This window comes from Sphingomonas lycopersici (assembly GCF_026130605.1).
GTDB lineage: Bacteria > Pseudomonadota > Alphaproteobacteria > Sphingomonadales > Sphingomonadaceae > Sphingomonas > Sphingomonas lycopersici.
Genome location: NZ_JANFAU010000004.1, coordinates 342,192 through 399,862, shown reverse-complemented (window position 1 = coordinate 399,862; position 57,671 = coordinate 342,192). Strand labels below are relative to the sequence as shown.

The following is a 57,671-nucleotide window of genomic DNA, read 5'->3' as shown; positions in this document are numbered from 1 at the left end:
ATTTCATCCGCCCGCGGCGCACCGCTTTCTGGTCGTGATTCTTGAAGCGCCAGTACAGCGTGCGCTCGGGCAATGCTTGCCCGGCCAGCGCGGGCCTGAGATCGATGCCGTCGCTGGGGTAATGCGGATCGGGCGCGCCGCCGGCCGCGGCAAGGAAGGTCGGCAGCCAGTCCATCAGCATCGTCTGCTCCGCGCATGTCCGTCCGGCCGCGGTGACGCCCGGCCAACGCACGATCGAGGGGATGCGCAGCCCTCCTTCGAGCAATTCGGTCTTCTTGCCGGTGAACGGCCAGGTGCGCGAGAAACGCTCGCCGCCATTGTCGCTGGTGAAGACGACGATCGTATCCTCGGCCATGCCGAGTGCAGCCAGCTTATTGAGGATGCGCCCGATATTGGCGTCGAGCGACCCGACCATCGCGGCATAGGTCGCCATCGATCCGCCGTCATAATGGAAATAGGCGTCGGGGTTGCGCGAGGCGGCGATCCGATCGGATTCGGCCTTGCCCGCGGCATCGGGCGCCTCCCACGGCCAATGCGGCGCGGTGAAGTGCAGGCTGATGAAGAACGGCTTGCCGTCGGCCTTGCGCCGATCGAGCGCGAGGAGCGTGCGATCGGCGAGCAGGTCGGTCATATAGCCGGCCTGCGCCACCTCGGTCGTGCCGTCCCACAGATCGTGTGCGCCTTGAAAGGCGTGGCGGTAATAATCGACCCCGCCACCGCGCAACCCCCAGAATTCGTCATAGCCGCTCTTGAGCGGGCCATATTTCGGCAGCGCGCCCATGTGCCATTTGCCGATCAGCGACGTGGCATAGCCGCGCGCGCGCAGCAGCGAGGCGATCGTCGGCACCGCGGGCGGCAGGCCGATATCCTGCCGGCCGAGCGGCTCCTGCAAGCCGATCGGCAGGCGATATTGATACCGCCCGGTGATCAGCGCGACGCGCGACGCGGTGCATACCGCGCTATTGGCGTAGGCGTGGGTGAAGCGCACCCCTTCCGCCGCCAGCCGATCGAGGACGGGGGTCTGATATTCCTGCCGCCCGTAACAGGAGAGATCGGCGAACCCCATGTCATCGGCCATGATGAACAGGATGTTGGGCTGCGTCTGCCTGACCTTGCCATTGAAGGTCCGCGCGACCGCCGGCGCCCCCGCCAGCGCCGCCGCACCTGCCACCCCGGCGATCGCCTCACGACGTGAGAATGCTTTGGGCATTACCGTTTGGTTCATAGCGCGAACTTCATCCCGACGGTGAAGCGCCGGCCGAGCAGATCGAACAACACCGAGTTGAACTGGATCGCCCGGGTGTAGAAGTTGCTGTAATAAGGTGTGACCGGTGGCGAACGATCGGTGAGGTTGGTGACCGAGCCGAATATTTCCACTTCGCTGTCGGTGCCGAACTTCACTTTCTGCGCGAGCCTGAGATCGAGGTAGAAGGCTGAATCGACCTTGTTATAGGCAGCGTCCCTTGGCCGGGCGTTTTCCTGCGTGCCCGAGCCGATGTAGCGCGCCTGGGTGAAGAACGAGAAACCGCCGCTCGTATAAGTGACATTGCCGGTCAGCTTGAACTTCGGCAGGCCATAAGGAAAGCCATCTGATTGCTGGATACCGGTCTGCCCGGCGCGATCGATATAGGTGCCGTTACTGAGGGTTTGCGAATTTTCGAACAGCCAATTGGCGAAGAGTCGCAGATTGATTGCCTCACCCTCGCCGCCGGTCAGGTTCATCGGGCGGGTATAATTGGCCTCCACGTCCAGCCCGCGCACGCGATTCTGGTTAACGTTGATGAAAATATCGCCGATCAGCGTCGGCTGTCCGGCCGTGTCGAAACTCACCAGCGCGCACAATTCGGGAGCAGCATCGATCACGCAGCCGTTAAACACGCCCTGCGAGCCAAGCCGGGCGATCGCCCCTTTGACGCGGATGTCATAATAATCGGCGGAGAGTGACAGGCCCGGGGCGAAGCCGGGGCGGATCACCGCGCCCGCCGTCCATGTATCGGCTTTCTCCGGGTTCACCCTGGGGTTGCCACCCGAATAATTTGTCACAGAGATGGATTCGATGACGCCTGGCGTCCGCGGATCGTCGATTGATGTGATCCCGCCGGTCTTGTCGAACCGCTCGGACAGATTGGCGGCGCGCACGTCGCGCGACCAGGTGCCGCGCAAGCGCAGGAAATCGCCGATATCGGCTTCCAGTCCGGCCTTATACGCCCAGATTCCGCCTGACCCGGTGTAATTCGCCCAGCGTCCGGCGAGATGCAGATTGGCCGAGCGGATCGGGCCCGCCTCGCTGAGCAGCGGCACCTGAGTCTCGCCGAACAATTCGGTGACGTTGATCGCGCCGCGGATATTGGACACTTTCGAATATTGCAGCGCGACCGAATTGCCGCAATCGGCGTTTGACACGTTGCGCAGACCAGGCGGCGGATTGGCCGTAACCTTCGGATCGCTGCACTGCACCGGTCGGAAGGTATCGTGGTTGGCGGCGGGGTTGCCCGGGTCCTGCACGACCTGCCGGATCGCCTCGCGCCGCCACGATCCGCCGAACGCGGCCTTGATCGGTCCGGCCCAGCCTTCGACCAGCGTGCCATTCATCGAGAATTCGAACTGATGCTGGCGCAGATCGGTGATGCCCACCTTTTCCGTGCCGGAGACGTAGCTCAGCGTCTCGCCGCGCGCGAAACCGGTATCGGCATAATAGATCGGGGTGGTGATCTGCTGCCCCGGCTCATAGCCGGTGACGTAATCGATCGCCGCGGCCGATGCATTGCCCTGACCGAACAGGTTGATCGGCACGCATCCCGGAAAGCTGTTGCCATAGAGTGATACGCGACAGACCGGCTGGCCGGTTGCCGGATCGGTCACCGCATCGAGCGCGGCGAAGATACGATCGAGCCGCAGCCCGTTCTGATAGGCTTTCCGCTTGTTGGTGCCATATTGATAATAAAGATCGGCCTGCCAGCCATCCAGCGCCCCGCCGGAAATATCCCAGGTGAGGCCGCCGGCGAACGAATTCATCACGCTGTTGTCGCGTTGGGTCGACAGCCTGCCGAAATCGCTGTCACCGCCGATCCGGCGGAACTCGAACGACTCGATTCCATCAGCCGTCATGATTTGCTGCACCGACGCGGGCAGGAACGCATTGCCCGAATAAATCCTCGCTACGCTGGGCGTGCCGCTCAGCGAGCCGGTCGGCTCGTTGTAGCGGAAAGTCTTGTTCTGTCCGCGGATATATTGCGCGTAGACCGTCACATGATCGGCGATCTCATAATCGGCATAGGCATAGATGCTGCTGCGATCGGCGTCGGGAAAGATCGTGAGCTGATCGCGCCCGATATAATCGCCGCTACCGCCGTTGGTGATCGATTGGCTGCCGGCCAGGGGCCCCCGGCCGCCGATCGTACCGGCGCTGACGCCGCTGGCAACGAACGGTGTGATCCCGCTGCCGTCGCGCAGGAATTGCATCGCGTTGAGGCGCGTACCCGGCGCATAGATGAGGCCGTTGAACGAGGTGGAGGTCGAGACGACATCGGGATAGACGTTGCCGTTGATCACGCCATAGGCTTTGTACCAGTCCCGCCCGCGCATCGTGTGTACGCCGTCCTGCATCGAAAATTCGCCCGAAAGCAGGATATGCCCGCGATCGCCTAACTTGGTGCCGTAACTCACCGACGCCTGCAGTCCTCGGTTGTCGCCGCGCGAGGTGATGCTTTGCTGCACATCGGCGCGCAGCCCGGTGAAATTGCGGTTGAGCTTGAAATTCACCACCCCGGCGACCGCGTCGGTGCCATAAGCGGCGGAGGCGCCGCCGGTCACCGTCTCGACGTTGCTTACCATCGCCTTGGGGATGACGTTGACGTCGACTCCCCCGAACGCGCTCGACGAGATGACGCGATGGCCGTTGAGCAAGGTCAGCGTGCGGTTGATACCGAGCCCGCGCAGGTCGAGGTTGCCATAGCCGCCGCGCAGGAACCAGCCGTTGCCGCCGACCCCTGCGGTCTGCACCGCGGCGACCGACTGGCTGGCGAAGAATTGCGGCAATTGGCTGACGCCTTCGACGAGGCCGCTCGGCCCCATCGCCGCGAGCTGATCGGCGCTGACCACGGTGAGCGGGGTCGGCGATTTGCTGCCGTCGCTGCGGATGCGCGATCCGGTGACGACGACTTCCTGCACGGCAGGGGCCTCGGTGGCCGGCGCTTCCTGCGCCGATGCCGGCGTTGCCAAGGATACCAGCGCCGCGGCGCCGCTGCTCCCCAACAGCGCCGCCAGCGGCTTGCGCCCACGCCCGATCGATTGCCGCATTGCTTCCTCCCCCTCGCATTGCCTGGGCGGGAGCTTCGCGACTGTTTCCCAGGCAAGCAATGCATCGCCAAGTGATGACAGGACATTGATTGTAGATTATGATTTTGTGGCGGGAGGATCATATGGCGAATCTGCCATTCACATTGCGCCAGCTCGAAGTATTCTCGAGCCTCTGCGCAACCAAAAGCTTCAGGATAAGCGCCGAGAATCTCGGTATTTCTCAGGCATCGGTCAGCAATCAACTCAAGACGTTGGAAGAGCAACTTGGGGTCGCGCTGCTCGATCGCAAGCCGGGCCGGCGCCCGCTGATCACCCCGACGGGCGCAGCTTTCCTGCAAGATCTCCAGCGCTTCGAGGCAGCGACCACCGCGCTGGCGGCGCATCGGCGGGCGAATCCGGTCAAGACCGGATCGACACGCTTCCAATTGTTGATCGGGCAGGGGCTGGCGGAAAACTTCATTCGGCCCAAGCTCGGCGGCTTTCTTACCCGTCACCCGGAGGTTGAACTGGTGTTCGACCTTCATTTGCCGCGCAAGGAACTGGACGCGGCCTTGGCGCGCGCAAAATATGACTTCGCGCTCGTCCATCAGATCGAGCCCGCCCCGGTCGCCGATTTCCTGCGGCCGGTCGCGCTGGTCCGCGGGGGCATATACGGGCACCGTCGGCTGGCCGGGGGGCGGGCGTTGCCGCTGACCGCCGACGAGGTTGCGGCGCTGCCCTTCGCCTTGCCGCGGATCAGCGGCACTTATGAGCGCGACGAGCTGAAAGCGCTGGGACGGCACGGCATCCGGCCGGCGCAGATCGTCGGGCGCCCGCCCTATTTCGACGTGTTCGTCTCGATGCTGGAGAGTGGCGTCGCGGTCGGCATGTTCACCGAGGCGATGATCCCGCTGGCGATGCGCGAGGCGATCGTTCTGCTTTATCCGACCGAAACCTGGCAGCTATTGTGGTTCCGAAAGGATGACAGCTGCGGCTATTACGGTGATATCGTTGAGAATTTCCTGTTGGAGAGCGTCGTCGGCGATCCGCGCTACGGCTCGGCGCGGATCGCGTGACGGCGGCGCGCCACAACCGCTCACTCGTGTGAACTTCGTGAACTTTGACGCTACAGGTAAAGCTGCTCGTTGATCGGCAGCCCGTGTTCGCGGCAATGGCTCTCATAGTGGTTCATGAACCACCACACATCGAGCGTCTCGATGTGGTTGCCGTGCTCGTCGTAGAATTCATTGGCGCCCTGCATGTGGAACAGCGCCTTCATCCCATTGGGATCGTCGGTCACCAACGTGTGCGCCGTCCCCGGCGTTTCGGTGATGAACTCGCCCGGCCGGCACACCCAGCCATATTCGAGATAGCGGAACGACCCCTCGAGCCCGATCGCCCACACCCGTCCGCGATGCTTGTGGGTGCCGATCACCCCCGGTCCCTTGATCCACAGGATGTTGACGTAGATGTTGTCGCGCACGTCGAAGGCGAGGTGGCGGATCGCGGCATTGTCGCCGAACGGCACCCACGGGCTCTCCGCCTCGGACGCGCCGACATAGCTTCCCTCCACCCCGCGCGCGCGGATCAGATCGGGGTAAAGCTCCGGGATGTCGACGATCTTATATGCGCCGGACGGGGGTGCCTTCATCGTGCTCATGGGGGGTGTTTCCTTCTGCATCAGAATTTCACGCCAAGCCGCGCATACCATTCGGCCGGGCGGTTATAGGTGCCGAAGATCGGGCCGCCGGCGAGCTGCGCCTGGCCGGTGACGATCAGCCTCTTGTCGGTCAGATTGGTGCCGCCCAGCGTCACGTCCCAATTGCCCGACGGTGCCTTGTAGGTGACGCTCGCGTTGATCAGCGCATTGGCGGGGCGCATCAGCAGATAGGTCCCCTCGGTGTCGTTTTTGACCGCGCTGGTATAGGTCACGTCACCGAGCAGCACGATCGTGCCGTGGCCGCCCAGCTCCGCCTCGTACCGCGGGCCGAAATTGAGCTTCCATTTCGGCGTCTTGGGCAAGGTCGCGCCCTTGAACACGCCGACCTGCAGCGCCGAGGGCGCGACCGCCGCGCCGGCCAGCACATTGGTGTAATAAGCATCGGTATAGCCCGCCGATCCGGTCAGCGAGAGGCCGCGCGCGGCCAGCGCGGTCATCTCCAGCTCGAAGCCTTTGATCCGCGCGTCGCCGGCATTCTGGATCACCGGCGAAACCCCCTGCTGGAAGTTGAGCTGGATGCCCTTGTAATTGGTCAGGAATGCCGCGGCATTGATCTGCAGCCGCCGCGCCAGCAATGTCGATTTGACCCCGGCCTCCCAGGTCTCGGCCTTTTCCGGCCCGAAGGTCGGCGCATAGGGCAGGGGCGCGGACAGCCGCGTCGTCCAGCCGCCGGTCTTGTAGCCGCGCGACCAGTTGGCGAAGATCATCACATCGTCGCCGGGATGATATTGCAGGCCGACCTTGGGCGAGAAGTTGCTGAACGTCTGCTTCTGCACCCCGGCGATATAATAGCGCAGCGGCTGGCCGGGATTGGGGAAGCCGTTATCGATCCGGCATCGATCGCTGATCGGATCGAGCGACGCGCAATCGGGATTGCCGAAGGCTTGCGCCAATTTGTAGTTCAGCCCGTTGAGATCGGACTGGAACCCTTCGAATTCCTTGTTCTCGCGGGTGTAACGCCCGCCCAGCGTCAGGCCCAGCCGCTCGGTCACCTTGTAATCGACCTGGCCATAGAAAGCGAAATTCCGCGTCGCCAGATTGTTCGGCCCGTCGACCTGCAACAGCCCTTCGGCAAAGGTGACGAAATCGCGCATATTGCCGGATTCGGTAAAATAATAAGCGCCGAGCACATATTTGACGTGGTCGTCCAGCGCATTCCCGGTGAGCTGCAATTCCTCGCTGAACTGCTTCTGAAACATCGGGAAGCTGGTGTTGAGAAAGTTGAGCGGCGACCCGTCCAGGTCCATCGCGACCTTCCAGCGCAATTGGCGATAGGCGGTGATCGACTTGAGCGTCGCGTTGCGCGACAGATCATATTCGAGCGTCAGCGCCGCGCCGCCCTGCTTCAGCTTGTTGAAGTTGTTGCCGTTCGCGTAACTGGTGTCGATATCCTTGGTGATGAAGCGACCGTCGTAGGGCAGGCGGTTATTGTCCGGGTTGGCATCGGCATTGACCCCGAACAAGGCGGGATGATCGAACAGCCCGGTCAGCCCGCCGCGGCGCGCGGCATAGGCAACCGCCGGCGGGCCGGCGATCTGGGAATCGCACCTGCCCCCGCCGGCGACCACCGGATTGCCCGCGATCGCGCAATTATAGGTGCCTGCGAAAATCCCCGGGAAGATCGCGATCACGCGATTGGCGATCTGTGACGTATCGGTATTGCTGTAATCGGCGGAGAGCACCGCGCGGAAGCCGCCGCCCGAATATTTGATCTTGCCGCGCAGGTTATAGGTCTTGTCGCCGCCCTCGGTGCCGTAGCCGATATTCTCATAGCCCGACGCGCGGAACGCGGTCACCGGATCCGATGCGTAAGCCGTGGCACCGGGATAGGGTATGCGGCGCAGATAACCGTTGCGGCTGTTGACCGCGAAGCTCAGCGACGAGGCAAGGCCGGTGGCGATCGGGACATCGACCGTGCCCTTCACGTTGATCAGATTGTAGCTGCCGGTGGTGGCGCTGCCGATGAAGCGGAATTTGTCGCCCGGATCGTGGGTGACGATCGAGATCGCGCCGCCGATCGTATTGCGGCCGAACAAGGTGCCCTGCGGCCCCTTGAGCACCTCGACCCGCTCGACGTCGGGCAGATCCTGATTGGCGCCCACCGATCGCGCGAGATACACGCCGTCGAGATAGATGCCGACGCCCGGATCGATGTTGAACGCGAAATCGTTCGCGCCGATGCCGCGGATATAGGCGGCGAGCACCTGGCCCGAACCGGAAAACGGCGTTCCCGCATCGAGCGTGACATTGGGCGCGAGGTTCGACATCGCGGCGACGCTGGTCACGGCGCGCTCCTGCAGCGCGCTGGCGGTGAAGGCGCTGATCGAGATCGGGACGTTCTGTACATTCTCCACGCGCTTCTGCGCGGTGACGACGATGTCCTGAATTCCCTCGCTGGACGCCTTTTGCTCCTGCGCCGTCGCCGGCGCGGCCAGCGCCGCCGCAAGAACGGCGAGTGAAACCGATACGCGCTCGATCATCGCAAACCTCCCCCGAACCATCTGCGCCTGATCCGAAGCCTTCGGGCTTCGCCGCAGATGACCGGGGAACACTGCCGTCGCCGGCGCCGCCGGTGCTTGCACTGCGGCGCAGATCGTCAGGACGGAAACGCAGACGCAGCGGTGGGGATCAGCGCGCGGCGCGCCAGTCGCGCGGGGCGGCGCCGAAATGCCGGCGGAAGCAACGGGTGAAATAGGCGCTGTCGTTGAACCCGAGGTCGAAGGCGATATCGGTGATGCTGGTATCGGGGGCGACGATCAGCCGGTCCGCCGCGCGGCGCAGGCGGCGTTCGAGGATATAGGCGGTCGGGGTCGTGCCCATTGCGGCGAACACGTTCTGGATCGTGCGGATCGAGGTGTTGCATGATGTCGCCAGCATCGCGCTGCCCAAGGCCGGATCGCCCAGGCTCGCCTCGACCAGCGAGACCATGCGTTCGCTCAGCGCGTGATCGCCGGCATGCGCGCCGCGCGGGGCGTGCTGCGCACCGCGCATCGCCAGCGCGAACAGATCGTAGAATACCGTGGTCACGCCGCTTTCCCATTCGGGGTCCAGCTCGCTCTGATCGCCCAATTGCCACAGCGAGAGCAGGAAATCGTGGAATACGCGCCCGCCGGGGGTGCCGCCGGTCATATGCCGGCGCAGCATGTCGTCCAGCTTCGGTATCCGCTCCGCCAGCGGCGCGCGCGGGAATTCGACCACCAGCAATTCATGCTCGCGAAGATCGATCGTATAGGGCTGGTGCGGCGAACTGAGCACGAAATCGCCCGGCTGCAGCACGCATTCGTCGCCGTTCTGGGTGTGGCGGCTGCTGCCGCGGCACTGCAGGTGCAGGATCACGCGCTCCTCGCCCCCGGCGGCGGCGCCGCGCCGCCCGACCGTCGATTGCGTGGAACGCGGGCGGATCATCGCCAGGTCGCCGATGTCCCAGCGCCACATCTCGCCGCGGAATTCCTCGCCCTGCGTGTTGACCCAGGTGCCGGTGTAGATCCGGTCGACCAGATCGTTCCAGTAACGCAGCCGCTGGCGCGGCGCGATCCGGGTCGTTGCGAACTTTTCGATCGTTCCCACGCCCACCCTCCCGTCACAGAAAGGGCCGGACGGGATCCCGTCCATCCCATGCCCGTGAGGCGCGCCAGAAGCGCGTGAAATGCTCGTTCATCGCCGGGGTGGCGGGCAGAAGCTCCAGGAAGGCCGGCGCGGCCACGTCGCCGCCTTCCAGATACGCCACGGCACCGCCGGTCGGAACGGCGGCGCGAAAGGCCAGTTGATAGCCGCGCGCCTGATACCGGCCCAGATCGGCATCGACATCGGCGCAGGCGATGCCGAAATGGTGAAAGCCATAGCCGCGCCGGTCGATCGTCTCGCGATAGACCGATGGATTGTCGTCGAGCGGCTGGATCAGCTCGATCTGCATATGCCCGGCGAACCCCATCGCGATCGTGACGTCAGCGCGGGACGGCTCCCCGCGATAGCATTGATCGGGCGCGAGAAAGTGTTCGAGCACGAAAAACGGGCCAGCCCGGCAATCGCGCACGAAATGGTCGATCGACGCGCGAAGATCCTCGACGACGAACGCCGTCTGCATGATCCCGCCCAAAGTCTGCCCGAAGCCCAGATCCATGCTGCCGCTCTCTTCTCTCTCCCGCGGCGATCTTCCGGTCGCCTTTCGACATCGGAAGTTCTTATAGGTGAAATTTTCAAAAATGCGAATCCGGGCTTGGAACTTCGATGATCGGGCTGCCGCCGGTCAGCCGGTCCAGCCGAAGCGTTTGTCGAGCTTGGTGAGCTGGCTGGTGAACCCCATGCGCTGCATCTGCGTCATCTTCGCGTCGTGCATCTGGTGCAGCGTGACGATCATCCGCACCTTCCCCTCGGCGGCCGGGATGAAATCCACCTCGATCGTGCTGTCATAGGGCTGTACCCCCGGCAGAAAGTCGATGATCTGCGTCAGGACCAGCCGGTCATAGGGGCGGAATTCCGAGAAGCGGCCCTTGCATTCGGTCGATGTCGGCTGGCCCATCTGCTTCATCGCGGCGACCATGTCGGGCGCGTCGGCCACCATCGCATAGTGCAACGCGCCGTCGGGCTGCGCCTCGATCTCCCGCACGTCCGCCCGGAATCCCTCGGGGCCCCACCAGGATTCGAACCCGTCCTTCGTCGTCCACAGCGCCCACAATGCCTCGCGGTCGGCGGCATAGCTGCGCTCGATCACGATGCTCGACTGGATCTGATCGGTCATTCTTCTTCACTCCGTGCTTGATCTTGTTGCGCCTGCCGGGCCTCGAGCGCGGCGCCGAAGCGATCGAGCCGCTTCTCCCAGAGCGCGCGATACTGGGCGAGCCATTCGTCGATTTCGCGAAACGGGCCGGGCGCCAGCGAGTAGAGCCGCCGCTGCCCGTCCGGCCGCATCGTGACGAACCCCGCCTCGCTGAGGATGCGTAGATGGCGGGACACGCCCGACTGGTGGATGCCCACCGCCGCGACGAGATCGTTCACCTGCCGCTCGCCGTGCCGCAACGCCGCAACCACGCGGCGTCGCGTCGGATCGGCCAGGGCGTCGAAAACATCTATATCCATATCCGTGCATATGCATGATTGCACATATTCGTCAATAGCGGATCACGACGGTCGTGTTGCCGGCCGATGCCGGTGCTGATAAAAGCGCGCCGTCGAAAAAGGGGAGGCCGGTGCGGTTAGCCCGGTCCCCGTGAAAACGGGCCCTGACCTTCGCTGCGGCGTTGAGTCCCAAGACCTTGAACGCTGCCCGCACTGGCGCGGGAGCGAATGGAAGGTTTTGGTTATGCAACAACAGATATCGGTCATCACGCTTGGCGTCGCGAATCTGGCGCGGTCGCGTCGATTCTACGTGGACGGATTCGGCTGGGCGCCGGTGTTCGAGAATCACGAGATCGTCTTCTATCAGATGAACGGATCGGTGCTGGGGACGTTCGACAAGACCGCGCTCGAAAAAGACATGAATCGCTTCGGCTTATCCTCTCCCGGCGCCTTCTCGCTCGGGCATAATGTGTCGAGCGAGGCCGAGGTCGAAGAGGTGATGGCCCGCCTGACCGCGGCGGGCGGACGTATCGTCAGGCCCGCCGATGCGCCGCCGCACGGCGGCGTTCGCGGCTATGTCGCCGATCCCGACGATCACGCCTGGGAAATCGCGTGGAACCCGGCGTGGCATATCGACGAGAAGGGATTCGTTACGTTTTCAATCTGATGGCTCTGCCGCTCATGCGGGGCGGGCTGGGACCGACAGCGAACCAGCCCGACTTGCCCTGCACGAGCGCTTCCGCGACGCGGCGACACCTGCTTAGATCGCGTCATGCGTATCCTTCTTTCTCTTGCACTGGTGATTTCCGGCACGGCGGCGGCGCAGACGACCGTCCCCGCGCCGATCGATGCGGTCGATCCGATGATCGGGACGGGCGGGGAGGGGCATACCTTTCCCGGCGCGACCGCGCCGTTCGGGATGGTGCAATTGTCGCCGGACACCGACACGAGTTGCGAGATCCGCGCCTGCTACGGGCATGCCGCGGGCTATCGCTTCGAGGATCCGACGATCCAGGGGTTCAGCCACACGCATTTCTCGGGCGCGGGCCATTCCGATCTCGGCGACGTGCTGGTCATGCCGCAGGCGGGCGAGCAGGTGCGGCTCGATCCGGGCGATCCGCGGCGGCCGAGTTCGGGCTATCGATCGCGCTTTGATCACGCGTCGGAAGTGGCGCGGCCCGGATATTATGCGGTGACGCTCGCCGATCACGATATTCGCGCCGAACTGACCGCCGGGACGCGGATCGGGGTCCACCGCTACAGCTTCCCCGCCGGCCGCGCGGCGCATCTGCTGATCGACCTGCGCACGTCGCTCTACAATTATCCGGGCAAGATCCTGTGGTCGGGGCTGCATCTCCGCCCGGATGGCACGCTGACCGGATTTCGCGAGACGCGCGGCTGGGCGCCCGGCCGCAAGCTCTATTTCGCGATGCGCTTTTCCGCGCCGCTGACCGGGCATGCGTTCGTCGATCGTGATACCGCGGTGGCGTACAAGGGCTTTCAGGGGCCGGGCCGGGGCAGCGATGCGGTGGCGGAGAAGCTGGGACGGGCGCTGGAGGCGCGGCTCGATTTCGGCCGGCTGACCGCCCCGCTCGAAGTGCGGGTGGCGCTGTCCGGCGTCGACGAGGCGGGGGCGGTCGCCAATCTCGATGCCGAGCCCGGCGGTTTCGACGCGATCCGTGGCGCCACCGCACAGGCCTGGGCGAAGGCGCTGGGGGCGATCGAGATCGACGCGCCCGCGCCGATGCGCACCAATGTCTATACCGCGCTCTATCACGCGCTGCTCGCGCCGAGCGTGTGGAGCGATGCCGACGGGCGCTATCGCGGGCCCGACGATCAGGTCCATGTCGCCAAGGGCTTCACCTTCCGCTCGACCTTCTCATTATGGGATACGTTCCGCGCCGAACATCCGCTGCTCACGCTGGTTCAGCCAGCGCAGACCAACGTCGACGTCGTTCGTTCGCTCGTCGAGAGCCGGCGGCACAGCCCGTATGGCATCCTGCCGGTGTGGCAGTTCGCGGGGCGCGAGACCTGGACGATGATCGGCTATCACGCCGCGCCGGTGATCGCCGACGCCTATCTGAAGGGCATCCGCGGGTTCGACGCCGATGCGGCGCTCGACGCGATGGTCGCGAGCGCGGATTATGCGCCTTACGGCGGGCTCGGTGATTATATCGCGCGCGGCTATGTCGCGACCGACAAGGAGCCCGAGGCGGCGTCCAAGACGGTCGAATATGCCTATGACGATTGGACGATCGCGCGGATGGCGCGCGCGATGGGGCGGACGCAGATCGCCGACCGTTTCGAGCGTCGCGCGGGCTATTGGCGCAACAGTTTCGATGCCAGCACCGGTTGGGTGCGCGCGCGGCTGTCGTCGGGCGCATTCCGCACGCCGTTCGATCCGACCGCGATCAATTACGGATCCGATTATACCGAGGGCAATGCGTGGCAATATAGCTGGTTCATGCCGCAGGACGAGGCCGGGCTGATCCGCCTGCTCGGCGGCGACGCGAAGGCGATCGCCAAGCTCGACGCGATGTTCGACTATGACAATTCGAAGCTCGATTACAGCCATGCGGAGGATATCGCCGGGCTGATCGGCCAATATATCCACGGCAACGAGCCCAGCCACCACGTCGCCTATCTCTACAATTTCGCCGGCGCGCCGTGGCGCACGCAGGAGCGGCTCGCGCAGATCGTGGCGTCGCAATATAAACCGGCGCCCGACGGCCTCGCCGGCAACGACGACCTCGGCCAGATGTCCGCCTGGCTGGTGTTCACCGCGCTCGGTTTCTATCCCGTCGCGCCGGGATCGAACGAATATGTCATCGGCCGGCCGTTCGTCGATCGCGCGATGCTCAACCTGCCCGGCGGCAAGCGCTTCACCGTCATCGCAGACGGCCTGTCCGGCACCAACCGCTATGTCGCCGGCGTGACGCTGAACGGCGCCGCGCTCGAACGCAGCTACATCCGGGACGAGGAGGTGCGCGCCGGGGGCGAGCTGCGCTTCACGATGAGCGCATCGCCGAACAAGCTTTGGGGCAGCGGGGAGGCGGCGCGGCCATTTTCGATGTCGAAGCGATAGCGGGCAGATCGATCCGCGGGTGCGCATTGGCGGGCGCGCGCGAATTCATCTCTTGATTTCGCTTCGCCCAACCCGAAAAGCAGCCGCACGTAAAAGGGGAGCGAGAATGAAGGCGTCGGCTGCCATCGTCACCGTCTTGATGATCGCGGCCACCGCCGCGTCGGCTGCGCCGCGGGCGCGGGAGGCGGGGGTGCGCATCGGCGTTCTCCAGCCCGGCGCGCTCAACGCGATCACCGACGTCGCCGGCGTCAAGGTCGGGCAGGTGACGATCGTCCGCGGCGATCATGTCCATACCGGGGTGACCGCGGTGCTGCCGCACGGCGGCAATCTGTTTCAGGACAAGGTGCCGGCGGGTTTCTTCGTCGCCAACGCGTTCGGCAAGTTCGTCGGCTCGACCCAGATCGAGGAACTGGGCGAGATCGAGACGCCGATCCTCCTCACCAATACGCTCAATGTCGCGGAGGGCGCCGCGGCGGCGGTCGAATGGACGCTGGCGCAGCCCGGGAACGAGCAGGTGCGGTCGGTCAACGCCGTCGTCGGTGAAACCAATGACGGTTTTCTGAACGATATCCGCGGCCGACACGTCACGATCGCCGATGCGCGCCGCGCGATCGAAGACGCGAAGGACGGGCCGGTCGCGGAGGGCGGCGTCGGCGCGGGCACCGGCACCGTCGCGTTCGGCTGGAAAGGCGGGATCGGCACGGCGTCGCGCAAGCTTCCCGCGTCCCTCGGCGGCTGGACGGTAGGCGTGCTCACCCAGACCAATTACGGCGGGGTGCTGAGCATCGCGGGCGTGCCGGTCGGCGTCCGGCTCGGTCGCTATGATTTCAAGCGCGAGATCGAACAGAAGAAAGCTGACGGGTCGGTCGTCGTGATCGTTGCCACAGATGCGCCGCTCTCCGATCGCAACCTGCGCCGGCTGGCGGAGCGCGCCTTCGCCGGGATCGCACGCACCGGCTCGGGCTTCTCGAACGGCTCGGGCGATTATGCCGTCGCCTTCTCAACCAATCCGGCGGTGCGCCGCACGCCGGCGCGGCGATCGGGGGTGGCGGCGTCCGACCAGCTCGCCAATGACGCGATGTCGCCGCTATTCCAGGCTGTGGCGGAGGCGACCGAGGAAGCCGCGATCAACTCGCTGTTCGCCGGCACCACGGTCAAAGGGGATCAGGGGACGATCGAGGCGCTGCCGCTCGACAAGGTTCTGCCGATGCTGCGCGTCCCATGATCGGCGGTGAAGATGAAAGCTGAGCAGATGAACGGGGCCGCCACGATGCGAAATCTGATTCTCCGAATATCGTTCGCGATCCTCGGCTTGTCCTGCCTCGGTGCGGCGCCGGTTGGCTTCACCGATCTCGCCACGCCCTTCGAGCAGGTGGCCCTTGCGACCGCGGGGCAGCCGGAGGCGATGCGGATTGCCGCGGTGCGCCGCACGCTCTCCGCCTTGCTGCCGGGGGTTTATGCCGACGGCGCGGCCACGGACCGGCGCATCGCCAGGGCGCTTGCCGATTTCCCGGCGAGGCAGGACGGATATGATCGCGCGATCAGCACCTTTCCCGGCGCACTGTCCGACGCCGTGACAAAGTTCCGCACCGTTTTTCCGAGCTTCACGCCCCCGCTGCCGATCTATCTCTATCATTCGCTCGGCGTGCGCGACGGCGGCTCGGACTATCTGGAGCCCGGGCACCGCCTCGTCATGCTGTTCGGCGCCGACATGATCGCGCGGCTCCACGCCGACGATTCGCTCGAGCCCTTCCTCGATCACGAACTGTTCCACCTCGAACACCAGCGGGCGTTTCGCGATTGCGATCAATTCTGGTGCGTGCTGTGGCAGGAGGGGCTGGCGGTCGATGCCGCGGCCTCGATGAACCCGGGCGCGACCGATCATCAGCTTCTGCTCGACATGCCGGCGCCGATCAGGGCCGCGACCGATCAGCGCTGGACGACGGCGCTCTGCTTCGTCGCCGCCCATTTCGACGATACCGACGACGCGGTCGTGGCGCAGGCGTTGCAGGGCGGGGGCCACCCGCCGTCGGATTTGCCCGAGCGCTTCGGCTATTATGTCGGGTTCCGGATCGCCACCGCGACCGGGCGGAGGATCGATCAGCTCGATCGTCTCGATCATCCCGCGGCGCGCAAGCTGCTGCGCGCGACGCTCGTCCGCCTCATGGCCGATGCCAAGGCGAATTGTCCGCCGCCGGCGCTGAAGGCTGCGACGACCCAGCGAGCGGCTCATCCCGTTTGACGGAATCTGCTCCCGGGCGCAACGCGCAGGAATCCAACGGTTGACACCGATCGTTACGCTGCGTTTACTGACGACATGGGGGTTGCGATCTCCCCACGAGGCGACAGGCTGAAGCATCGCGTCCTGCTTTTGCGAAAGGGCGCGTTATGTCTGTTTTGAATATTATCTCATCCGACAAGCTCGCGCGGCTGATCGGCATTCCGACCGGTCCGGCCTTGATCGACGTGCGCGGGGGCGATGAATTCGCCGCCGAGCCGCTTCTCGTTCCCGGCAGCTTCCATCGCCCGTCGCCCGATATCGCGAGCTGGGCGCCGGCGTTCCGCGGGCGCTCGGCGGTCGTCATCTGTCGCGATGGCGGCGCATCGAGCCAGGGTGTCGCTGCCCGGCTGCGCCACGAAGGGGTCGCGGCGGAGGCGCTCGACGGCGGTCTTGCCGAATGGGCCGGCGCCGGCCTGCCGCTCGTGCCGGAGACGGCCTTGCCGCCGCGCGACGCCGAGGGGCGGACGATCTGGGTGACGCGCGCCCGGCCCAAGGTCGATCGGATCGCCTGCCCGTGGCTGATCCGGCGGTTCGTCGATCCCGGCGCGGTGTTCCTGTTCGTGGCGCCGTCGGAGGTGCAGGCGGTTGCCGAGCGCTTCGACGCGGCACCGTTCGACATCGAAGGCGAAGGAGTGCGCTGGAGCCACCGCGGCGAGCTTTGCACCTTCGACGTGATGATCGAGGCGTTCGGGCTCGGCGGATATCCCGCGCTCGCGCGGCTCGCGCCGATCGTGCGCGGCGCGGATACCGCGCGGCCGGATCTCGTGCCGGAGGCGGCGGGGCTGCTCGCCGCATCGCTCGGGCTTTCGCGCATGTATGCCGACGATCTGGAGCAGCTCGAGGCGGGGATGCTGCTCTACGACGCCTTCTTCCGCTGGTGCCGCGACGCGACCGACGAAACCCACAATTGGGTATCGCACCAGCCGGCAAAGGCGCGCGCCGCGGGAAAGGGGCGGTCATGAGCGGCGCGGTCGATATCGCCGCGGCGCAGCGAAGCCACGACATCACATTGGGCGAGGCAGTGCGCGTCTGGGCGCGGATCGCGGCACTGAGCTTCGGTGGCCCCGCCGGGCAGATTGCGGTGATGCACCGCATCCTCGTCGACGAGAAAAGATGGATCGGCGAGGCGCGTTTCCTCCACGCGCTCAATTATTGCATGCTGCTTCCCGGCCCGGAGGCACAGCAGCTCGCGGCCTATATCGGCTGGCTGCTCCACAAGACCAAGGGCGGGCTGATCGCCGGGGGGCTGTTCGTGCTGCCCGGTTTCGTCGCGATCCTCGGGCTCAGCTATCTCTATGTCCTGCTTGGCCATACACCGCTGATCACGGGGCTGTTCTTCGGGCTCAAGGCGGCGGTGCTGGCGGTGGTCGTCCAGGCGGTGGTGCGGGTCGGATCGCGCGCGCTCAAGAACAATGTGATGCGCGGGGTCGCGGCCGCGGCGTTCGTCACGATCTTCTTCTTCAATGCGCCATTCCCGCTGATCGTGCTTGCCGCCGCAGTCGTCGGTTATCTCGGGGGCCGGCTCGGTTTGCCTGCCTTCTCGGGAGGAGGGGGGCACGGTCCGTCCGGCGGGAATGTCGTCCACGACCGCGATACCGTGCTCGGGGAAGACTTGCCGGACCATGCGCGTCCCAACCTCCGCTGGTCGCTCACTATCTCCAGCGTCTTCCTGATCCTCTGGCTGGCGCCGGTCGCGCTGCTCCTGGCGCTGTTCGGCCCGAGCAATGTGTTCAGCCAGATCGCGCTGTTCTTCAGCCAGATGGCGGTAGTTACCTTCGGCGGTGCCTATGCCGTGCTGGCCTATGTCGCGCAGGAGGCGGTCGGCACCTACGGCTGGCTCAGACCGGGGGAGATGCTCGACGGCCTCGGGCTCGCCGAAACGACGCCGGGGCCGCTGATCATGGTGACGCAATTCGTCGGCTTCCTCGCCGCTTATCGCGATGCGGGCGTGTTGCAGCCGCTGGTCGCCGCGACCTTGGGGGCGATCCTCACCACCTGGGTGACGTTCGTGCCGTGCTTCCTGTGGATTTTCGCCGGAGCACCGTTCGTCGAGCGGCTGCGCGGCAATCGCGCGCTCTCCGCCGCGCTTGGCGCGATCACCGCGGCGGTGGTGGGGGTGATCCTCAACCTTGCGGTGTGGTTCGGCATCCACACGCTGTTTCGGGCGGTACGGCGGGTCCATTATGCCGGGCTCGGGTTCGACGTGCCGGTGCTCGCGTCGCTCGATCTCGCGGCATTGCTGCTCGCGCTGGGCGCCGCGATTGCGGTATTTCGGTTCAAGGTCGGGATGATCCCGGTTCTGGCGACGACATCGGCGGTCGGCGTGTTGCTCTATTTGTCCGGCGTGGTGGCCTGAGGCGAGAGGAGAAAGACATGATGCGCGTTGCGGCAATTGCCCTGTCCAGCCTTCTCGCCTTCACGGTTCCCGCGCAGGCGGCCGAACCGTGGCAACAGGCGGTCGCCGCGGCGATCGGCAAGCCGGGCGCGGAGATGCCCGGCGGCGTCTATCGCATCGGCCTGCCGCGCAGCGATCTCAAGGTGACGCTCGACGGCGTGACGCTGAAGCCGGCGCTGGCGCTGGGATCGTGGCTGGCGTTCGCGCCGCACGGGCCGGGGCAGGCGATGGTCATGGGCGATCTGGTGCTCACCGATACCGAGGTGAATCCGGTGATGGCCAAGCTGATCGCCGGCGGGATCGAGATCACCGCGCTCCACAACCATCTGCTGCGCAACACGCCGCACACGATGTACATGCACATCGCCGGACATGGCGACCCGGCCCAGCTGGCGCGGACGCTGCACGACGCGCTGGCGCTGAGCGGCACCCCGCTCTCGGCGCCGCCCGCGAATGCTTCGGCTGCGCCCGAGGCGCTGGATCTCGATACCGGGGCGCTCGACCGCATCCTTGGCCACAAGGGCAAAGCGGGCGGCGGAGTCTATGCCTTCGGCATTCCCCGTGCCGAAGCGCCGCGCGAGGGCGAGATGGTCTTGCCGCCGGCGATGGGCGCGGCGGAGGCGATCAATTTTCAGCCGACCGAGGGCGGCAAGGCCGCGATCACCGGCGACTTCGTACTCACCGCCACAGAGGTCAACCCGGTGCTGCGGACGCTGCGCGCGAACGGGATCGAGGTGACGGCGCTCCACAACCATATGCTCGATGACGAGCCGCGGCTGTTCTTCATGCACTTCTGGGCCGATGACGACGCGCAGAAACTGGCGCGCGGGTTGGCGGCGGCGCTGAAGCACGTGGCCGTCGCGGCGAATTGAGCCGCGGCGATGCGCCGCCGCACACGCCTCTCGGCCGCGTTGCTGATCGGGCTGCCCGGATGCAGCCTGGCGCAGCCCGAACAGTCGATTTCGTCGTTCGTGCTCGAACGGACGATCCCGCTCCCCGACACCAGCGGCCGGATCGACCATCTCGCGATCGATCTGGCGGATCGTCGCCTGCTCGTCGCCGAAATCGCCAACGGGACGGTCGATATCGTCGATATCGAGGGCGGGCGCGTCGAAGCGCGGATCGCGGGTCTTTCCGAACCGCAGGGCGTCGCCTGGCTTCCGGCAGTGCGGCAGCTGGTCGTCGCCTGTGGTGACGGCACCGTGCGCTTTTATGCCGCCGATCACCACGAACTCGCGCGGCTCGACCTCGGCGACGATGCCGACAACATTCGGGTCGACCAGCGCAACGGGCGTGTCGTCGTCGGCTATGGCAAGGGCGGCCTCGCGACGATCGATCCGGCGCGTCACATCGTCGTCGCCCGGTTAGCGCTGCCCGGTCATCCCGAGGGGTTCCAGCTCGCGGGCGCGCGCGCCTATATCAATGTGCCGGGGAACGGATCGATCATCGCGGCGGATATCGATCAGGGACGGCAGCTCGCACGTTGGCTGACCGGGCTCCAGCGCCTCAACTTTCCGATGGCGATCGAGCCCAGCGGGCAGTCGATCAAGATCGCCTATCGGCTACCCGCCGGGCTCGCGAAGATCGATACGCGGAACGGAAGGACGCTGTCGCTGAAGTTCGCTTGCGGGGATGCCGACGACCTGTTCCTGGCGGGCAAGCGCGTGCTGGTGATATGCGGCACCGGCCATGTCGACATCGTCGACGATGACGGCCGACGCGAGCGCATCGAAACCCAGGATGGCGCCCGCACCGGGCTCTATGTGCCTGAACTCGAAAGGTTGTTCGTCGCGGTCCCGTCACGCGGGCAGCCCGCGGCGATCTGGGTGTTCAAACAGAGCCTGCTTCATCGCCGCTGATCGCATGGCGGTCGCGCCGGTCGCGGCTCCAATGCCAAAATAGCCGAGGGCCGGCGTTTGACGGTTGTCCGGAGGGATTCTCGCGCTAGCAAGGAGACATGGGGCCACTCGATATCGCCGTCGCCGGTTGCGGGCCGGGGGGACTCGCAGCCGCTCTGCTGTTGAAGCGCGACGGACACCGCGTGACATTGTTCGAGCGGTTCGAAACGCCGCAGCCGATCGGATCGGGGCTCATGCTCCAGCCGACCGGCCTCGCCGTGCTGAAACGGCTCGGGCTGGCCGAGATCGCGCTGGAGAGCGGGGCGCGTATCGATCGGCTGATCGGTCAGGCCGGGACGGCCGGCCCCGTCGTGCTGGACGTGCGCTATGCCGCGCTGGGCCGCCCGTCCGCCTTCGGCATCGGCATCCATCGCGCGAGCCTGTTCGCGCTGCTTCACGATGCGGTCACCACCGCCGGCGTGCCGATCGCGACGGGACGGACGGTGGCGGGCAGCGTTGCTGACGGCGCGAAGCGTCGCCTGCATTTCGCCGACGGCGATATGGCCGGGCCTTTCGACCTCGTCGTGGACGCGCTGGGAACGCGCACCCCGCTTGCGCCACCCACGGGGCATTCGCTGGCCTATGGCGCCTTATGGGCCAGCCTCGACTGGCCCGACGCGACGACCTTCGACGAGGCGGCGCTCGAGCAGCGCTATCGGCGGGCGAGCACGATGGTCGGCGTTCTCCCCGTCGGTGCGTCGCCGCACGCCGGGCGGCGGCAGGCTGCCTTCTTCTGGTCGCTCCGCGCCGATCGGCTGGACGCCTGGCGCACCGCCGGGCTGGATGCGTGGAAAGCCGAGGTTCTGGGGCTGTGGCCCGCTTGCGCGCCGTTGCTCGATCAGATCGTCAGCCCCGATCAGCTCACCTTCGCGCATTATGCCCATCGCACGTTGCGGGATCCGGCCGAACCCGCGCTCATCCACATCGGCGACGCCTGGCATTCGGCGAGCCCGCAACTCGGGCAGGGCGCCAATATGGCGCTGCTCGACGCCTGGGCGCTCGCCAAGGGGCTCCGCGAGAGCAAGGGCGTGGGGGAGGGGTTGGCCGACGCGGTCGCCCGACGGCGACGGCATGTCCATCTGTATCAGCGGCTCACCGCGCTGTTTACGCCGGTCTATCAGTCCGACAGCCGCCTGTTGCCGCTCGTTCGCGACCGGCTGGTCGGGCCGCTGTCGAAACTGTGGCCGGCAACCTGGATACAGGCGGCGATGGTCAGCGGGCTGATCGGCAATCCGCTGCGCCCGCTCGGCCTCGACGCGCGGCAACCGGCTCAGCCGGACGAGCCGATCCGGCACGCGGCATGAGAAGCAAGACATCGGCCCGGGCTGATCCCGCGGCTGAACCAGCGTCGCGCCTGCCTTGAGCCGCATCCTCGTCCTCGGCGGCTACGGCGGTCGTATTGTCCGCCGGCTAGGTTTTATGCCCGCCCCTATCTTGCCGCCCGCCCTTGTATTCGCGTCGGCGCCGAGGCAGTTCTTCGCGGATGTCCACCGAGCCGGAACTAGAAACCATCCTGCTGGGGCCGGTGCTTGCCGATCGCGAGTGCGGCGGGTGCGTGGCATGTTGCACCGTCCTGACGGTGGATACGCCCGAGTTCAAGAAACCAGCGGGAACGCCCTGCGCGCATCTCGTTCCGGGCGGGTGCGGCATTCACGAGACGCGCCCTCCGATCTGCCGGACATGGTTCTGCGCTTGGCGCCGGATCGCGAGCCTGCCCGACGAAGCCCGACCCGATCGGTCCGGTCTGCTGGTTTCGCTCAATTTCGTGCGCGAGCCGCGCAATTGCTTCGAGGGTGTCTCGATCAATGTCCGCAAGCTCGCCGGCAGCGACGCGATAGAGAGCGGGATGGCGCGCATCGTGCTCGACAGCCTGTGCGACCGGCTGGTGCCCGTCTGGTTCAGCGACGGATCGGAGAAGATGCTGATGCATCCCGACGGCGATGTCGCCCGCCTGGTTATCTCGGGCGATCCCGCGCCGGCGCATCTCCGCGACGAAGTGGCCGCGTGGCGCGAGCATTACGGCGTCTTTTCGACCGAGGGCTAGAAGCTCGTTCGAACAGCGGGTTGATGCGGGGCATCCTCAACCTGCATCAGCGCCTCGGGCAGCAGGTTTACCGCGTCGGCCAATCGCTGATCCAGCAATGGCAAGAGATCGGTCCACCCGGTGATGCCGTCGATCTCCCCGGGGCCGTCGGATATCCCGCGTAGGCCGATCAACGACAGGCCGAAGCCCTGGCACGCGCGCGCCACGGCATAGGTTTCCATATCCACGATATCCGCGTCGATCGCGGCGAAAGCCTCGCCACCGACGATGTTCGCCCCGGTCGAGAGCCGCGCCGTTTCCAGCCGTAGCGGTGTCGACAGCGATATCTCGGCGGGCTGGCCGAGAAAGGGCGTCACCCCCTTCGGAAAGCCGATCCGCGAGGCATCCATATCGCGCCAGGAGACGGTACTGACCTGATAGACCTCGCCAAGCGCGCACCGCCGCGATCCTGCCGACCCGAGCGAAACGACCACATCCGGCAGGCCGCCGGATTGCTTCATCGGGGCACATGCTTGTCCCATCGCCAGCGCCGCCTCGATCGGGCCGACGCCGGTCATTAGCGGCCTGAACAACTTGCGGAGGTGAGGGCCATATTCCGCGTCCGTCGCCATGACGAACAGGACGCGCTTGCCCGCGATAAGCTCAAAATCGCCCACGAACCCTCACTTCTATCGGGAAGCCTCTTATGGGCTGCGCGAAGTCTTTTCTGCAACAAGACCCGCAACCGCTAAAGATTTTGACAGCGCCGCTCGGCCGGTTTGGCGCATCACCGCCTCCACAAACGGAGGACCCGCTATGAACCGCAGAGATATACTGCGCTTTGGCGTAGGCGCGATCGCATGCGCCGCGATCGCGCACCCCGCGCGCGCCGCACCGAGCTTCGATCGGTTTCGCGTGCCGGAATGGAGCCGGCGTCGACGCTTCGTCAGCAACGGTTTCGGCCGGATCGCCTTTATCGATCAGGGATCGGGCGACCCCGCGCTCTTTCTCCACGGCTATCCGTTGAGCGGTTTCCAATGGCGGGATGCGGTGGAGCAGCTCGGGCTGTTTTACCGCTGTATCGTGCCCGATTTCCTAGGGTTGGGTGCGACCGAAGCGGCCGAGGGGCAGGACCTGTCGGCGCCGAGCCAGGCCGCGATGCTCATCGCGCTGCTCGATGCGCTGAAGATCGCCCGTGTCCATGTCGTCGCCAACGACAGCGGTGGTGCGGTGGCGCAATTGCTCGCGGCGCATCACCCCGATCGCGTCCGCACCTTGTTGCTCACCAATTGCGATACCGAGCGGCAGAGTCCACCGCCGGCGATGCGGCCGGTGATCGAGCTGGCGCGCAACGGCCTCTATGTGAAGCAATGGATCGAGCCGTGGTACGCAAGCCGCGACCGCGCCCGTGCCGCCGATCAGTTCGGCGGGATGTGCTACGCCGATCCGGCCAATCCCACCGACGAAGCGATCGAGATGTATTTCGGCCCGCTTCTGTCGAGCCCGGCGCGCGCGCGTCAGGCCGAGGCGCACGCGATCGCGCAGGGCGGCAACGCGTTGCGCGGTATCGCGCCGATGCTGGCGCGCTGTCCCGTCCCGACGCGTATCGTGTGGGGAACGGCCGATACGATCTTCGAACCCGCGAACGCCGATTTTCTCGCGCAGGCTTTCGGCAATTCGCGCGGCGTCCGGCGGATCGAAAAGGCCAAATTGTTCTGGCCCGAGGAGCGGCCGGACGTGATCGTCGAAGAGGCCGACGCGCTGTGGCGCGGGGCCAAAGCGTGAAAGGGCCGATCGTGCTGCAATCGCTGTCCCGCGCCGTGCAGGGCGCGGCGTTGCTCCTGGCGACTATCGCCGCGACGCCGTCCGTTGCATCGGATCATCTCGATTCGTCGTCGGTGATCGCCGATCCGCGCGCCGACATCGGCGATCTCTTCGCCTGGATCGCGCCCGACGGACGGCATCTCAATCTGGTGATGACGATCGTCGGGCACAGCCTTTCCGACAAGATCGCTTATGCCTTTCATATCGACAGCGGACGCCGCTTCGGCCGGACGACCGCGACGATCGATCTCGTTTGCCGCTTCGCCAACGCGACCGCCGCCGATTGCACGTTAGGGAAAGTCGACCGGGCGCGCGGCGATGCCAGCCATACGGAGGGGCTGCTGAGCGGCGAGAAAAGCTTCCGCGTCTATGCCGGGCTGCGTGACGATCCCTTCTTCAACAACGTCCGCGGCACGCGTGACATGTACAATGTCGCGACCAAGGCGCTCGCCGGCTCCGCGCGCTATGATGCTGCGAACTGTCCGCGGTTCGATGCGGCGCAAACCGCCGCGATCCGCGATGCGTGGCGGCACACCAACGGCGGACCACCGACGAACTTCCTGCGCGGATGGACGCCGGATTCGATCGTCGTCTCGGTCGATCTCGCGCCGGTCACCCGGGGTGGCCCGCTGATCGCGGTCTGGGCATCGACGCGCGGCCCCAAAGGGCAGATCGACCGGGCGGCGCGTCCGCTCACCGGCAATGCGCCGCTCGTCACGCTGGGATCGGACGATGCGCAGAACGAGATCAAGGAGCGATACAATCACGCGAGCCCGGCAACCGGCGCGCCCTTTGTCGCGGAGATCGCCAAAGGGATCGCATTGTACGACGGCCTCGACGGCCGATGCGGCGACAGCCTGCTGGTCGACCACAATGCCCCGCCGGCGCGGCGATACTGGCCGTTGGCGCGGTTGCTTGCCGACGACCGGTTATGGATCAACAGCCGCTCGTCGATCTGCACCCAGCTTTTCGCGGCCGAGCGCGCCGCGCTGAACGGCGAGCGCGCGCTGGAGAAGGATTGCGGGGGCCGCACGATCAATTACGACGCGGTGAACGTCTATCGATCGTTGCTCGCCAATGGCACCACCAGCGGCATCGACGACGGCGTCCATGCGGATGAGAAGGTGCATTCCACCTCGATCTTCCCGTTCCTGGCTGCGCCCGATCCTGCGGTGCCGGGGTCATGAGGAACATCGTGCCGGCCGTCGCCGCCGCGGCGCTTGCGATCATATCCAGCCCGGCGGCCGCGCATACCGGGACGGGGCTCGCCGGTGGGTTCGCGTCGGGGTTCATGCATCCGTTGAGCGGGTGGGATCATCTTCTCGCGATGATCTCGGTCGGGCTTTGGGGCGCATTTCTCGGCCGGCCGCTGATCTACCTGCTGCCGGTTACTTTCCCGCTGATGATGGTGGTCGGCGCGGTAGCGGGCATGTTCGCGCTGCCGATGCCGCCGGTCGAGATCGGGATCGCCTTGTCGGTGCTCGTTCTCGGCGGCTGCGTCGCAGCCGCTTTCCGCGCGCCGGTCTGGCTCGCGGTGACCGTCGTTGCGACGTTCGCGCTGTTCCACGGCTACGCTCATGGCCGCGAACTGCCCTCCGCCGCCGATCCGATCGGCTATAGCACCGGCTTCGTTCTCGCCACCGGCGCTCTCCATGTCGTCGGCATAGTGATCGGCCTTGCTGCGGATCACCGGCACGGCGCGATCGCGATTCGGCTGGCGGGCGGCGCGATCGCCGTGCTGGGCGTCGTCTTTCTGGTACAGGCGGCGGGCGCATGAGAGATCCGCATCTCGCGCTCGCGTTGCTCGGGGTCGCGACCGGGGGGCTGACGGTCGGTTTCGGCCGGAAAGGGGGCGTGCTGCTCGGCGCGATTGCGCTCGCCGCGACCGTCGGTGCGGTCTTGCCCACGCCCGACGCGGGAACGGGCGAGCCGCTGCTGGCGCTGGCCTGGGGGCTCATCATCATCGCGGCGGGCAGCCTGTGGTTGCCCGATCGCTTGCGCCCCCACGCGCTGAACCTCGTGATCGCGATCGTTTCGGGCGGCACGGCGGGACTGCTCGGCCGGGTGGCGGGCGTGGGAACGCTCGGCTGGTTCGCCGTGGCGCTCACCTTCTCCACCGTCGTGAGCATCCTGCTGGCAAGGAAGCGCTGGCGGTTGCCAATCCGTGTGGTTGCCGGCTGGCTTGTCGCGATCGGGGCGCTGAACGCCACGCTCACGATCCTGCCCGTGACGCCGGGCTATCTGCCCGATCATCTGGAGTAAGCGATGCCTCTTCGTTTCGCCCCGCTGTGCCTACTCGCCGTCGCCGCCGACGCGCATGATTTCTGGCTCCAACCCGCGCGCTGGCAAGCCGCGCCGGGCGAGCCGATCCGGATGACGCTGCAGGTCGGGCACGGCCCGTATCGCCAGCGCTCGCCGATCCCCGCGCGACGGATCGTGCGGTTTGCGGCGATCGCGCCGAACGGGCGGCAGATCGACCTCAGGCCTGGCATGCATATCGGCGGCGCGGATGACGCGACGGCGGCGTTCGGTGCGCCGGGAACCTATGTCGTCGTGCTCGAAACCGACAATCGCGCCGAAAGCCATCTGCCGGCGATCCGCTTCAACGATTATCTCAAGGTCGAAGGTTTGACGCCCGCGATCGCGCTGCGCACCAGCGCGGGGCGCATGGATGCGGACGGCGCGGAGAATTATAGCCGCCACGCGAAGACGATCGTACGCGTCGGGCTTGCGGGTGCGCAGCCGGCGAGCCGCGTGACGAAGCCCGCCGGGTTGGCGCTGGAGATCGTGCCGGAGGCCGATCCACTGACGATCGGGCGCGGCGGCGCGCTGCCGGTGCGCATCTATTATCGCGGCACGCCGCTCGCCGGCGCGCTGGTGAAGCTGAACGACCTCGACCACGATGCCGAACCCGTCGCGATGCGCCGCAGCGACGCGCAGGGGCGTGCGGTGTTTAGATTGCCCGGCAAGGGCAACTGGCAGCTCAACGTCGTCTGGACGCGGCCGCAGCCGAAAACCAGCCTCACCGATTTCGACACCAGTTTCTCCAGCCTCAGCTTTGGCGCGATCGAATGATGCGCTACATTGGCGGGGAGATGGGCAGGCCATGAACGAATTGCGCGTCACATCGCTGCTGGAAACGACGACGCTGTCGATCCGTGACATACGGTGCAGCGGCGACTGCAAGCATAAGACGCCGAGCGAATGCGCGACCGCGCTCCACCTCGTCTATCCCTATCGCGGCGCGTTCATGCGGCATGTCGGCGCGGGGGAAACCGTCGCGGAGGCCAATCAGCTCGTCTTCTTCAACGAAGACGAGGAATATGCCGTCAGCCATCCCGTATCGGGCGGCGACGGTTGCTTGTCGATCGCGGTCGATCCCGCGCTGATCCGGGAATTGGCACCCGCCGACCAGCTCGCGGAGGGGCCGGCGACCCGCTTCAGGCGCGCCCATCGCGGCATCGATCCCAGGGCGCAGGCGCTCGTCGCGCTGCTGCGCCACGGCCTCGCGCGCGGGGCAATGGAAACGCTGGAGGCGGAAACGCTTGCCCTCACGCTGATCCGCCGGTCGCTCGGCGAGCGCACCTCGCACGAACGGGCGACGAGCTATGGGCGCGAGAAATTGGTCGACCGGACCAAGCTGCTGCTCGCCGCCGATCCCGGGCGTCGCTGGACGCTGGCGGCGATTGCGCGGGAGGTCGGGGTGTCGCCGGTGTATCTCACCCAGGTCTTCGCACAGGCCGAAGGGGTGCCGCTCTATCGCTATCAGCTACGCCTGCGGCTGGCGCGCGCGCTCGATCTGCTCGGCGATTGCCGCGATCTGACCATGCTCGCGCTCGATCTCGGCTTTTCCAGCCACAGCCATTTCACCTCCGCGTTCCGCCAGCTCTATGGTCGCTCGCCGGGGGAATTCCAGCGCGCCGTCCGGGTACGGTGACCTTAAGAGCGGCTAAGTAATCGACAGCGGACAACGCCTTCCGTCGGCATCGTTGAATCGAGGAGAAAAGCTATGCAGGACAATTGCGCAGCATGCGACATGCCGCTCGACGAGGCGCGCCGATCGGTCACCATCGGCGGCACCGTCGTCGAAGTGTGCTGCGAGCAATGTGCCATCGCGCTGCGCGAAGCGACGGCGTCCGTCGATCGGGAGGGTGTGTGACGGTTCGACGCACTCGATGTGCGTGGGGCGTCCACAAGGCTAGCCACGCGCACCACAGGTCGTAATCACTGCTCGTCAAATCGGCTTGGCCGGCTAAATATAATCCGGAGCGGAGGCGGGCGAATGAATATTTTCATTGGGGAGTTATTGGGGACGGCGGCGCTTATCTTGTTTGGCAACGGTGTCGTCGCCGGCGTCCTCCTCAAGGATTCGAAAGCCGAGAGCGCGGGATGGATGGCGATCACGACCGGCTGGGCCTTCGCCGTTCTTATCGGCATCATTGTCGCCAAGGCATGCGGCAGCCAGCCGGCTTATCTCAACCCCGCATTCGCGATCGGCATGGCGATATTGCACAACAATTGGACGGATATAGCCCAAGCAGTGGCGGGCGAAATGCTCGGCGCGATCTTGGGCGCGACGCTGGTTTTCCTTCATTATTTGCCCCATTGGCAAAGAACGCCCGATCCCGCGATCAAGCGCGCGGCGTTCTGCACCGAGCCCGCCATTCGCCGCCCGACGGCAAATTTCGTGAGCGAGGTCATCGGGACATTCGCTCTGACGTTCGTCGCCGGCGCGCTCTTTTCCCGGCAGGTATCGCCGAACGGGGTCCCTGACGGGATCGGCCCTTATCTTGTTGGCGTCCTCGTCTGGGGCATCGGCCTGTCGCTCGGCGGAACCACCGGCTATGCCATCAATCCCGCACGCGATCTGGGACCCCGTATCGCGCACGCGCTGCTGCCTGTTCCCGGCAAGGGCAGTTCGGATTGGGGCTATGCCGCGATTCCGGTCCTCGGGCCGATTGTCGGCGGCTGCCTCGCCGGCCTCGCGCTTTTGTGCGTTATTGGTTGAGGTTCGGAAACGGGCGCGCGCACGGGGGCGTGGAACAATCTTACATGGCAGAAGCCCCGCGCGACCTAGGTTATCGTCGCTGACGCCCCTTTCTCGGTGATCGCCGCCGGGAGATCAGGGCAGCGACAAAGGTTCCTGATCTACCCGATAGACAAAGAGTCGCTCCTGCGCCTTCTGTCCGAGCGGGACGAAAAGCGGCAGCAGCAAATCGCGCAGGCGCAGCGAGAGCCAGCCCTGGGCCTTTTTGGGCGTGCCGCTCTGCCGACCGAGGCGAACTGCCGCTTCGACCCGCGCGCGGCGCAGCGATTCGAAGCGCTCGAACGCCCGGGCGGGCGTGGGTTCGGCCGCGATCGCGGCCGCGAGCACGAGCGCGTCCTCCAGCGCCATCGAGGCGCCTTGGCCGGAATGGGGCGTGACTGCGTGGGCCGCGTCGCCGATCAATACCACCCGCCCGAGCGACCAGTGCGAGAGGCTTGGAATGTCGAAATCCGGATAGACACGAATGTCCGCTGGATCGACTGCCGCGATGATCCGTCGATTGACCTCAGGGTCGAGCCGGTGAAGGCCCGCCAGGAATTGCGCCAGCGGTGCGCCCGTCAGGGGTGTGGCGCGGTTTTCTTCGGCCTGGGGAAAGGTGTTGAACCAATGGACTGGGGCGGCTGGCGCCTTGATGTAGCCGAAGAAGGCATTGCGACCGAAGGTCATGTGCATGAGTCCGTCGGTGGGGGGCACATCGGGCATGTCGACGATGCCGCCGCTGCCCTGCAGGCCGTTATAGGCGGGCGCCGGGAGGTCGGGCATGGCGAGGCGGCGCACGCGCGAGCGCAGCCCGTCGGCGCCGACCAGGATGTCAAAGCGCTCGCCGCCGCCGTCCGATCCGGTCACCAGCAGGTCGGACGAGGTTTGCGTGACAGCGTCGACCGCCGTGCCGAAGCGGATGGCGATCCCGGCGGCCCGCGCCGCCTCGAGCAGGATCGCGCCCAATTCGCCACGGGGGATAGTGACCGATGGCGCCGCGAAACGCTGGACGTGCCTCGTATAATCGAGCGCCCCCAGCACGCGGCCATGTTCGTTGTGAAAGACCAGACCGCGGGTCTCGATGCCGCGCGCGAGCGCCGCGTCCGCCAGGCCCAGTCCGCGCAGCGCGTTCATGCCGTTGGGCGCCAGCGTCAGGAAGATGCCTTCGTTCAGCAGCTGCTCCTCGCTTCTCTTCTCGATGACGGTGGGCGCAAAGCCCCGGCGGGCCAGCGCCAGGGCGAGGCCCAACCCGGCAAAACCTGCCCCGACGATACCGATCCGTGTTTTCATCCTTGCCCCATCGATCTTGCCGGTACATGCTATGACAATTGAACTATTAGACGATATGATAATTAGATGATCGAATCAAATGAGTCGAGCAAGGCCGGGCTGATCGAGCGGCTTGGTGGCCTGATCATGCGCTGGCAGGACGCCACCCAGCGCTACGACGAAACCGTGGGCGAGATCTTTCGGCTGGGTCCCGCCGAGCGGCTGTGCCTGAGCTTCCTCGCCGGCGGCCCGCAGCCGGCGAGCGCGATTGCCCGGGCTACCCGGCTCACCCCTGCGGCGGTGACGGCGCTGGTCGACCGGCTGGAAGCCCGCAACTATGTTCGCCGCCGCCGGGACCCGCTCGACAGGCGCAAGGTGTTGGTGGAGGCGGGCCCAGCAACCGAAGCGCTGATCCAGAAGGCCTATCTGCCGCTGGCCCAGGCCGGCGCCGCCGCGTTCGACCAGCGCAGCACCGAGGAATTGCGGATCGTGGCCGACGTGCTGGAACAAATCATCGCCATCCAGGACGGCATGACCGAACAATTGCTCGCCCCTTAGGGAGAGCGAGCCGCTTGCAAGAGCATAACATGCGGCGTTGATAATATTCGAGCGCGCAAACTCTGCCGCGCTCCCTGAGAATCGTGGCGCCGGGATCACCGTAGTTACCGGCGTTTAATAAATCCGGCCGGTTTATACCTGTTTTCGGGGATACTCGCCGCACTCATTCTGAACTAATTGGACGTCCGATTTTGCATCGGGCCGGCGCTGGGGTGAAGAAGCCCGGCCCGTTGCACCTTAAAGGAAGGGCAACGGGGAATGAAGCGACGGCGGCATGGCTTGATGCTGGGCGTATCCTGGCTGTGGGCGAGCGCGCTCGGCGGCGCGCCGGCGCAGGCCCAGACCGCGAGCCAGATCACCCCGCCGAGCTATGTGCCGGCGCTCGAACGCCCCGCAGCGCCCGTCGTCATCCCCCAGGGGCCGGGGGTGACCGCGCCGCCGGGATCGGAAGCGCTGATCGTTACCCTGTCGGGGGTGCGCGTCGACGGGCTCGCGATCGAGCCGGCCGAACTGGCGACCTTGCGTGAAACCCTGGTCGGGCATCCCGTGAGCATCGCCGAAATCTTCGCGACGGCGCGCGCGCTGGAAACGTGGTTCGCGGCGAGCGGGCGCGTGCTGGTGCGGGTCAGCGTTCCTGCGCAGCACCTCGATAACGGTGCCGAGCTTCGCCTCGTCGTCACCGCGGGGCAGATCGAAAGCGTCGATACGAGCAATCTGCCCCCGCCGGTGCGCGGCCGGATCGCGCACATGCTGGCGCCGCTGGTCGGGCAATCGGCGGTGACGATGGCGGCGATCGAGCGACGGCTGCTGCTGGCGGGGGATATGCCGGGCGTCGCGCTGCGCTCGACGCTGGCACCGGGCACGACCCCCGGCGGCACGGTCCTCATCATCTCCGCCGATTATCGCCCGGTGAGCGGCTATCTCACGCTCGATAACAATCTGCCGCGCGCATTGGGCGGCGATGCGTTCGGGCTCGGCGTCAATTTCAACACGATGCTCGGGCTGGGGGAGACGATCTATCTGCGCGCGAGCGGTTTTCCGAACGGCGGCAACGGGATCAGCCTGCTCGACGCGACCCCGCGCAACCGCGCGCTGGTCGGCGGCGTGATCGTGCCGCTCGGCACCAACGGGCTGACCTTCAACGTCGAGGCGACCGACGCGCGCACCGCGCCGCGCCACGACGCGCTGTCGCTGGGCACCGCGAGCAAATTCCAGCGGATCAGCGCGCGGCTCGCTTATCCCTTCATTCGCAGCCGCGCGCTGACCATCTCGGGCGAGCTTGCGTTCGATACGCAGCGCGAGGCGGTCGATGCGATCAGCCCGTTGCGGCTGCCGCTCTCGCTCGATCGGATGCGGATCGCGCGCGCGGCCGGGTCGGTGGCGGGGGCACTGGCCGGCGGCGGCAACTTCTTCGCGCGGCTCGAGGCATCGGTCGGGATCGACGGGCTCGGCGCCCGCTCGGCCGCCGATGCGACGCCGCTGTTGCCGCTCTCGCGGCAGGGAGCAGACGCCAGCTTTACCAAGCTGATGCTGGATATGTCGCTGCGCCAGCCAGTGCCGGCGGGATTCACGATCGCGGTCAATGGCCGCGCGCAGACCGCGTTCGGCAATGCGCTGGTCAACGCCGAGCAGATCGGCCTCGCGACGCTCGACGGGGTTTCCCCGCTGCGTTCGGGCACCTTGCAGGGCGATAGCGGCTATGTCGCGCGCGCCGAGCTGGCGCGCCCGATCGACGTCGCGCTCGGCACCGGGCGGGCGGAGATCGCGCCCTATCTGTTCGGGGTCGCCGGCAATACGCGTCTCGCACGCCCGACGATATTCGAGCGCCGCTCGACCGACGTTTATGCATTCGGTGCGGGCGCGCGGTTCCAGTTGCGCACGCGGCGCGGCGCGCCGGCGCTGTCGACCGCGCTCGAATGGGGCCGCGCGCATATCGAGCGCGCCGGCAACGCCGATCGCGTCACCTTCACGATGATCACCCGGTTCTGACAGGGGGAGCCGCCATGACCCGTCCATTTTCCATCCTGCTCCTCGCCACCAGCGCGCTGGCCCCGGCCGTCGCTCATGCCGGCGATTTGCCGACCGGCGGGCAGATCGTGCGCGGCGACGCTGCGATTGGCGCGCCGGCCAACGGCGCGATGACGATCAACCAAGGCAGCGATCGCGCGATCATCAACTGGCAGCGCTTCTCGATCGGCGCAGGCAATCGCGTCGATATCGTCCAGCCGAGCCGCCAGTCGGTCTTGCTCAACCGCGTCACCGGCGATGCGGGCTCGACCATCGCCGGGGCGCTCAACGCCAACGGCCAGGTGTTTCTGGTCAACCCCAATGGGATCCAGATCACCGCGACCGGCAGCGTCCGCGCGGCGGGGTTTGTCGCCTCGACGCTCGATGTGGCGGACGATGCCTTCATGCGCGGCGATATCGTCGTCACCGGCAAGGCTGGGCGGGTGAGCAATGCCGGGACGATCTCGATCGTCGCGGGCGGCTATGCGGCGCTGATCGGGGGCAAGGTCGACAATGCCGGGCTGATCGTCGCCCCGCTCGGGCGCGTCGCGCTGGCTTCGGGGAGCCGCGCCACGCTCGATCTGGCCGGCGACGGTTTCCTCCAGATCGCGCTGCCTGCCGATGGTGGCGCGGTCGGCATGTCGGGGCGGATCTCGGCGGACGGCGGCAGCGTGTTGCTGAGCGCGGCGAGCGCGCTCGATGCGGCGCGCAATCTGGTAAACCTTTCGGGCGTGATCGAGGCGCGTGGGGTGAGCGGGCGCAGCGGATCGGTCACGCTGACCGGCGACGCGGTCGCGCTGACCGGGGCGACCATCGATGTGTCGGGTGCCGGCGGCGGAGGCGCGGTGCGAATCGGCGGCGGGCGCCAGGGCGGCGGCGATCTGGCGCATGCGGCGACGGTGACGGTCGATGCCGGCAGCGCGATCCGCGCCGATGCGATCGGCAGCGGCAATGGCGGCGATGCCGCGATCTGGTCCGATCGCGCGACACGTTTCGCGGGCACGATTTCGGCGCGCGGCGCGGGCAGGGGAAGCGGCGGCGAGGTGGAAGTCTCGTCGGCCGGGCAACTCGACTATCGCGGCACCGCCGATCTGCGCGGCGCGCGGCTCGGCACCTTGTTGCTCGATCCCTATAATCTCACGATTTCCGACGACGCCGATGTCAATGCGCCGGGCTTCACCGCTTCGGGCAACGACAGCGTGATCAACGCCACCACGCTGATCGACGCGCTTGCGCTGGGCAATGTCATCGTCTCGACCGGGACGGGCGGCGGCCAGGCGGGCAATATCACGCTGGCGACCAGCCTCGCCTGGGCCTCCAACGCGAAGCTGACGCTGACGGCGGCGAACGACATCATCCTCAACGGCGGGATCAACGCCGCGGCGGGTGGATTGGCGCTCGATGCCGGCGCGAATATCAGCGCCAGCGGCGATATTGCGCTCGGCAGCTTCAGCCTGCTGCGCGGCAATTGGCAGCAGCTCGGCGCGGCGCCGCCGGCATTCCACGCGGCCGATTTCAGCCTTGCCGCGGGCACCACCTTCCTCCGCGCGTTAGGCGGGACGGGCAGCGCGGCCGATCCGTGGCAGCTTGCCGACATTTATGGCGTGCAGGGGATCAACACGCTGCTGAGCGGCAATTTCGCGCTCGCCACCGATATCGACGCGTCCGGCACCGCGAATTGGAACGGCGGGCGCGGCTTCGTCGCGATCGGCACCAACGGCGCGGGTGTCGCCGCCAATGGCGGCAACGGTTTCACCGGATCGCTCGACGGCCGCGATCACATGATCAACGGGCTGAGGATCAACCGTGGTAGCAACGGCTTCGGCTATGGTCTGTTCGGCGTCGTCGGCGCAGGTGGCTTGCTCACCGCGATCGGGCTCGACGCGGCCAATGTCACCGGTGGGGGCGATGTCGGCGCGCTGGTCGGCCGCAACGCGGGTACGGTGCGGTTCGCGCGGGTTGGTGGGAGTGTGACCGGTCTTACCGCGACGGGCGGGCTCGTCGGCACCAACCTGGCCGGCGGAACGATCACCGATTCCTATTCGATCGCGACGGTGAGCGGCCCGCTCCAGCAAGCGAGCAATCTCGGCGGGTTCGTCGGGGAAAATTACGGGGGCATCGCGCGTGCTTATGCGCGCGGCGCGGTGAGCGGGTTCATCTATGCTGGCGGGTTCGCCGGGCGGAATGCCGGCGCGATCGATCAGGTCTATGCCACCGGGCAAGTGACCGGCGGCAATAGTGGCGGGCTGATCGGCTTTTCAGATTCGGGGAGCAGCCTCAGCAACAGTTTCTGGGACACCGCCGCCACCGGGCAGGGGTTCGCGCGCGGCAGCACCAGTTCCAACGCGGGCGCGCAGGGGCTCACCACCGCGCAATTCCAGGACAGCCAGGCATTCGCGACGCTGGCACGGGCGTGGAACTTCCGCACCGTCTGGGCGCCGCCGAGCGCCGGCTATTATCCCGAATTCTACCGCTGGTCGCGCGTGCTGACGATCATCCCCGATGCGGTGAGCCGCGTCTACGGCGATGCCAATCCCACGCTGACGGCGGGCTATTATGGTCTGCGACCCGGCGACACGCCACTGACCCAGGCGACATTATCGACCGCGGCGAACGCCGCCAGCGGTGTCGGCAGCTATACGATCGTCGCCACCGGCGGCTCGGCCGATCCGTCGTACCGCGTGATCAATTTGCTCTGCACGCTGACCGTCACCCCGCGCCTCCTGACGATCACGCCCGATGCGGTGAGCCGCATCTACGGCGACGCCAATCCGCTGACCGGCAGCGCGACCGGCACCGGGCTGGTCAATGGCGATACGATCACCAGCGTCCGCCTGTCGTCGATCGCGACCGGCATGAGCGGTGTCGGCGGCTACGGCCTCACCGCGTCGAACGCGGTCGGGTCGGGGTTGAGCAATTACGCGATCACTTATGTCCCGCTCGCCAACGGGCTGATCGTGTCGCCGCGCGCGCTGACGGTCACCGCCGATCCGGTGAGCCGCGTCTACGGCAGCAGCAATCCGGCGACCGGTACGGCGACGGGCACCGGGCTGGTCAACGGCGATACGATCAGCGCCGTCAGCCTGTCCTCGCCCGCCACCAGCATGAGCGGCATCGGCAGCTACGACCTCACCGCGTCGAACGCGGTGGGGACGGGGCTCGGCAATTACGCGATCAGCTATGTCACGCTGGCCGGCGGGCTGACCGTCACCCCGCTCGGGCTGACGCTGACGATCACCCCCGACGCGGTGACCCGCCTTTACGGCGACGCCAATCCGACGACCGGCACCGCGACCGGCGTGGGGCTGATCGGCAACGACCGGATCGACAGCGTCAGCCTCGCGTCGACCGCGACCCGCACGAGCGGGATCGGCAGCTACGATCTCGTCGCGTCGAATGCGGTCGGCGTCGGGCTCGGCAATTACACGATCAGCTATCAGGTGCTCGCCGGCGGCTTGACCGTCACGGCGCGCCCGCTGGTCATCACTGCCAATGCGGTGAGCCGCATCTACGGCGACGCCAATCCGCTGACCGGCGGCGCGACGGGCGTGGGCCTCGTCAACGGTGACACGATCAGCAGCGTCAGCCTGTCCTCCTCGGCGACCGGCGGGAGCGGGATCGGCGGCTATGATCTGACCGCCTCGAATGCGATCGGGACCGGGCTGGGCAATTACGCGATCAGCTATGCCACGCTGGCCAACGGGCTGACGGTCACGCCGCGTGCGTTGACGATCACTGCCAATGCGGTGAGCCGCATCTACGGCGACGCCAATCCGCTGACCGGGGGCGCGACGGGCGTTGGGCTGGTCAATGGCGACACGATCAACAGCGTCAGCCTGTCCTCGCCGGCGACTGGCGGGAGTGGCGTCGGCGGCTATGATCTGACCGCCTCGAATGCGGTCGGGACGGGCCTCGGCAATTACGCGATCAGCTATGCCATGCTGGCCAACGGGTTGACCATCACGCCGCGTGCGTTGGTCGTCACGGCCAATGCGGTGAGCCGTATCTACGGCGATGCCAACCCGACCACGGGCAGCGCGACAGGCGCGGGATTGGTCAACGGCGATGCGATCACCGCGGTCAGCCTGTCTTCGGCCGCGACGAGCGGCAGCGGCATCGGCGGTTATGACCTCAATGCCTCCAACGCGATCGGCACCGGACTGGGCAATTATGCGATCAGCTATCGCACGCTGGCGAACGGCCTGACGGTTACGCCCCGGACCCTGTACATTACTGCCGACAGCAAGAGCATCCTGGCCGGCGCGGCGATCCCGGCGCTGACCTATAATGTTCAGGGGCTGGTGAACGGCGATACGCTGAGCGGCAATCTCGGTACGACCGCGACGACGACGGCGAGCGCCGGATCCTATCAGATCAATCTCGGCTCGCTGGCCGCGTCGAAAAACTACAATATCGCGTTCACGACAGGGACTCTGGATGTGAAGAATACGACCGGGCCGTCGCCGACTATCTCCCCGGCAACCCTGCCCGGCCTCGATTTGCAGGGGATAGATATCGAGACCGCGCTGATGGCGGTGCAGAGCGACCGGGCGAAGCTTCTCGACAGCCAGTTGGCGCAGCAGATCGAGGATGTTCAGAAGAGGAGCGGGGAAATCGCGAGCCTGAACGATCAAATCACCGAAAAAACAATAGAATATCAGAAGAAGATTTACCTGGAGACCTCGAAATCGCAACAGGCGAAGCTCCAGAAAGAGCTGGAGGATATCGTGGCGTCGCTCAAAGTGAAGATCGATGCGCTGTCCAGCTATCAGCAAATTGACATACTGCTGCTGCAAAGCCTGACCACCAAACGCAACGAGGCGTTCGAGGTCATGACGAAATTCCTCGAGAAAATGCAGAAATCCCGGCAATCGATTGCAGGCGAAATGCGGTGACGTCAGCCGTCGGCGTCGGCCGCTTCGCGCGGTCGCGCGGGGAAGGCGAGGTCGAGGTGGGTTCCCTCGCCTGAGGAATGCACTGCGAGTGCGCCGCCCATCGCCGCGGCGCGCTCGCGCAGGCTTTCCATCCCCGCGCCGGCATGACCCGCCCGCGCCGGCGCGATGCCGTGACCGTTATCGGCGATGCGCACTAGGACGCGATCGCCGTCGCGGATGATCTCCACCTGCGCCCGGGTTGCGCCGCTGTGGCTGAAGATATTGGTCAGCCCCTCCTGCAGAAACCGCAGCAGATTGAGCCCGCGCCGCCCGTCCAGCTCGAAATTGTCGACATTGCTCAGCCGCCAGTCGAGCTCGATCCCCGCGGTTTCAAGCAACTGGCCCGATCGATGCCGCAGCGGCGCGAGCATTTCGACCAGCCCGCCCTGATCGATCATCGTCTGGTCGATCACCAGTCGCAGATCGTTGCGCATCGCCTTGAGCATGGCGAGCGTCGCGTCGCCGGGGGCGGGACCGGGGGCATTTTCCATCCGCGCGATCGCGCTGACCAGCATCCCGCCGAACCCGTCATGCAAATCGCGCACGATCCGCAACCGCTCCCCCGCGCGCGAATGGGCGATCGCGAGCCGGTGTTCGCGCTCCAGCGTCGCGCTCAGTTCGGCGGTGGCGGCGGCGACTTCGGCCTGCAATTCGGCGTTGAACTGCTCGATCCGGCGCGTCGCGCCGACCAGTCGATAGGCGACCGCGAAGCTGCCCCCCAGCAAAGCCAACATCGCCGACGCGCCAAACAGATAGCTATCGCCGCGAATCCAGTCGAAATAGAGCGCAAGATCGTGCGTCGAGGCCAACACCGGCAGGCTCTGGCATACGAGGAGCGCGATATTGTCCGGCCGCGGCACGCGGATCGCATGGCGCGCGAACCACGCCACGCCGGCGTAATAGAGCAATACCCCGGCCAGATGATAATAACCGACATAATGGCCCGCCATGCGCGGAGCGACGATGCCGATCATCGTCGCGACAAGACAGGCGGCGGCAGCCCAGCGCTCCACCCGCGGATAAAATGCATCGCCGTAGCGGAGGAGAAAGGTCGCAAAGGCGGCGCCGGCGAGCATATTGGAGATGCCGACGAACATCTGCCACCCGTCGGTCGTCTGGAACGGCCAGATTTCCCGCGCGACGAAATTATAATAATAAAGCGAGGCGCAGAATTGTGCGACGGCGATCCAGCCGAACATCCCGTCCCGCCGCCGCAGCAGCCAGATCAGCAAGAACAAGGCCGCCATCGTCAGCGCGGCGACGATTGAGATCAGCTTCAGGTCGTAATTGACGAAGGTGGCACGGCGGAATTGAGCGTCGATCGCCGCGGGCGCGCCGATCTCGATCTTGCCGAGCCCCGGCTTGTATCGCGCGAGGCCCGAAACCCGGATCGTCAGCAGGTTTTCGCCTTTGCGCAATGTCGGTGCACTCAGCAGGAAATATTGCGGCATTGCCCAATGCCGCGACAACGGCTCGGTCAGGTGCCGGTCGCGCGCGATCAGGCTGCCGTTGACGTAGATCGCGCCGGCAAGCGTGACCTGATCGACCATGATCGCAACCGGGCGGCGCGCATCGTCTTGTCGCCAGCGCAGGCGATACCATGTGACGCCATCATGCTCGGGCCAGCGCGCCGCCCACAGATCGGGCAATTGCACCCTGGTCCAGCCGGTCGGCGGCGGCGCAGCGCTGTCCCAGCCGGCCCGTACCGCTTCCGCCTCGGTCAGCGCCGTCGGCTGCGTGCCTTGGTCGCGGAGTGCGCCGAAGGCCAGCACCAGACACAGCGCGATCAGCGGGATCAGCAGCAACCAGGCGCGCAGCGTCACCCGAGCAGGCCCAGTGATTTCGCCTTGAACACCGCGGCGGTCCGCGAACTCACCGCCAGCTTGCGATAGATCGTCTTGGCGTGGGTCTCGATCGTCAGGCGCGACAGGCAGAGCTCGTCGGCGATCTCGCGATTGGTGCGGCCGAGCGACACGAGGTGCAGGATTTCGCGCTCGCGCGTCGTGATCTGGCTGGTCGACGCTTGTGGCGCGCTGGCGGCATGTTGCTCGGCGGGGAGGAAGGTGAGGATCTGGCGCGCGATCGCCGGGTCGATCGGTGCGCCGCCGCGCTGGATGCTCCGCAGCAGCAGATCGAGTTCGATGTCTTCGCGTTCCTTGAGCAGATAGCCGATCGCGCCGCTGCGCAGCGCGTTGATGACGACGGATTCGCTGCCCCAGGCCGAGATCACCACCGTCTGGGTGCTCGCTTTGCGTTCGTGGAGTTCGGCGATCAGATCGCAGCCATTGCCGTCGGGCAAACCGATATCGATCAGCGCCAGCGCATAATTGCTCCTGACCAGCAGCGCGCGCGCCTCGGCGAGCGTGGCGGCGGTGTCGATCGCGGCATCCGGCCCCTCGATGCCCCTGACCAGGCGCCTGATGCGAAACTGGATCGCCGGATCATCCTCGACGATCAATGTCGGCGACAGCGCCGTTCGCCCGTCTTGCACCCCATTTCCTTTGCAACCCCGTCGCGAGCGTCACAGCATTATGCCGGGCGTCGATCAAGCGCCACGCGCGGTCGTTATGGTTGCACATGGCGCTCGACCCGCGATTGAGGCAAACAGCGTCGCAATGGCGGATTTCGCATCAGATCCGGACTCCGACCTGTTGTCCGCCGCGGTCGATGGCGACCGGCGCGCGGTCGAGGCGCTGCTACGCCGGCATTATGACCGCATCCACGGTCTGGCGTGGCAGTTGACCGGATCGCGCAGCGACGCGGACGATATCGCACAGGATGTCTGTTGCGTTCTGGTCGAGAAAATCGGCGGGTTTCGGCGCGAGGCCAAATTCAGCACCTGGCTGTGCGGCATCGTGTTCAACGCGTGCCGCGACTTCCGCCGCCGCCGCCGGTCATTCGCGGGGTTTACCGAGCGGCTGGCGGTCGTCGTCGGGCTCGCACGCGCGCCCGACGGGCGCGACCTCCACGACGCGATGTGGCTGCGCAGCGCGATCGCACGGCTGAAGCCGGCCTATCGCGATGCGGTGGTGCTGGTCGCCGGGCAACAGCTCAGTCACGCCGAGGCGGCCGAGATTCTGGGCATCGCGGAGGCGACGGTGTCGTGGCGGATGCACGAGGCCCGGCGGCTGATCGCCATCGCGCGGGGAGAGGACTGAAAAAAATCTCATGGGGGTCCCAAGGATTCGCCGGGGAGGCGCGTCCCAGTGATTGACGGGCGGTTTTGCCCGCCATTGTCAGGGAGACGTCCATGCCTCGCTTCCAACCGATCCTTGTCCTTGGATCAGCGGCCATCCTGCTCGCATCCTGCGCTGCGCCGTCGGCGCCGCCTCCGCCGCCGCCTTGGTCGGCGCCCCCGCCGCCGCCACCGCCACCGCCGCCGCCGCCGCCGCAATCGTCACCGGAGGCTGAGATGGTCGTAACGGCCGCGCGACTTCCTTCGCGTGGCCGCCATGCCGGCTCGCCCGTCGGGGTCGTCCAATCCTATGCGGCACCAGTGCCGGTGCCGCGGGAAACCTATCAGCCGCGGCTTCCCGCCTACCACGATGTCGGCCGCGACCGTTTCACCGCCAAGGACGAAAACCCGTTCAAGCGGGTCGGTGAGGATCCGGTGTCGACCTTTTCGATCGATGTGGACACCGCGTCCTACGGCTTCGTCCGCGCCTCGCTGAACCGCAATGTCCTGCCCCAGCCAGCGGCGGTGCGGACCGAGGAGATGATCAATTATTTCCCCTATGATTATGCCGCGCCCGCCTCGGCGGAACATCCGTTCAGCACCAATGTGGCGGTGTTCCCGAGCCCGTGGTCGGCCGGTCGCAAGCTGGTGCGGATCGGGATCAAGGGCTTCACGATCCAGCGTGCCGCGCGGCCGCGGGCCAATCTGGTCTTTCTGATCGATACGTCGGGGTCGATGAACGAGCCCAACAAGCTGCCGCTGGTCCAGCAGTCGCTGGCGATGCTGCTCGATCAGCTTGCGCCGGACGATCGGGTGGCGATCGTCACTTATGCCGGCAATGCCGGCGTCGCGCTGGAGCCGACCGCGGTGAGCGAGAAAACCCGCATCCGCGCGGTGATCGACCGGCTGACCGCCTGGGGCGGCACCGCGGGCGCGGAGGGTATCCGCCAGGCCTATAAGCTGGCCGAGCAGAACCTCGATCCGAAGGGCGTCAATCGCGTCATCCTTGCCACCGACGGCGATTTCAACGTCGGCATCACCAACGAGAATGAGCTGAAAGGCTATGTCGAGCGCGAGCGGGGCAAGGGCGTGTTCCTCTCCGTCCTCGGCTTCGGCATGGGGAATTACAATGATGCGATGATGCAGACGCTGGCGCAGAACGGCAATGGCGCGGCGGCCTACATCGACACGATCAGCGAAGCGCGGAAGACGCTGGTGGACGAAGCCAGCTCGACGCTCTTCCCGATCGCCAAGGATGTGAAGATCCAGGTCGAGTTCAACCCCGCGACCGTCTCCGAATACCGGCTGATCGGCTATGAAACGCGGATGCTCAATCGCGACGACTTCAACAACGACAAGGTCGACGCGGGCGATGTCGGCTCGGGCCAGACGGTGACCGCGCTCTACGAAATCGTGCCGGCCGGCGGGCCGCGGGCGATGGACGATCTGCGCTATGCGCGACCGGCGCCGGTGGCCGCGAGCGGCGGCGAATATGGCTTTGTGAAAATTCGCTACAAGCTGCCGAAATCGGACACCAGCCGGCTGATCGCGAAGCCGATCGACCGTGCCGCGGAGGTTTCGCTCTTCGCCGATGCGCCGCAGGATGCGCGCTTTGCCGCGAGTGTCGCCGCCTTTGCCGAGCTGCTGCGCGGCGGGAAATACAGCGGGACGATGAGCTATGACGAGGTGATGAAGATCGCCAATGCGGCGAAAGGATCGGATGAGTTCGGCTATCGCGCCGAGTTCGTCCAGATGGTCCGAACCGCGAAAACCGCCGCGGCGTTGCCGCAGCTAGAACGTTGATCGCGATGCGGCGGCGATATTCCGTCGCCGCCGCATCACAGGATATTCGACCGGCCGGCAAAGGGGCGGTATAGGGACGCCAGATGCGCGCCAAGCCTTTCAGATGGGTCGAGATCCTCCGCTTCGTCAGCAGCCGGAGCCGCTGAATGGCGGAGGACGACGATCTCAAGGCCGTGTTGCCCGAGCCCCCGCCGCCCGCGCCCACCCGGCGGGAGGCCGCGATCGAGCGCGCGATGCGGCGGTTCGACGGAAAGCCGCCGCTTGCCGAAGCGCCGCCGCGTCGCGGCCGCCGCGCCGGCTGGTTCCAACGGCCGCAGGTCGGGGCGCTCGTTGCAGTGGCGCTGATGGCGGTGATCGGCGTGCCGGCCGCCTGGGTCACGATCGAGCGCTACGATCAGGGGCCGGGCGAGCAGGCAGCATCGCCGGCGCCGGCGCCGGCTCCAGCGCCCGCCGTCACCGCGCCGGCCGGCGAACTCGCGCCGAATGCCGCCGCGCCTGTTGGCCCGGCTATGCCCAAAGAGGTGGCGAGCACCGGTCCGGCGCCGGAAGCCAAAACCCCTTCCAGCGTGCCGGAGACGCCCTCTGCGCCGTCGCCGGAGGCTTCGGCTTCCCGGCCGCCGGAGGTGGCAGCGGAGACGCGCGAGAGGGCGAGGGTCGCGTCGCGCGCGTCATCAGGGTTTGCGATGTCCGCCGCGCCGATCGTGGCTGCGGCGCCACCGCCTCCTCCTCCTCCTCCTCCGCCGCCGCCGCCGCTTCCGGCGCCAGGCCGGCACATGGAATCATCCCAGGCGGATGGTGCTTCGGATATTGTCGTTACGGGTGCGCATGCCGCGCCGTGGCGATCGCGAAGGGGGGATTGGAATGCCTGTACGGTGGACGATCCGAGTCGTGATTTGTCACTGTGTCGCAACTTCGTCGGTGCGGCCCGGCGCGGCCCCGCCGGGGTGGCCGGCGCGCATGTCGCGGACGGCCTGACGCGCGCCTGGCAGGGCGATATGAGCGGGGCGATCGAGGCGTTCGATCAGGCGATCGCGATCGCGCCCAAATTGTCGCAGGCGTATCTCAACCGCAGCATCGCTCATGCGCATGACGGCGATGAGGAACGTGCGCTCGAGGATGCGGATAAGGCAATCCGCTACGCCCCCGGATCGGCGACCGCTTATTTCAACCGCAGCCTCGTGCTGCGCGGCATGGGCAAGACGAGCCGGGCGCGGGCCGACGAGCGCCGCGCGGTCGAACTCGATGCGAGCTACGAAGACATCCTGCCGCGATGATCGGATTTCCCCGCGGGGCCTGGTGCCGTCGCGCGTCCTGCCGCTGGTGACCCCTACGGGACTCGAACCCGTGTTTTCGCCGTGAGAGGGGATGTTTCTTTATATTTGCGAGATTTTTAGAAGTCCAACGGACTCCTGTGGATTCAGGTATATCATTGAAATATCGAAATTAATTAAGGTTCTAGTCCAAGAAGGTCCAAGGCAGTTCGCCGACCGATATTACCGCATATTACCGCATTTTTCGAATTGTGATATTAGGTCGCGGCGCGGCGACTTTCCGCTGTGCTTTTGATCCTAAGGTATTGAAATGGCGAAATATGTCGTCGAAGTCAGGATCCAGGATCGAACTGCGCGGGCGCGGCTCGCGTCCAGGCGGGAACCATATTGGCGCGCAATTGGGGAGGGGAAGCATCTCGGGTACGTCAAAGGGCTCCATCGAGGCGTGTGGATGGCTCGCGTTCGACTTGGGGATCGATACATCAAGCAACGTATCGGCGCCGTCGACGACGTGCATGATGCCGATGGCGAATTGATATTGAGCTGGGATCAGGCTGTCGGCGTCGCAATTGTCTGGTGCGAGCGTCAATTGGCAGGCGGGGCGTCGGAAGATGATCCGAAGGCGCCCGCGGTAACCGAAACCATAGTCGAGGTTCCGACCGTTAACGAGGTGGTTTCAAAGTACGTTGCGATGCGTGATGCGCGACATTCGGGACGGGTCGGGCGTCCTGTGAAATCCGGCGCGAACCGCCTCACGATAACGATTGATGGTTTCGAATTCGCGAAATCGGGGCTGGATAAACTATCGGTGGCGCAGCTTGAGGCTTGGAGGTCGAGTCTGCAGGTCAAGGCCTCCACCCGGCGCCGGATTTCGAATGACCTCAAGGCGGCGTTGAACGATGCGTACGTTTCGTATCGGGAGGCGCTCCCCGCGGACTTCCCAAGCACAGTCAAATTGGGCCTGCGACAGCCAGGTGGCGAAATTGAAGAGGATTCGAACGGCGTAAGGGAAAGCCAGATACTATCCGACCGGCAGGTCCGCGCGATTGTGAAGGTCGCGTTCGAGATCGATGATACGGGCGATCTAGGCCGAATGGTGCTTCTGCTAGCGGCAACCGGCGCTCGATTCTCGCAAATCGCCCGCATGAAGGTCTCGGATGTTCAGGCCGAACATGGCCGGGTCCTGATGCCTTCGTCGCGAAAGGGCAGGGCGCGGAAAGCAAGCTTTGCGCGCGTCCCTGTCGGGAGCGACGTCTTGAAGGCCCTCAACGTCGTTACTGTCGGGCGCTCCGGCGAGGCGCCGCTTCTTGAGCGCTGGCGCTATGTGCAGGTAACGGCGACGGAATGGCGGAGCGATTACCGCGGGCCTTGGCTGGCTGCGGCTCAAATTACTCGGCCTTGGAAGGAAATCACGAAACGGTTGGGCATCGCGGATGACATCGTTCCATATGCGTTGCGGCATAGCTCGATCGTTCGAGGCATTCGTGAGGGGCTGCCAATACGGCTCGTCGCCGCCCTGCACGACACGTCAGTGGTAATGGTCGAGCGCCACTATGCCAGGTGGATTACCGAAGGCCTTGATGAGATAGCGGCCAAAGCTGTTGTGCCCCTGATCTGATTTGGGTCGATTGACTAGATGTCGTAATGGACCGGCGTCTCCAAGGTAGCCGAGCGGGTGACGCGACGGGGCAAGGGCGGGCCGGGCGGATTCTGTTCAGGCAGGGTGACCGGGCCATATTCGCCTTCGGGTTGGCCAAGAGCGCGCGCGCTAACACTTCGAAGGCCGACTTGGCGCCGCTGCGAAGCGCGGTAAGCGCGGCGCTGGAGTGGAGTAACGAGGAGCTGGACCGGCTGACAGCTTCGGGGGGCTGGTGGAGATTGAGGGCGGTAATAATGACGAAGGATAAGGGCTATCGCAGCGAGATCGCTGGCCCGATACATGAGATGATGAGCGATGCACATGACGGGGGCGTGGTGACGCGCTCTACGCTACGCAATTCTGCGAGGCGCGCCTTGCGCCGGCTCCGGCGTTAGTCGCCGCGGTAGGTCCCGCGCTGCGCGAGCGGGAGCACGTTTCGCAGCCGGTGTTTGTCATGCGGGTTCGGCTATTTGCTGGGTCCGTACGATCAGCAACGTAAGTGCTCGCAAATGGGTTCCTCTTCGACTTCGATAGGTCCCGCGCCGCTCAAAGCGGAGAGGCTGCACTGGCGCGGCGCGATCAGCCCGCGGACGAGGCATAGCTCGAAAAGGGAGGTGCCAGGTTGGCACCTCCCTGAATGCCATCTCGACAAATGCCTCAGACCGGCATCGACCATTTCCCGCCGTACCCGCCCTCGGAGCGAAATCCTGATTATGGACATTCCAAACTGTCTCGCGACAAGTCATTCTGGGCAGGAACGTGTGAACCGGAGGAAAGAGAAACCGATGAGCTTGAAGTCGCAACGCCTCGGGCAAATCGGTGTGAATGTCGTCGAGCGCATCATCCTCCGTGATTGGCAGGCGCGATGGCAGGCCCTTGATTCACATAACGATGACGGCGTCGACGGTCTCATTTTTCTCGAATCGAATGGCGAGGCGACTGGGCAAGTCATCTATGCACAGGTCAAAACCTACAGTGATATGGAGCCTAACCGGGCCGGCGCGTTCACGCTGCCGATCGGGACTGAGCGTCTCACAAAGGCTATCGCGCGATGGCGAAGGCTGATCGGAGCCGCGATCGTTATCTACGTTGATCCGATCTCGCTCCATGCTTTCTGGGCCGACGCCAAGTATGTCCCGCCGGGACAGTCGCAAATTAGCATTCCGTCGAACCAAAAGTTTGATAGGACCGCGCGCGCCGTCATCTCGCACCTGTGCGGGACACTGTATCGCGATCTCCTTGTGCCTCGGCTCGTCGCCGAGCCGGGGCATTTCACGCATCTGACCAGCGACGAGTACATAAAAGTTGCCGCGCACAAGCTCTATCACAGCCTAGAAAGCAACCCTGTCATGCTCGGCAGCTTGGGCCCGCGCGTACATTTTCCGCGAGAGGGTTGGCGCCACATCATCCGCCGCGAACGGCCCAAATTGACACGATATCAATCCTTCGTGCTCCTTGGCGTGGTGCGCCCCATCCTGGAGTTGACGCACGAGTGGGATCTCCGCGATGCGCGCATTAGCTCCTATCGCGGTAACCGCTTGGTTGCCGCACGGTGCGCTGTCAGCTTTCCATTTCGGCAAACCGGAATCGTCAACGTGGTTCTGCGCAAGCGTCACGCCAAGGGCGATCTCGACTACCAATTTCACACTGTTTACGAGCCGCGGCGGCGTCGCGACGTGCTTGGTGTGCGAGAACCGCTTTCCCAATAACCGCGAGGGCGCCAAGCTATTGCTTAGTGGGTTCAGGGCGGTTCTCGCAGCGTCGTTATATATCTGTGCTCGACGCTGGCAACCATATCGAACCACGGACACATCCCTTAATACGTATCGATTATCATTCGTGGCCTTCGGCAAAAAATGAGTGGCAAAATTGGTCGCCAGCACCGGTCGGGCGGTTCGCGACCAGGTTGCGACGTTTGCTTCGGGCGGCGTGAACGTCGCAATCTGAAAAGATCGGTCATTCCGGCTACGTCAGGCCGTCCGGCGAGATCCCGCCGACATAGCGGCCGTTTGACGGCATCGTGATTGTCTTTACATAGATTTTGGGGAGAACCGTATTACGCCATGGATGTGATCGATCTTCAGACTGGCGTGGACAAGGCTATCGATGCCCTGTTTGCTGATCGGTTGGCATTGTTGTGCGGCGCCGGTCTGTCGATGGCCGAACCGAGTCAGGTACCGAGCGCCGCGGCGCTGGCTTTGAAGGCTCAGCAATCATGGGCGGCGAAGTTCGGCACGTCCCGTCCGCCGCTGCCGGATAAGATCGACGATCAGGCGGAGCTGTTCTTCCAGAACGGCGATCTCGCAGACGTCTATCTGCGCAGCTATATCGACCATGACGTATTCGCTGTCGAACCCAATGACGGGCACTTTGCCGTAGCAGACCTCCTGCTGACCGGCGCGATCGGCACCGCAGTATCGACGAACGTCGACATGCTCATCGAGACCGCGGGAAGCCTGCTGTTCGGGCATGTCGGAGCGGGCGTCGATCGCGACAGAGTCGCCGCGTTACCTGCCACCAAATCACCACTGCTCAAGATCCACGGTTGCTGGAGCGATCCGCCGGGTACGGTCTGGGCTGCGGGTCAGGTGGCCGCCGAACCGATTAGAACGCGGCTGGCTGAAGGCGCAATCTGGCTGACCCAACGATTGCTGAACCGCGACCTCGTGATCGTCGGCTACTGGACCGACTGGGATTATCTGAACGCCGTGCTTGAAGAAGCTCTGGCCGCGGTCAGTCCGAGCCGCATCATCGTCGTCGATCCCTGCGATACCGCTACTTTTCCGGTGAAGGCCAAGGCGCTGTACGACCTGGGGTCCCGTGCAACGTCCGGCTTCTTCCACGTCCCGATCTCGGGTGCCGACTTCCTCGACAAGCTGCGGGTGGATTTCTCGCGCGCAATGCTGCGCTCGATCCTGCACTCCGGCTCGGGATCCTACCAAAGTCAGACGGGTGTGGCGCCAGACCCCGCTTGGCTCGAGCCGCCGTGCGCCGATGCGAAGACGCTGTGGCGCATACGGCGCGATCTCGAAGGCGCCGGACCCAATGAGCCGGCGAGAAGCCATCAGCCGGCAAGCGAACCGCTGCTCGGCATGACACTTCTCCAGCTGCAGGCGAAGGGCGCGACGTCCGAGGACTTCTGCTGGAACCTCGGTGGCACGCGCGTGCGGGTCCTACGTACGGTCAACCGTCCGCTGCACGAGGTCGAGGCCGAATATTCCCGCGAGACAGCGCCCGTGCTTGCGCCCGAATATGTGATCGCCGTCGGAGCCGAGGCGCTACCTTTGCCGCCAAGCATCGCACGGGGCCCGGCTACCGGCTCGATCGCGCGAGGATCCTTCACCAAGTGGCGCTCACGCACCGATGCCGTCGGGGAACTGGGATTATGAGCATATTGCACCTAGCCGCCAGGCAACTCAACGATGCGGGCTATTCGGTCGCTGCGCTGACTGATGCCGATATCCGGTATCTCGCGTTTGAAGGCGAAACCGTCCTTGGATTCGTGCTGGCCTTCAATGACGCCGGCGCCCTAATCGAGCGCTGGCATCAGGACAGTCATCGCGTTCTGAAAGCCTCCCAGTTCGGGCTTCGCCGCGCCGAGACGAAGGCTTGGAACGCTTATGTAATTCTCCTGACCGACGGCGTATCGGATTACGCCTCGACGACCCGTCTCGGGGCAATCGAGGAAGACCTGACCGGCACCCGCAAGATCGCCCGTGCCGGCGTCGTGTCGGAGGACGATATGCGCGCTGCGCTGTTGCCGCTTCTCGCCATGCAGCACGCGCCGAGACTGGACGCGGTCGACATGGCGGGGGAGATCCGCCTGAGGACTTCGGAACTCCCCCCTGAACTTATCGACGCTTTCGTCGGCGAGGCGCCCGACGCGACCATCCTGCAGCTGCTCGAGGTCGGCCAATGAGGCTAAGATATGTACATCTGCACGGCTTTCGCGGCTATCGGAATCCGGTCCGGATCGATTTCGCCGAGAGCTTCACGATCATCGACGGACGCAACGGTGTCGGCAAATCCACGATCTTCGATGCCGTCGAATTCGCGCTCACCGGCACGATCAGCAAATATCTCGATGCCAAGGCGGACGGTGAGTCGGTTACCGACTATATCTGGTGGACCGGCCCCGATGGGCAGGAAGACAATCTGTCCGATCATTTCGTCGAGGTGGGGTTCGGCGAAGAATCAGCATCGTTCGAAATCCGGCGAACGCCGCTCGATCCGACGAGCTTCGATGTACGCTCGCGCGTCGAAAAGCTCTATCTGCCCAACGCGGCGCCACGCGAAGCCATCGCGCAGCTCTGCAATTCTACGATCATCCGCGACGAGCATATCGCCCGTCTCAGCCTTGATCTGAAGGAAAGCGAGCGCTTCAGGCTGCTGCGCGATGCCATCGGCGCGGTCGATGCCGACGACTGGATCAAGCGCGCGCAGGCGATCCACTCCGCGGCCGCCACCAAGCTCAAAGTTGCTCAGGCCGACGCCGAGGCCGCGACGAGCGCGCAGGCGGCCGCAATCAGGCAGATCGACGAGGCACAGGCGTCCCTGCCTGCGGCGGATCTGGTAGGGCAGGCAAGCGACCGGCTCCGGCGTACACTTGATACGCCCGCAACCGGTGCTGCGCTTGCCGAGCTCGCGCGACAGCGCCTTGCCGAAATCGGATCGTCGATCGGGAAGCTCCAGCCGCTGATCGATGGCTTTGGCGGCTACGAGGCCGCGCGCATGGCGTTGCCGCCAAGCGAAGCACGGGCGTCCGATGCGTCCGTCAGCGAGACGCTCGCGCAGATGAGTTATGACGAGAGCGTCGCGGCGCTCGGCGCCGCGACGGTCGCGACGACGCTCTCGGCGCAGGCGCGGCAGCTCGAGAACCTCGTCGAGATCGGCAGGACGTTGGGGCTGCGTGACGGACACTGTCCGCTCTGTGCGAGCGACATCAGCCATGAAGCCTTTCATCGCGGCCTTGACCAAGCGATGTCGATCGCCCGGACTTTGGATGCGCAGGCGGTCGAGCAGGCGCGCAAGGAGCGCGAGCGCGACACCGCGTTGACAGCGCTACAGACTGCTGAACGCGAGGCCTTGGCCGCCAATGCGGAAAGCGAGCGGCTCGCCGGCATCGTCAGCGGTTTCGAGCGACTGCTGGCCGAAAGCGACCTCGCTGGCGCAAGCCGGAACGACATAGAGTTGCGCCTTAGCGGTCTGGAACGCGATCAGCAGGCCATCGCCGCCGATATGCGGATGCTCGACACGCTTTCGTTCGACCGGGTCATCTCGCGCGCCACATCCGATCAAGCCACAGCGGCCGAACGGGTACGACAGACGGAGCTCCGCCTCGGGCGTGCGCGTCTCGGGGAGACCCGTGCGAAAGCGCTCTACGATGCCGCGCGGCGAGCGTCGGCCGAGACGCTTCAGCAGCGGCTGGACCGCGTGATTCCGCTGATGTCCGAGCTCTACCGGCGGTTGCGGCCGCACCCGCTTTGGGGCGACATCGAGTACAGCGTGCGCGGCGATGTGAACCGGTTTCTGACGCTCAAGGTCAATGGCGATGTCAATCCGCAGTTCGTGTTTTCCAGCGGCCAGCGCCGTGCGACTGGGCTCGCTTTCCTCCTCTCGGTCAATTTATCGATCGCGTGGAGCCGGTGGCAGAGTATCCTGCTCGACGACCCGGTCCAGCACGTCGACGATTTCAGAACGGTCCATCTGGCGGAGGTACTCGCGCAGCTTTGCAGTTCCGGGCGGCAGATCGTCTGCGCGGTCGAGGATCGTGCCCTGGCGGATCTCATGTGCCGACGGCTGCCGTCATCGATGGCATCGCCGGGGAAGCGGATCAGTCTCGGAACCGATGCATCAGGTGCGCTTGCCGTGGTGCACGAACAGACGATCGCCACGTTGAGCCGGCGTTCACTGGTCCTACCGGACGAACCACTGAGCGCATGACCAGCGCAGCGATGTTACCGCGCCTGCGTCGCGTCTTCGATCGTTCGCTGAGAACCTTTCTCGAGGATGATCTGGAGAATATTCTCAACGGCGTGTCCGAGCGCAACCTGTGCCAGCGGTTGTCGATGCCGATGGAAAGGCTGGCTCATGACGCCGGATTCCTGGAATACCGGGCGGACGTGGAGTATAACCGCGCCAATGACGGTCGGTTGAAGACGATCGCCGGGGAAAACTTCGAGACCGTCACAATCACCTGCGACCTGATACTTCACAGTCGCGGCAGGGTCGCCGATCCGGACAACCTCATAGCCATCGAGATGAAGCGACGCTCGCATCCAGCGGCTGAGAAGCACAAGGATCGAGTGCGGCTGATCGCCTTGACACGCGAGCCTTACGAGGGCGTGTGGCCGGCCGACGGCCGGGTGGATCCGGCGCATGTCGGGAACTATCGCCTCGGCTACTTTGTCGAGATCGACGAACGGCGGCGATCGCTGCTCGTCGACGAATATGTGCGCGGTGAGGTATTACGAACAGAGCAGCTGAACTTCTGAATCTCGCGACGGGATTGCTGGCGTTGATCGCGGAACACGATCTGGCCTCGGAAAGCGATCTGGTCACAACGGTCACGAATTGCGCGACCCAATCCACCCAACGATAAAGGTCTGCTTCACCGGTTTTCGCGGCTTAAGTCCGGACAGTCCCCATCGTCCAACCCACCGGACCATCGGCTTGCTGAACCAACGGCGGCTTCATAGCGTCGCCGAACGGATCCCGTTCCGTCGCAAACCACAAGGCCGGGAAACGGGGCTTAAGCGGTTCCACGAATGGCCGGTGTCGGCGCAATCAGACGTTGCCAATCGCGGCGTCGACCGGCAGCAATGTCCCAGGCGCCGTCGATCACCACGGCGAAATTGGGCGGCAGCTGAGGTTGGGAGGTTCGCGACCACAATGGACCGTTCATGCGCCTTTTGGCCGTTGCCGACGCCTTAAGTGTTTCTCAACGAGGTGAAGGCACTCCTGATGCGTCAGCACGCGCGAGCCCCGATATGAAACGCATAATTGTCCTGGCGCTTTTGGCGGTCGCTGGTTGCAATGGCGACTGGCGATCCAGGGCGATCGACGAGTCCGAGGCGCTGGTTCGCCGCCAGGTCAAGGAACCGTCGCTCAAATTCTCCAGCGTCCAGTTCGTCGGCGACAGCAGCACGGGCCAGACCTGCGGCTATTTTGAGTGGCAGAACCCGGGCATCGGCATTGCAAAAGTCCGCTTCATCTCGTTCATCGACGGTGCCGGCGGCCAGAATCCCTATATCGACGACCCGTCTGCACCCTACCCGAGGATCAAAAGCGATTTCGAGCTGAACTGGCGCACGCAATGCCTCGAACTTGGCTACCATGAGTGACCGAGCCACGCCCGCCTCCAATCACTTTGATCGGCCCGCGGAGTGTTCGCGATGAACGGTAGCCTGCCCGCAGACCCGACGGGCCCGAAGCCCTTTATCAGTGATCCGTTGGTCCTGGAACGGGACATGGCCTAAATTTGCGCAATTGGCCGGGCTTTCGTAACCCGCGCAGAGCGCCGCCGCGCACGATGCAATCCGGATCGATGCCCGCGATAGCCGAAGCCGCTCAGCTATTGCGTGCCCTCGCAGTTGTGGCAAACTGGCCTCGTGCACGACACTGGCTTCTCTCGTAGCGAGCGAGACCCGCCAATCATGCCTTGGCGCCTGGTTGGCGGCGCTTTCATCCATTTTGTCGTGCCAATCTATCTTGTCGCCGTGATCCTGGACACGCTCCTGACCGCTCCGCCCGAGGCTACGCCTGAAATCCTCCTCAGGCACGCGCTGCAATTCAGCGGTCGGTTCATCATCAGCTATCTGGCGGCGGCATTGCTTGTCACGCTCGCGGCCGCTGCTATCGATCCGATCCTTCGTTCGAACCGCGCGCGGCGGCGCAATCGAGCACCGCGGAGTGAAGCCGAGCTTTCCGATGCGCGGCTGACAGGAGCTCTGTCACAGGGCCGGGGTTTGTTCGATCCGGAGGCCGATACCGTCCTTGCCGCCATTCGGGCGATGCAGTGGGACCATCAGGACAGTCGCTACCAGGCGCTCTCCCGTGATCTGGCAGAGGTGATTTCAACCACCGCCGCGGCCTTGCCCGGTGCGACGCACGAGCGCCGACTCGCGTTAGGCGCGATGGCGACGAACGCGATTGCCCGGATCGAGGCGGTGTTGCGCGACCTTGAGGCCGCGCGAGGTCGCCATGTAGAAAGCCGTGCGGAGACCGTCGCGCGTTATATAGAGCTCCGATACGGTCCTTCCGATTTCTCTGGCAGCGGTCAATGAACAGGCGTAAATGGACCTTCGAGCGCAAGAAAAGGGGCGCTCGTCTATAGGTCCAAAGGACACCTCTCCCAGATGACAAATATGTATGTGCTCGGCGCCTCGGCTGTCGTGGCCCTCGTCGTCGTCTTTCTCTTCGTCGTGTCGCGCAGCGTGCGCTATGTCGGCAACAACCGCGTCGCGATCGTCGAAAAACTGTGGAGTCGCAACGGATCCATTGCCGGCGGCCTGATCGCGCTTTCGCGTGAGGCGGGCTATCAACCCGTCGTGCTGCGCGGCGGCTATCATTTCTTCGTGCCATTTCAGTATCGCGTCCACGCCCAGCCTCTGGTCACGATTCCGCAGGGTCAGATCGGTTATGTCTTCGCACGTGACGGCGCGCCGCTCGAGCCAACGCAGACGCTTGCCAGCAACGCGAGCACGGCGGATTTCCTCGACGTTCGCGCATTCCTGTTGAACGGCGGCCAGAAAGGCCCGCAGCGAACGATCCTGCGTGAAGGCACCTATGCCATCAACCTCGCGCAGTTCGTGATCATCACGCGCGAGCATATCCATGGCCTGATGCTTGAACGGAACGATGCCGACCTCTTTTCGCAGATGCAGAGCGTGATCGCGGAGCGCGGCGGGTTCGAAGCCGTGGTGATCAGGGATTCGTCGGATCAGATCGGTATCGTCACCGTCCATGACGGCCCGGCGCTCGCCTCGGGCCAGATCATCGCCGCGGAGGTCGGCACCGATCAATCCATACCGGCCACCTTCCACAACAGCTTCCAGGATCCGGAGAAGTTCATCGCGGCGGGCGGCCGCCGCGGGCGTCAGCTGCAGGTGCTGGTCGAGGGTAGCTATTTCATCAACCGTTTGTTCGCGACTATCGAGATGGTTTCCAAGACCGTGATCGACGTTGGCCATGTCGGTGTCGTGATCAGCTATACCGGCGAAAGCGGCGCGGACACCTCGGGCGAGGACTATCGCCATGGTGAACTCGTCGGGCGCGGTCATCGCGGCGTGTGGAGCGAGCCGCTCTTGCCGGGCAAATATGCCTTCAACACCTATGCGGGCAAGGTCATTGCCGTACCCACCACCAATTTCATTCTTAAATGGGATCAGGAGGTGACCGGGCAGCATAAGCTTGATGAAAACCTCTCCGAGGTCTCGCTGATCACCAGGGATGCGTTCGAACCGACGCTGCCGCTCTCGGTTGTCGTCCATATCGATTACCGGAAAGCACCTTTGGTCATCCAGCGCTTCGGTGACATCAAGAAGCTCGTCGAGCAGACGCTCGATCCGATGGTCTCGGCTTATTTCAAGAATGTCGCCCAGCGCAAAACCCTGATCGAACTCCTGCAGGAGCGCTCCGATATCCAGGAGCAGGCGGGCGACGAGATGCGCGCCAAATTTGGCGGCTATAATCTGGAGTTGCAGGAAGTGCTGATCGGCACGCCGCGCGCGACCGCGGGCAACGATCAGATCGAAAAGGTGCTGCAACAACTGCGCGAGCGACAGGTCGCCGAGGAGCGCGTCACGACCTACGAGAAGCAGCGTATCGCCGCCGAAAGCGAGAAGACGCTGCGCGAGGCGGAGGCGAGGGCGCATCAGCAGACGTCGATCACCGAGTCAGAGCTATCGATCACTGTCCAGGAGAACCAGGGCAAGGCGGCATTGAAGCGCGCCACGCAGGAGGCCGAGCAGACCCGTACCGTGGCGAAAGCCGAGGCCGATCGCATTCGGATCGTCGGTGAGGGCGAGGCGGCGAAAACCGTGGCGCTCGCCGGGGCCGAGGCGGAGCGGATCACCCGCACGGGTCTTGCTATGGCCGAGACGATCGAGAAGCAGGCCGCAGCATCTGGCGGGGCGCAATACCAGCTCACCCGTCAGGTGATCGAGCGCCTTGCCGATGCCCTGGAAAAATCGGGCGTCGACATCGTGCCTCGGGTGCAGATCAGCACCGGCGGCGCGAACGGTGCCGAAGGTGGTGGCGCGCTGCAGGCGCTCATCGGGATGCTCCTTTCGGAGAAGGGCATGGCGATCCTCGGAACGCCTACTGCCTCGGCGGCAAATGACGAGAAGCCCGGGCCTGCAATCGCAGCGGAATGACGACCTGAAGGGGCGGCTTTGGCTGCCCCCTCAGCCCATGAGATCCGATGAAGCGCGCTGCCTCGTCCAAGTAACGCGCGGAATCCCCGATTCTGGCGACTGACGGCTAACTGAACCCCCTTGAGTTTGCCGGGGGCTTCAACTCCGAGCTGGAAATGTCCGCTTTCTTCTTATCGGTACCCCGAAGCTGCCCGAGCGCTTTGTCCCCAAGCCCAGTCATTCCGCCGCGTGCGTGCGAATGGTCCACGACCGCGAGTTCAGCAGCTTGCCCGAACTCGAGTGCTCTGTTTACGGGCCGGTGGAGCGTTATGCCGCGGAGGCAGGTTTTCGGCATGGCGTACAGTTTCCAAGCTCAACGGGTTGACCAGGCCGTCGTTGAGGCGCGCGCTATCTTCGGCGCGCCACGGAGGAGCGGTTGACGGGGAGTTCAACGAAGCTGTCGCCGAACCATTTTACCTCGAGCGGACTGCCGGCGTCGGCAATCGTTTCGTCGACCACCCGCTTGCCGCTGCCATAGTTGATTTCGCGATCTGACGCTTTGATGATTTTAACGACCGCCACAAGGCGACTGCCTTTTGCGACCTTGCGGCTCATGAGGCGCAATCCTTCAAACGCGATGCGGTTGCGACGTCCGGGGCGCAGCAATCTTCGCGTCGACGGATCGATCGCCTGACTTGCTCGCGCCCAGTAAGGTGCGAGCATGAAATATTCTCCGGAGGGCATCATCTCGTAAAGATCGATCTCGAAATCGAAATCGCGCTTGTTGGTCGAGAAGTCCAGCGTGCCGGACGGCAGACCGCTCATCTCGGTCGCCTCGGGGAACGGCGCACTGATGAACGTCAGGCCGTTGGCGGTATCGATCTCCTTGTCGACGACGCCGCCGACAGCGGGGCGATCGACGTCGCCTCGATCGGCCATATCGACCCTGAGCGTCGTGAAACTGCCTGTCGTGCCGGCTACCGGGCTCAGGCGCCGGTTTCCCCCGGCGCGCTGGTTGGTGAGATAGAAGCGCAGGTGGCCATTGCTCATCGCGGAAATCGACGGTGCATGTTTC

The 57,671-nt window shown here is 65.3% G+C and carries 48 protein-coding genes (2 of these 48 cut by a window edge); 35 read left to right on the top strand and 13 right to left on the bottom strand.

Annotated features, from left to right (window positions below; all coding sequences use genetic code 11):
* Together NED98_RS11370 and NED98_RS11365 are read right to left on the bottom strand one after the other, a co-directional pair.
* Window positions 1-1,210: the 5' portion of a sulfatase family protein gene (locus tag NED98_RS11370; RefSeq protein ID WP_265313075.1), read on the bottom strand. It extends 209 nt beyond the left edge of the window; only the first 1,210 of its 1,419 coding nucleotides appear in the window; it begins with the start codon at window positions 1,208-1,210; its stop codon lies beyond the left edge, outside the window.
* 11 nt (window positions 1,211-1,221) lie between these two features.
* Window positions 1,222-4,299, bottom strand: coding sequence for a TonB-dependent receptor domain-containing protein (locus tag NED98_RS11365; RefSeq protein ID WP_265313074.1), 3,078 nt, complete (start codon window positions 4,297-4,299; stop codon window positions 1,222-1,224).
* Window positions 4,300-4,421: 122 nt separating this feature from the next.
* On the opposite strand from NED98_RS11365, the gene NED98_RS11360 reads away from it, so the two are divergent.
* Window positions 4,422-5,354 (top strand): LysR family transcriptional regulator, encoded by a 933-nt coding sequence (locus tag NED98_RS11360; protein ID WP_265313073.1) that lies wholly within the window; start codon window positions 4,422-4,424, stop codon window positions 5,352-5,354.
* Window positions 5,355-5,404: 50 nt separating this feature from the next.
* Here the strand turns inward: NED98_RS11360 and NED98_RS11355 are convergent, their stop codons facing one another.
* The 6 genes from NED98_RS11355 to NED98_RS11330 form a co-directional block, all read right to left on the bottom strand.
* Window positions 5,405-5,938 carry a 2,4'-dihydroxyacetophenone dioxygenase family protein gene (locus NED98_RS11355; RefSeq protein ID WP_265270301.1) on the bottom strand — a complete coding sequence of 178 codons (534 nt, stop codon included), beginning with the start codon at window positions 5,936-5,938 and terminating at the stop codon, window positions 5,405-5,407.
* A 20-nt stretch (window positions 5,939-5,958) separates the two neighbouring features.
* Window positions 5,959-8,478: a TonB-dependent receptor gene (locus tag NED98_RS11350; protein WP_265313072.1), complete on the bottom strand. Its 2,520-nt coding sequence runs from the start codon at window positions 8,476-8,478 to the stop codon at window positions 5,959-5,961.
* Between the two features lie 148 nt (window positions 8,479-8,626).
* Window positions 8,627-9,565, bottom strand: a complete 939-nt coding sequence (locus NED98_RS11345; protein ID WP_265313071.1) for a helix-turn-helix domain-containing protein — start codon at window positions 9,563-9,565, stop codon at window positions 8,627-8,629.
* Window positions 9,566-9,578: 13 nt separating this feature from the next.
* Window positions 9,579-10,118, bottom strand: coding sequence for a VOC family protein (locus NED98_RS11340; RefSeq protein WP_265313070.1), 540 nt, complete (start codon window positions 10,116-10,118; stop codon window positions 9,579-9,581).
* 126 nt (window positions 10,119-10,244) lie between these two features.
* The gene (locus NED98_RS11335) at window positions 10,245-10,736 is read right to left on the bottom strand and encodes an SRPBCC family protein (RefSeq protein ID WP_265270310.1); all 492 of its coding nucleotides are present in this window, start codon (window positions 10,734-10,736) and stop codon (window positions 10,245-10,247) included.
* Window positions 10,733-11,074 (bottom strand): ArsR/SmtB family transcription factor, encoded by a 342-nt coding sequence (locus NED98_RS11330; protein WP_265313069.1) that lies wholly within the window; start codon window positions 11,072-11,074, stop codon window positions 10,733-10,735. Before NED98_RS11330 ends, NED98_RS11335 begins: the two co-directional genes overlap by 4 nt.
* A gap of 223 nt (window positions 11,075-11,297) precedes the next feature.
* On the opposite strand from NED98_RS11330, the gene NED98_RS11325 reads away from it, so the two are divergent.
* The 10 genes from NED98_RS11325 (at window position 11,298) to NED98_RS11280 (ending at window position 22,756) form a co-directional block, all read left to right on the top strand.
* On the top strand, window positions 11,298-11,720 hold the full coding sequence (locus tag NED98_RS11325) for a VOC family protein (protein ID WP_179511182.1): 423 nt from the start codon (window positions 11,298-11,300) through the stop codon (window positions 11,718-11,720).
* A gap of 105 nt (window positions 11,721-11,825) precedes the next feature.
* Window positions 11,826-14,138 carry a GH92 family glycosyl hydrolase gene (locus NED98_RS11320; RefSeq protein WP_265313068.1) on the top strand — a complete coding sequence of 771 codons (2,313 nt, stop codon included), beginning with the start codon at window positions 11,826-11,828 and terminating at the stop codon, window positions 14,136-14,138.
* A 106-nt stretch (window positions 14,139-14,244) separates the two neighbouring features.
* Entirely contained in the window at window positions 14,245-15,363 is a 1,119-nt protein-coding gene (locus NED98_RS11315; RefSeq protein ID WP_265270316.1) for a P1 family peptidase, read from the top strand.
* Between the two features lie 45 nt (window positions 15,364-15,408).
* Window positions 15,409-16,380: a DUF2268 domain-containing putative Zn-dependent protease gene (locus tag NED98_RS11310; RefSeq protein ID WP_265313067.1), complete on the top strand. Its 972-nt coding sequence runs from the start codon at window positions 15,409-15,411 to the stop codon at window positions 16,378-16,380.
* A gap of 146 nt (window positions 16,381-16,526) precedes the next feature.
* Entirely contained in the window at window positions 16,527-17,381 is an 855-nt protein-coding gene (locus NED98_RS11305; RefSeq protein ID WP_265270319.1) for a sulfurtransferase/chromate resistance protein, read from the top strand.
* Entirely contained in the window at window positions 17,378-18,775 is a 1,398-nt protein-coding gene (gene chrA, locus NED98_RS11300; protein ID WP_265313066.1) for a chromate efflux transporter, read from the top strand. Before NED98_RS11305 ends, chrA begins: the two co-directional genes overlap by 4 nt.
* A gap of 17 nt (window positions 18,776-18,792) precedes the next feature.
* Window positions 18,793-19,686, top strand: coding sequence for a DUF1259 domain-containing protein (locus NED98_RS11295; RefSeq protein ID WP_265313065.1), 894 nt, complete (start codon window positions 18,793-18,795; stop codon window positions 19,684-19,686).
* Window positions 19,687-19,695: 9 nt separating this feature from the next.
* Window positions 19,696-20,673: a YncE family protein gene (locus NED98_RS11290; protein ID WP_265313064.1), complete on the top strand. Its 978-nt coding sequence runs from the start codon at window positions 19,696-19,698 to the stop codon at window positions 20,671-20,673.
* 98 nt (window positions 20,674-20,771) lie between these two features.
* Window positions 20,772-22,016 (top strand): FAD-dependent oxidoreductase, encoded by a 1,245-nt coding sequence (locus tag NED98_RS11285; RefSeq protein ID WP_265313063.1) that lies wholly within the window; start codon window positions 20,772-20,774, stop codon window positions 22,014-22,016.
* Window positions 22,017-22,195: 179 nt separating this feature from the next.
* Window positions 22,196-22,756: a YkgJ family cysteine cluster protein gene (locus NED98_RS11280; protein WP_265313062.1), complete on the top strand. Its 561-nt coding sequence runs from the start codon at window positions 22,196-22,198 to the stop codon at window positions 22,754-22,756.
* Here the strand turns inward: NED98_RS11280 and NED98_RS11275 are convergent.
* Window positions 22,753-23,412, bottom strand: a complete 660-nt coding sequence (locus NED98_RS11275) for a 5'-methylthioadenosine/S-adenosylhomocysteine nucleosidase (RefSeq protein WP_265313061.1) — start codon at window positions 23,410-23,412, stop codon at window positions 22,753-22,755. The genes NED98_RS11280 and NED98_RS11275 overlap by 4 nt on opposite strands.
* A 139-nt stretch (window positions 23,413-23,551) precedes the next feature.
* Between NED98_RS11275 and NED98_RS11270 the strand changes: the two genes are divergently transcribed.
* The 8 genes from NED98_RS11270 to NED98_RS11235 all read left to right on the top strand — a co-directional run bounded on the left by NED98_RS11270 (window position 23,552) and on the right by NED98_RS11235 (window position 29,567).
* Window positions 23,552-24,520: an alpha/beta fold hydrolase gene (locus tag NED98_RS11270; RefSeq protein WP_265313060.1), complete on the top strand. Its 969-nt coding sequence runs from the start codon at window positions 23,552-23,554 to the stop codon at window positions 24,518-24,520.
* Window positions 24,517-25,746, top strand: coding sequence for a DUF4331 family protein (locus tag NED98_RS11265; RefSeq protein WP_265313059.1), 1,230 nt, complete (start codon window positions 24,517-24,519; stop codon window positions 25,744-25,746). The genes NED98_RS11270 and NED98_RS11265 overlap by 4 nt, the downstream gene beginning before the upstream one ends.
* An 8-nt stretch (window positions 25,747-25,754) precedes the next feature.
* Window positions 25,755-26,336 (top strand): HupE/UreJ family protein, encoded by a 582-nt coding sequence (locus tag NED98_RS11260; RefSeq protein WP_265313058.1) that lies wholly within the window; start codon window positions 25,755-25,757, stop codon window positions 26,334-26,336.
* A complete protein-coding gene (locus NED98_RS11255) occupies window positions 26,333-26,821 on the top strand; it encodes a hypothetical protein (protein ID WP_265313057.1) in 489 nt (162 codons plus the stop codon). The genes NED98_RS11260 and NED98_RS11255 overlap by 4 nt, the downstream gene beginning before the upstream one ends.
* A gap of 3 nt (window positions 26,822-26,824) precedes the next feature.
* Window positions 26,825-27,634, top strand: coding sequence for a DUF4198 domain-containing protein (locus NED98_RS11250; RefSeq protein WP_265313056.1), 810 nt, complete (start codon window positions 26,825-26,827; stop codon window positions 27,632-27,634).
* Between the two features lie 31 nt (window positions 27,635-27,665).
* Window positions 27,666-28,496, top strand: a complete 831-nt coding sequence (locus tag NED98_RS11245) for a helix-turn-helix transcriptional regulator (RefSeq protein WP_265313055.1) — start codon at window positions 27,666-27,668, stop codon at window positions 28,494-28,496.
* Between the two features lie 72 nt (window positions 28,497-28,568).
* Window positions 28,569-28,718: a hypothetical protein gene (locus NED98_RS11240; protein WP_265313054.1), complete on the top strand. Its 150-nt coding sequence runs from the start codon at window positions 28,569-28,571 to the stop codon at window positions 28,716-28,718.
* A 123-nt stretch (window positions 28,719-28,841) separates the two neighbouring features.
* On the top strand, window positions 28,842-29,567 hold the full coding sequence (locus tag NED98_RS11235) for an MIP/aquaporin family protein (RefSeq protein WP_265313053.1): 726 nt from the start codon (window positions 28,842-28,844) through the stop codon (window positions 29,565-29,567).
* A gap of 114 nt (window positions 29,568-29,681) precedes the next feature.
* On the opposite strand, the gene NED98_RS11230 is transcribed toward NED98_RS11235, so the two are convergent.
* Window positions 29,682-30,875, bottom strand: coding sequence for an FAD-dependent monooxygenase (locus tag NED98_RS11230; protein ID WP_265313052.1), 1,194 nt, complete (start codon window positions 30,873-30,875; stop codon window positions 29,682-29,684).
* Window positions 30,876-30,941: 66 nt separating this feature from the next.
* Here NED98_RS11230 and NED98_RS11225 point away from each other — a divergent pair, with 66 nt between their 5' ends.
* From NED98_RS11225 to NED98_RS11215, 3 genes are all read left to right on the top strand, one after another.
* Window positions 30,942-31,412: a MarR family winged helix-turn-helix transcriptional regulator gene (locus NED98_RS11225; protein ID WP_265313051.1), complete on the top strand. Its 471-nt coding sequence runs from the start codon at window positions 30,942-30,944 to the stop codon at window positions 31,410-31,412.
* Window positions 31,413-31,694: 282 nt separating this feature from the next.
* On the top strand, window positions 31,695-33,401 hold the full coding sequence (locus NED98_RS11220; RefSeq protein WP_265313050.1) for a ShlB/FhaC/HecB family hemolysin secretion/activation protein: 1,707 nt from the start codon (window positions 31,695-31,697) through the stop codon (window positions 33,399-33,401).
* A 14-nt stretch (window positions 33,402-33,415) separates the two neighbouring features.
* The gene (locus tag NED98_RS11215) at window positions 33,416-38,314 is read left to right on the top strand and encodes an MBG domain-containing protein (protein WP_265313049.1); all 4,899 of its coding nucleotides are present in this window, start codon (window positions 33,416-33,418) and stop codon (window positions 38,312-38,314) included.
* Between the two features lie 2 nt (window positions 38,315-38,316).
* Here NED98_RS11215 and NED98_RS11210 read toward each other — a convergent pair whose 3' ends face one another.
* Both NED98_RS11210 and NED98_RS11205 read right to left on the bottom strand, forming a co-directional pair.
* The gene (locus NED98_RS11210) at window positions 38,317-40,176 is read right to left on the bottom strand and encodes a sensor histidine kinase (RefSeq protein WP_265313048.1); all 1,860 of its coding nucleotides are present in this window, start codon (window positions 40,174-40,176) and stop codon (window positions 38,317-38,319) included.
* Window positions 40,173-40,844 carry a response regulator gene (locus tag NED98_RS11205; RefSeq protein ID WP_265313047.1) on the bottom strand — a complete coding sequence of 224 codons (672 nt, stop codon included), beginning with the start codon at window positions 40,842-40,844 and terminating at the stop codon, window positions 40,173-40,175. Before NED98_RS11205 ends, NED98_RS11210 begins: the two co-directional genes overlap by 4 nt.
* Before the next feature lie 124 nt (window positions 40,845-40,968).
* On the opposite strand from NED98_RS11205, the gene NED98_RS11200 reads away from it, so the two are divergent.
* The 13 genes from NED98_RS11200 (at window position 40,969) to NED98_RS11140 (ending at window position 56,617) form a co-directional block, all read left to right on the top strand.
* Window positions 40,969-41,511 (top strand): RNA polymerase sigma factor, encoded by a 543-nt coding sequence (locus tag NED98_RS11200; RefSeq protein WP_265270357.1) that lies wholly within the window; start codon window positions 40,969-40,971, stop codon window positions 41,509-41,511.
* Between the two features lie 254 nt (window positions 41,512-41,765).
* Entirely contained in the window at window positions 41,766-43,331 is a 1,566-nt protein-coding gene (locus NED98_RS11195) for a vWA domain-containing protein (protein WP_265313046.1), read from the top strand.
* Between the two features lie 146 nt (window positions 43,332-43,477).
* Window positions 43,478-44,605, top strand: a complete 1,128-nt coding sequence (locus NED98_RS11190; RefSeq protein ID WP_265313045.1) for a tetratricopeptide repeat protein — start codon at window positions 43,478-43,480, stop codon at window positions 44,603-44,605.
* A 448-nt stretch (window positions 44,606-45,053) separates the two neighbouring features.
* Window positions 45,054-46,220 (top strand): tyrosine-type recombinase/integrase, encoded by a 1,167-nt coding sequence (locus NED98_RS11185; protein WP_265313044.1) that lies wholly within the window; start codon window positions 45,054-45,056, stop codon window positions 46,218-46,220.
* Window positions 46,221-46,246: 26 nt separating this feature from the next.
* Complete coding sequence (locus NED98_RS11180; protein WP_265313043.1) at window positions 46,247-46,636, top strand: type II toxin-antitoxin system RelE/ParE family toxin; 390 nt, start codon at window positions 46,247-46,249, stop codon at window positions 46,634-46,636.
* Window positions 46,637-47,026: 390 nt separating this feature from the next.
* Window positions 47,027-47,950 (top strand): DUF4365 domain-containing protein, encoded by a 924-nt coding sequence (locus NED98_RS11175; protein WP_265270390.1) that lies wholly within the window; start codon window positions 47,027-47,029, stop codon window positions 47,948-47,950.
* 354 nt (window positions 47,951-48,304) lie between these two features.
* A complete protein-coding gene (locus tag NED98_RS11170; RefSeq protein ID WP_265313042.1) occupies window positions 48,305-49,630 on the top strand; it encodes an SIR2 family protein in 1,326 nt (441 codons plus the stop codon).
* A complete protein-coding gene (locus tag NED98_RS11165; RefSeq protein WP_265313041.1) occupies window positions 49,627-50,160 on the top strand; it encodes a hypothetical protein in 534 nt (177 codons plus the stop codon). Before NED98_RS11170 ends, NED98_RS11165 begins: the two co-directional genes overlap by 4 nt.
* Window positions 50,157-52,184, top strand: a complete 2,028-nt coding sequence (locus NED98_RS11160; RefSeq protein WP_265313040.1) for an AAA family ATPase — start codon at window positions 50,157-50,159, stop codon at window positions 52,182-52,184. The genes NED98_RS11165 and NED98_RS11160 overlap by 4 nt, the downstream gene beginning before the upstream one ends.
* On the top strand, window positions 52,181-52,735 hold the full coding sequence (locus NED98_RS11155) for a hypothetical protein (RefSeq protein WP_265313039.1): 555 nt from the start codon (window positions 52,181-52,183) through the stop codon (window positions 52,733-52,735). The genes NED98_RS11160 and NED98_RS11155 overlap by 4 nt, the downstream gene beginning before the upstream one ends.
* Window positions 52,736-53,143: 408 nt before the next feature.
* Window positions 53,144-53,584 (top strand): hypothetical protein, encoded by a 441-nt coding sequence (locus NED98_RS11150; protein WP_265313038.1) that lies wholly within the window; start codon window positions 53,144-53,146, stop codon window positions 53,582-53,584.
* Between the two features lie 312 nt (window positions 53,585-53,896).
* A complete protein-coding gene (locus NED98_RS11145) occupies window positions 53,897-54,526 on the top strand; it encodes a hypothetical protein (RefSeq protein ID WP_265313037.1) in 630 nt (209 codons plus the stop codon).
* Between the two features lie 72 nt (window positions 54,527-54,598).
* Window positions 54,599-56,617 (top strand): SPFH domain-containing protein, encoded by a 2,019-nt coding sequence (locus tag NED98_RS11140; RefSeq protein WP_265313036.1) that lies wholly within the window; start codon window positions 54,599-54,601, stop codon window positions 56,615-56,617.
* A 387-nt stretch (window positions 56,618-57,004) separates the two neighbouring features.
* Here the strand turns inward: NED98_RS11140 and NED98_RS11135 are convergent, their stop codons facing one another.
* On the bottom strand, window positions 57,005-57,671 hold the 3' portion of the coding sequence (locus NED98_RS11135) for a CocE/NonD family hydrolase (RefSeq protein ID WP_265313035.1). The gene runs 1,103 nt beyond the window's last position; the window shows 667 of its 1,770 coding nt (coding positions 1,104-1,770); the start codon falls outside the window, past its right edge — the gene reads right to left on this strand; its stop codon occupies window positions 57,005-57,007.

Excerpts from the sequence above, each read along its gene's own strand:
- NED98_RS11365 (WP_265313074.1), bottom strand. The coding sequence starts at position 4,299 with ATGCGGCAATCGATCGGGCGTGGGCGCAAGCCGCTGGCGGCGCTGTTG.
- NED98_RS11360 (WP_265313073.1), top strand. The coding sequence starts at position 4,422 with ATGGCGAATCTGCCATTCACATTGCGCCAGCTCGAAGTATTCTCGAGC.
- NED98_RS11355 (WP_265270301.1), bottom strand. The coding sequence starts at position 5,938 with ATGAGCACGATGAAGGCACCCCCGTCCGGCGCATATAAGATCGTCGAC.
- NED98_RS11350 (WP_265313072.1), bottom strand. The coding sequence starts at position 8,478 with ATGATCGAGCGCGTATCGGTTTCACTCGCCGTTCTTGCGGCGGCGCTG.
- NED98_RS11340 (WP_265313070.1), bottom strand. The coding sequence starts at position 10,118 with ATGGATCTGGGCTTCGGGCAGACTTTGGGCGGGATCATGCAGACGGCG.
- NED98_RS11335 (WP_265270310.1), bottom strand. The coding sequence starts at position 10,736 with ATGACCGATCAGATCCAGTCGAGCATCGTGATCGAGCGCAGCTATGCC.
- NED98_RS11330 (WP_265313069.1), bottom strand. The coding sequence starts at position 11,074 with ATGGATATAGATGTTTTCGACGCCCTGGCCGATCCGACGCGACGCCGC.
- NED98_RS11325 (WP_179511182.1), top strand. The coding sequence starts at position 11,298 with ATGCAACAACAGATATCGGTCATCACGCTTGGCGTCGCGAATCTGGCG.
- NED98_RS11320 (WP_265313068.1), top strand. The coding sequence starts at position 11,826 with ATGCGTATCCTTCTTTCTCTTGCACTGGTGATTTCCGGCACGGCGGCG.
- NED98_RS11315 (WP_265270316.1), top strand. The coding sequence starts at position 14,245 with ATGAAGGCGTCGGCTGCCATCGTCACCGTCTTGATGATCGCGGCCACC.
- NED98_RS11310 (WP_265313067.1), top strand. The coding sequence starts at position 15,409 with ATGCGAAATCTGATTCTCCGAATATCGTTCGCGATCCTCGGCTTGTCC.
- NED98_RS11305 (WP_265270319.1), top strand. The coding sequence starts at position 16,527 with ATGTCTGTTTTGAATATTATCTCATCCGACAAGCTCGCGCGGCTGATC.
- chrA (WP_265313066.1), top strand. The coding sequence starts at position 17,378 with ATGAGCGGCGCGGTCGATATCGCCGCGGCGCAGCGAAGCCACGACATC.
- NED98_RS11295 (WP_265313065.1), top strand. The coding sequence starts at position 18,793 with ATGATGCGCGTTGCGGCAATTGCCCTGTCCAGCCTTCTCGCCTTCACG.
- NED98_RS11290 (WP_265313064.1), top strand. The coding sequence starts at position 19,696 with ATGCGCCGCCGCACACGCCTCTCGGCCGCGTTGCTGATCGGGCTGCCC.
- NED98_RS11285 (WP_265313063.1), top strand. The coding sequence starts at position 20,772 with ATGGGGCCACTCGATATCGCCGTCGCCGGTTGCGGGCCGGGGGGACTC.
- NED98_RS11280 (WP_265313062.1), top strand. The coding sequence starts at position 22,196 with ATGTCCACCGAGCCGGAACTAGAAACCATCCTGCTGGGGCCGGTGCTT.
- NED98_RS11270 (WP_265313060.1), top strand. The coding sequence starts at position 23,552 with ATGAACCGCAGAGATATACTGCGCTTTGGCGTAGGCGCGATCGCATGC.
- NED98_RS11255 (WP_265313057.1), top strand. The coding sequence starts at position 26,333 with ATGAGAGATCCGCATCTCGCGCTCGCGTTGCTCGGGGTCGCGACCGGG.
- NED98_RS11250 (WP_265313056.1), top strand. The coding sequence starts at position 26,825 with ATGCCTCTTCGTTTCGCCCCGCTGTGCCTACTCGCCGTCGCCGCCGAC.
- NED98_RS11245 (WP_265313055.1), top strand. The coding sequence starts at position 27,666 with ATGAACGAATTGCGCGTCACATCGCTGCTGGAAACGACGACGCTGTCG.
- NED98_RS11240 (WP_265313054.1), top strand. The coding sequence starts at position 28,569 with ATGCAGGACAATTGCGCAGCATGCGACATGCCGCTCGACGAGGCGCGC.
- NED98_RS11235 (WP_265313053.1), top strand. The coding sequence starts at position 28,842 with ATGAATATTTTCATTGGGGAGTTATTGGGGACGGCGGCGCTTATCTTG.
- NED98_RS11230 (WP_265313052.1), bottom strand. The coding sequence starts at position 30,875 with ATGAAAACACGGATCGGTATCGTCGGGGCAGGTTTTGCCGGGTTGGGC.
- NED98_RS11225 (WP_265313051.1), top strand. The coding sequence starts at position 30,942 with ATGATCGAATCAAATGAGTCGAGCAAGGCCGGGCTGATCGAGCGGCTT.
- NED98_RS11220 (WP_265313050.1), top strand. The coding sequence starts at position 31,695 with ATGCTGGGCGTATCCTGGCTGTGGGCGAGCGCGCTCGGCGGCGCGCCG.
- NED98_RS11215 (WP_265313049.1), top strand. The coding sequence starts at position 33,416 with ATGACCCGTCCATTTTCCATCCTGCTCCTCGCCACCAGCGCGCTGGCC.
- NED98_RS11200 (WP_265270357.1), top strand. The coding sequence starts at position 40,969 with ATGGCGGATTTCGCATCAGATCCGGACTCCGACCTGTTGTCCGCCGCG.
- NED98_RS11195 (WP_265313046.1), top strand. The coding sequence starts at position 41,766 with ATGGTCGTAACGGCCGCGCGACTTCCTTCGCGTGGCCGCCATGCCGGC.
- NED98_RS11190 (WP_265313045.1), top strand. The coding sequence starts at position 43,478 with ATGGCGGAGGACGACGATCTCAAGGCCGTGTTGCCCGAGCCCCCGCCG.
- NED98_RS11185 (WP_265313044.1), top strand. The coding sequence starts at position 45,054 with ATGGCTCGCGTTCGACTTGGGGATCGATACATCAAGCAACGTATCGGC.
- NED98_RS11180 (WP_265313043.1), top strand. The coding sequence starts at position 46,247 with ATGGACCGGCGTCTCCAAGGTAGCCGAGCGGGTGACGCGACGGGGCAA.
- NED98_RS11175 (WP_265270390.1), top strand. The coding sequence starts at position 47,027 with ATGAGCTTGAAGTCGCAACGCCTCGGGCAAATCGGTGTGAATGTCGTC.
- NED98_RS11170 (WP_265313042.1), top strand. The coding sequence starts at position 48,305 with ATGGATGTGATCGATCTTCAGACTGGCGTGGACAAGGCTATCGATGCC.
- NED98_RS11165 (WP_265313041.1), top strand. The coding sequence starts at position 49,627 with ATGAGCATATTGCACCTAGCCGCCAGGCAACTCAACGATGCGGGCTAT.
- NED98_RS11160 (WP_265313040.1), top strand. The coding sequence starts at position 50,157 with ATGAGGCTAAGATATGTACATCTGCACGGCTTTCGCGGCTATCGGAAT.
- NED98_RS11155 (WP_265313039.1), top strand. The coding sequence starts at position 52,181 with ATGACCAGCGCAGCGATGTTACCGCGCCTGCGTCGCGTCTTCGATCGT.
- NED98_RS11150 (WP_265313038.1), top strand. The coding sequence starts at position 53,144 with ATGCGCCTTTTGGCCGTTGCCGACGCCTTAAGTGTTTCTCAACGAGGT.
- NED98_RS11145 (WP_265313037.1), top strand. The coding sequence starts at position 53,897 with ATGCCTTGGCGCCTGGTTGGCGGCGCTTTCATCCATTTTGTCGTGCCA.
- NED98_RS11140 (WP_265313036.1), top strand. The coding sequence starts at position 54,599 with ATGACAAATATGTATGTGCTCGGCGCCTCGGCTGTCGTGGCCCTCGTC.